The sequence below is a fragment of the uncultured Campylobacter sp. genome (assembly GCF_938041645.1).
Lineage (GTDB): Bacteria > Campylobacterota > Campylobacteria > Campylobacterales > Campylobacteraceae > Campylobacter_B.
Genome location: NZ_CALIST010000073.1, coordinates 1 through 55,171 on the forward strand (window position 1 = coordinate 1; position 55,171 = coordinate 55,171).

Annotated in this window: 64 protein-coding genes and 3 pseudogenes; 15 read left to right on the forward strand and 52 right to left on the reverse strand. The window is 47.9% G+C overall.

Annotated features, from left to right (window positions below; all coding sequences use genetic code 11):
* Positions 1–335: 335 nt before the first annotated feature.
* The 22 genes and pseudogenes from map to rpsJ form a co-directional block, all read right to left on the reverse strand.
* Entirely contained in the window at positions 336–1,094 is a 759-nt protein-coding gene (gene map / locus Q0600_RS10175) for a type I methionyl aminopeptidase (RefSeq protein WP_291938575.1), read from the reverse strand.
* Between the two features lie 2 nt (positions 1,095–1,096).
* Positions 1,097–2,362 (reverse strand): preprotein translocase subunit SecY, encoded by a 1,266-nt coding sequence (gene secY / locus Q0600_RS10180; RefSeq protein ID WP_297883350.1) that lies wholly within the window; start codon positions 2,360–2,362, stop codon positions 1,097–1,099.
* Entirely contained in the window at positions 2,362–2,763 is a 402-nt protein-coding gene (gene rplO, locus Q0600_RS10185) for a 50S ribosomal protein L15 (RefSeq protein WP_005868985.1), read from the reverse strand. Before rplO ends, secY begins: the two co-directional genes overlap by 1 nt.
* Before the next feature lie 12 nt (positions 2,764–2,775).
* Complete coding sequence (gene rpsE, locus Q0600_RS10190) at positions 2,776–3,219, reverse strand: 30S ribosomal protein S5 (protein WP_298759966.1); 444 nt, start codon at positions 3,217–3,219, stop codon at positions 2,776–2,778.
* Positions 3,220–3,234: 15 nt separating this feature from the next.
* Positions 3,235–3,591 carry a 50S ribosomal protein L18 gene (gene rplR / locus Q0600_RS10195; protein ID WP_297990174.1) on the reverse strand — a complete coding sequence of 119 codons (357 nt, stop codon included), beginning with the start codon at positions 3,589–3,591 and terminating at the stop codon, positions 3,235–3,237.
* A 10-nt stretch (positions 3,592–3,601) separates the two neighbouring features.
* Positions 3,602–4,138: a 50S ribosomal protein L6 gene (rplF, locus tag Q0600_RS10200; RefSeq protein WP_177387630.1), complete on the reverse strand. Its 537-nt coding sequence runs from the start codon at positions 4,136–4,138 to the stop codon at positions 3,602–3,604.
* A gap of 77 nt (positions 4,139–4,215) precedes the next feature.
* The gene (rpsH, locus tag Q0600_RS10205; RefSeq protein WP_005868989.1) at positions 4,216–4,611 is read right to left on the reverse strand and encodes a 30S ribosomal protein S8; all 396 of its coding nucleotides are present in this window, start codon (positions 4,609–4,611) and stop codon (positions 4,216–4,218) included.
* 9 nt (positions 4,612–4,620) lie between these two features.
* Positions 4,621–4,806 (reverse strand): type Z 30S ribosomal protein S14, encoded by a 186-nt coding sequence (locus Q0600_RS10210; protein WP_005868990.1) that lies wholly within the window; start codon positions 4,804–4,806, stop codon positions 4,621–4,623.
* A gap of 1 nt (position 4,807) precedes the next feature.
* Positions 4,808–5,353 carry a 50S ribosomal protein L5 gene (gene rplE, locus Q0600_RS10215; RefSeq protein ID WP_291938590.1) on the reverse strand — a complete coding sequence of 182 codons (546 nt, stop codon included), beginning with the start codon at positions 5,351–5,353 and terminating at the stop codon, positions 4,808–4,810.
* Positions 5,354–5,355: 2 nt separating this feature from the next.
* Positions 5,356–5,589 carry a 50S ribosomal protein L24 gene (gene rplX, locus Q0600_RS10220; protein ID WP_298759970.1) on the reverse strand — a complete coding sequence of 78 codons (234 nt, stop codon included), beginning with the start codon at positions 5,587–5,589 and terminating at the stop codon, positions 5,356–5,358.
* A complete protein-coding gene (gene rplN / locus Q0600_RS10225) occupies positions 5,589–5,957 on the reverse strand; it encodes a 50S ribosomal protein L14 (protein WP_005868993.1) in 369 nt (122 codons plus the stop codon). Before rplN ends, rplX begins: the two co-directional genes overlap by 1 nt.
* A complete protein-coding gene (gene rpsQ / locus Q0600_RS10230; protein ID WP_298759974.1) occupies positions 5,957–6,208 on the reverse strand; it encodes a 30S ribosomal protein S17 in 252 nt (83 codons plus the stop codon). Before rpsQ ends, rplN begins: the two co-directional genes overlap by 1 nt.
* Before the next feature lie 9 nt (positions 6,209–6,217).
* On the reverse strand, positions 6,218–6,400 hold the full coding sequence (gene rpmC, locus Q0600_RS10235; RefSeq protein ID WP_005868995.1) for a 50S ribosomal protein L29: 183 nt from the start codon (positions 6,398–6,400) through the stop codon (positions 6,218–6,220).
* Positions 6,387–6,812, reverse strand: coding sequence for a 50S ribosomal protein L16 (gene rplP / locus Q0600_RS10240; protein WP_005868996.1), 426 nt, complete (start codon positions 6,810–6,812; stop codon positions 6,387–6,389). Before rplP ends, rpmC begins: the two co-directional genes overlap by 14 nt.
* 2 nt (positions 6,813–6,814) lie before the next feature.
* Positions 6,815–7,510 carry a 30S ribosomal protein S3 gene (gene rpsC, locus Q0600_RS10245; protein WP_298759977.1) on the reverse strand — a complete coding sequence of 232 codons (696 nt, stop codon included), beginning with the start codon at positions 7,508–7,510 and terminating at the stop codon, positions 6,815–6,817.
* 21 nt (positions 7,511–7,531) lie between these two features.
* Positions 7,532–7,843, reverse strand: a pseudogene (gene rplV, locus Q0600_RS10250) (50S ribosomal protein L22); the annotation flags it as partial.
* A gap of 9 nt (positions 7,844–7,852) precedes the next feature.
* Positions 7,853–8,134, reverse strand: coding sequence for a 30S ribosomal protein S19 (gene rpsS / locus Q0600_RS10255; RefSeq protein WP_298759979.1), 282 nt, complete (start codon positions 8,132–8,134; stop codon positions 7,853–7,855).
* Positions 8,135–8,136: 2 nt separating this feature from the next.
* Positions 8,137–8,967, reverse strand: coding sequence for a 50S ribosomal protein L2 (gene rplB / locus Q0600_RS10260; RefSeq protein WP_297904236.1), 831 nt, complete (start codon positions 8,965–8,967; stop codon positions 8,137–8,139).
* A 1-nt stretch (position 8,968) separates the two neighbouring features.
* Complete coding sequence (locus tag Q0600_RS10265; protein ID WP_298028398.1) at positions 8,969–9,250, reverse strand: 50S ribosomal protein L23; 282 nt, start codon at positions 9,248–9,250, stop codon at positions 8,969–8,971.
* A 1-nt stretch (position 9,251) separates the two neighbouring features.
* On the reverse strand, positions 9,252–9,866 hold the full coding sequence (gene rplD, locus Q0600_RS10270; protein WP_298759981.1) for a 50S ribosomal protein L4: 615 nt from the start codon (positions 9,864–9,866) through the stop codon (positions 9,252–9,254).
* The gene (rplC, locus tag Q0600_RS10275) at positions 9,863–10,441 is read right to left on the reverse strand and encodes a 50S ribosomal protein L3 (RefSeq protein ID WP_298759984.1); all 579 of its coding nucleotides are present in this window, start codon (positions 10,439–10,441) and stop codon (positions 9,863–9,865) included. Before rplC ends, rplD begins: the two co-directional genes overlap by 4 nt.
* Positions 10,442–10,452: 11 nt before the next feature.
* Positions 10,453–10,764, reverse strand: a complete 312-nt coding sequence (gene rpsJ, locus Q0600_RS10280; protein ID WP_005869011.1) for a 30S ribosomal protein S10 — start codon at positions 10,762–10,764, stop codon at positions 10,453–10,455.
* Between the two features lie 145 nt (positions 10,765–10,909).
* Here rpsJ and Q0600_RS10285 point away from each other — a divergent pair, with 145 nt between their 5' ends.
* Entirely contained in the window at positions 10,910–12,250 is a 1,341-nt protein-coding gene (locus Q0600_RS10285; protein WP_298759987.1) for a hypothetical protein, read from the forward strand.
* A gap of 82 nt (positions 12,251–12,332) precedes the next feature.
* Positions 12,333–12,668, forward strand: a complete 336-nt coding sequence (locus tag Q0600_RS10290; protein WP_298759989.1) for a hypothetical protein — start codon at positions 12,333–12,335, stop codon at positions 12,666–12,668.
* Between the two features lie 1,122 nt (positions 12,669–13,790).
* Here Q0600_RS10290 and dapF read toward each other — a convergent pair.
* From dapF to coaE, 3 genes are all read right to left on the reverse strand, one after another.
* On the reverse strand, positions 13,791–14,669 hold the full coding sequence (dapF, locus tag Q0600_RS10295) for a diaminopimelate epimerase (protein WP_297918996.1): 879 nt from the start codon (positions 14,667–14,669) through the stop codon (positions 13,791–13,793).
* 178 nt (positions 14,670–14,847) lie between these two features.
* A complete protein-coding gene (locus Q0600_RS10300) occupies positions 14,848–15,768 on the reverse strand; it encodes a tetratricopeptide repeat protein (RefSeq protein WP_298759992.1) in 921 nt (306 codons plus the stop codon).
* A 68-nt stretch (positions 15,769–15,836) separates the two neighbouring features.
* Positions 15,837–16,511, reverse strand: coding sequence for a dephospho-CoA kinase (gene coaE, locus Q0600_RS10305; protein ID WP_298759995.1), 675 nt, complete (start codon positions 16,509–16,511; stop codon positions 15,837–15,839).
* 73 nt (positions 16,512–16,584) lie between these two features.
* Between coaE and purM the strand changes: the two genes are divergently transcribed.
* Positions 16,585–17,568: a phosphoribosylformylglycinamidine cyclo-ligase gene (purM, locus tag Q0600_RS10310; RefSeq protein WP_298759998.1), complete on the forward strand. Its 984-nt coding sequence runs from the start codon at positions 16,585–16,587 to the stop codon at positions 17,566–17,568.
* A gap of 17 nt (positions 17,569–17,585) precedes the next feature.
* Positions 17,586–17,972 carry an Imm10 family immunity protein gene (locus Q0600_RS10315; RefSeq protein WP_298760000.1) on the forward strand — a complete coding sequence of 129 codons (387 nt, stop codon included), beginning with the start codon at positions 17,586–17,588 and terminating at the stop codon, positions 17,970–17,972.
* Positions 17,973–18,437: 465 nt separating this feature from the next.
* Here Q0600_RS10315 and Q0600_RS10320 read toward each other — a convergent pair whose 3' ends face one another.
* Entirely contained in the window at positions 18,438–19,583 is a 1,146-nt protein-coding gene (locus tag Q0600_RS10320) for an iron-containing alcohol dehydrogenase (protein WP_298760003.1), read from the reverse strand.
* Between the two features lie 128 nt (positions 19,584–19,711).
* Here Q0600_RS10320 and Q0600_RS10325 point away from each other — a divergent pair, with 128 nt between their 5' ends.
* Positions 19,712–19,861, forward strand: coding sequence for a hypothetical protein (locus Q0600_RS10325; RefSeq protein WP_298760006.1), 150 nt, complete (start codon positions 19,712–19,714; stop codon positions 19,859–19,861).
* A 106-nt stretch (positions 19,862–19,967) separates the two neighbouring features.
* On the opposite strand, the gene Q0600_RS10330 is transcribed toward Q0600_RS10325, so the two are convergent.
* Positions 19,968–20,117: a hypothetical protein gene (locus tag Q0600_RS10330; RefSeq protein WP_298760011.1), complete on the reverse strand. Its 150-nt coding sequence runs from the start codon at positions 20,115–20,117 to the stop codon at positions 19,968–19,970.
* A gap of 253 nt (positions 20,118–20,370) precedes the next feature.
* On the opposite strand from Q0600_RS10330, the gene Q0600_RS10335 reads away from it, so the two are divergent.
* From Q0600_RS10335 to Q0600_RS10350, 4 genes are all read left to right on the forward strand, one after another.
* Positions 20,371–20,553, forward strand: a complete 183-nt coding sequence (locus Q0600_RS10335; protein WP_298760014.1) for a hypothetical protein — start codon at positions 20,371–20,373, stop codon at positions 20,551–20,553.
* Positions 20,554–20,727: 174 nt separating this feature from the next.
* Positions 20,728–20,895, forward strand: coding sequence for a hypothetical protein (locus Q0600_RS10340; RefSeq protein ID WP_291938627.1), 168 nt, complete (start codon positions 20,728–20,730; stop codon positions 20,893–20,895).
* Positions 20,896–20,904: 9 nt separating this feature from the next.
* The gene (locus tag Q0600_RS10345) at positions 20,905–21,642 is read left to right on the forward strand and encodes a disulfide bond formation protein B (RefSeq protein ID WP_298760017.1); all 738 of its coding nucleotides are present in this window, start codon (positions 20,905–20,907) and stop codon (positions 21,640–21,642) included.
* 8 nt (positions 21,643–21,650) lie between these two features.
* Positions 21,651–22,538 (forward strand): hypothetical protein, encoded by an 888-nt coding sequence (locus Q0600_RS10350; protein ID WP_298760020.1) that lies wholly within the window; start codon positions 21,651–21,653, stop codon positions 22,536–22,538.
* A 545-nt stretch (positions 22,539–23,083) separates the two neighbouring features.
* Here Q0600_RS10350 and Q0600_RS10355 read toward each other — a convergent pair.
* The 10 genes and pseudogenes from Q0600_RS10355 to Q0600_RS10400 form a co-directional block, all read right to left on the reverse strand.
* On the reverse strand, positions 23,084–23,974 hold the full coding sequence (locus Q0600_RS10355; protein WP_298760025.1) for an NTF2 fold immunity protein: 891 nt from the start codon (positions 23,972–23,974) through the stop codon (positions 23,084–23,086).
* A gap of 231 nt (positions 23,975–24,205) precedes the next feature.
* On the reverse strand, positions 24,206–24,706 hold the full coding sequence (locus tag Q0600_RS10360; protein ID WP_298760073.1) for a phosphoribosyl-ATP diphosphatase: 501 nt from the start codon (positions 24,704–24,706) through the stop codon (positions 24,206–24,208).
* 180 nt (positions 24,707–24,886) lie between these two features.
* A pseudogene (hisI, locus tag Q0600_RS10365) lies at positions 24,887–25,210 on the reverse strand (phosphoribosyl-AMP cyclohydrolase); the annotation flags it as partial.
* Between the two features lie 306 nt (positions 25,211–25,516).
* Positions 25,517–26,596: an SPFH domain-containing protein gene (locus Q0600_RS10370; RefSeq protein WP_298760028.1), complete on the reverse strand. Its 1,080-nt coding sequence runs from the start codon at positions 26,594–26,596 to the stop codon at positions 25,517–25,519.
* Between the two features lie 8 nt (positions 26,597–26,604).
* Positions 26,605–27,531, reverse strand: a complete 927-nt coding sequence (locus tag Q0600_RS10375) for a branched-chain amino acid transaminase (protein WP_298760031.1) — start codon at positions 27,529–27,531, stop codon at positions 26,605–26,607.
* Between the two features lie 245 nt (positions 27,532–27,776).
* Complete coding sequence (locus tag Q0600_RS10380; protein ID WP_298760033.1) at positions 27,777–28,823, reverse strand: phospholipase A; 1,047 nt, start codon at positions 28,821–28,823, stop codon at positions 27,777–27,779.
* The gene (locus tag Q0600_RS10385) at positions 28,813–29,379 is read right to left on the reverse strand and encodes a molybdenum cofactor guanylyltransferase (protein ID WP_298760036.1); all 567 of its coding nucleotides are present in this window, start codon (positions 29,377–29,379) and stop codon (positions 28,813–28,815) included. Before Q0600_RS10385 ends, Q0600_RS10380 begins: the two co-directional genes overlap by 11 nt.
* 61 nt (positions 29,380–29,440) lie before the next feature.
* Positions 29,441–30,217, reverse strand: coding sequence for a hypothetical protein (locus Q0600_RS10390; RefSeq protein WP_297897563.1), 777 nt, complete (start codon positions 30,215–30,217; stop codon positions 29,441–29,443).
* A 252-nt stretch (positions 30,218–30,469) separates the two neighbouring features.
* Positions 30,470–30,829: a nitrous oxide-stimulated promoter family protein gene (locus tag Q0600_RS10395; protein WP_298760039.1), complete on the reverse strand. Its 360-nt coding sequence runs from the start codon at positions 30,827–30,829 to the stop codon at positions 30,470–30,472.
* 102 nt (positions 30,830–30,931) lie between these two features.
* Positions 30,932–31,939: an AI-2E family transporter gene (locus Q0600_RS10400; RefSeq protein ID WP_298760042.1), complete on the reverse strand. Its 1,008-nt coding sequence runs from the start codon at positions 31,937–31,939 to the stop codon at positions 30,932–30,934.
* A gap of 203 nt (positions 31,940–32,142) precedes the next feature.
* Between Q0600_RS10400 and Q0600_RS10405 the strand changes: the two genes are divergently transcribed.
* Positions 32,143–33,231, forward strand: coding sequence for a methyltransferase (locus Q0600_RS10405; RefSeq protein ID WP_298760045.1), 1,089 nt, complete (start codon positions 32,143–32,145; stop codon positions 33,229–33,231).
* Complete coding sequence (locus Q0600_RS10410) at positions 33,231–33,710, forward strand: hypothetical protein (protein ID WP_298760047.1); 480 nt, start codon at positions 33,231–33,233, stop codon at positions 33,708–33,710. Before Q0600_RS10405 ends, Q0600_RS10410 begins: the two co-directional genes overlap by 1 nt.
* A 571-nt stretch (positions 33,711–34,281) precedes the next feature.
* Here Q0600_RS10410 and Q0600_RS10415 read toward each other — a convergent pair.
* From Q0600_RS10415 to Q0600_RS10455, 9 genes and pseudogenes are all read right to left on the reverse strand, one after another.
* On the reverse strand, positions 34,282–34,674 hold the full coding sequence (locus Q0600_RS10415; RefSeq protein ID WP_298760049.1) for a hypothetical protein: 393 nt from the start codon (positions 34,672–34,674) through the stop codon (positions 34,282–34,284).
* A gap of 518 nt (positions 34,675–35,192) precedes the next feature.
* Positions 35,193–35,807, reverse strand: coding sequence for a hypothetical protein (locus tag Q0600_RS10420; protein ID WP_298704460.1), 615 nt, complete (start codon positions 35,805–35,807; stop codon positions 35,193–35,195).
* Between the two features lie 77 nt (positions 35,808–35,884).
* The gene (locus Q0600_RS10425) at positions 35,885–36,487 is read right to left on the reverse strand and encodes a hypothetical protein (RefSeq protein WP_298760051.1); all 603 of its coding nucleotides are present in this window, start codon (positions 36,485–36,487) and stop codon (positions 35,885–35,887) included.
* A 636-nt stretch (positions 36,488–37,123) separates the two neighbouring features.
* Positions 37,124–37,813, reverse strand: coding sequence for a hypothetical protein (locus Q0600_RS10430; RefSeq protein WP_298760052.1), 690 nt, complete (start codon positions 37,811–37,813; stop codon positions 37,124–37,126).
* Positions 37,813–39,081, reverse strand: a complete 1,269-nt coding sequence (locus Q0600_RS10435) for a hypothetical protein (protein WP_298760053.1) — start codon at positions 39,079–39,081, stop codon at positions 37,813–37,815. Before Q0600_RS10435 ends, Q0600_RS10430 begins: the two co-directional genes overlap by 1 nt.
* A gap of 131 nt (positions 39,082–39,212) precedes the next feature.
* Positions 39,213–40,328 carry a chorismate synthase gene (gene aroC / locus Q0600_RS10440; protein WP_298760055.1) on the reverse strand — a complete coding sequence of 372 codons (1,116 nt, stop codon included), beginning with the start codon at positions 40,326–40,328 and terminating at the stop codon, positions 39,213–39,215.
* A gap of 233 nt (positions 40,329–40,561) precedes the next feature.
* Positions 40,562–41,224 (reverse strand): annotated as a pseudogene (rnc, locus tag Q0600_RS10445) (ribonuclease III); the annotation flags it as partial.
* A gap of 452 nt (positions 41,225–41,676) precedes the next feature.
* Positions 41,677–42,099 carry a ribonuclease HI gene (rnhA, locus tag Q0600_RS10450; RefSeq protein WP_297915281.1) on the reverse strand — a complete coding sequence of 141 codons (423 nt, stop codon included), beginning with the start codon at positions 42,097–42,099 and terminating at the stop codon, positions 41,677–41,679.
* Positions 42,077–43,102 carry a tetratricopeptide repeat protein gene (locus Q0600_RS10455; protein ID WP_298760056.1) on the reverse strand — a complete coding sequence of 342 codons (1,026 nt, stop codon included), beginning with the start codon at positions 43,100–43,102 and terminating at the stop codon, positions 42,077–42,079. The genes rnhA and Q0600_RS10455 overlap by 23 nt, the downstream gene beginning before the upstream one ends.
* 60 nt (positions 43,103–43,162) lie before the next feature.
* Between Q0600_RS10455 and dnaG the strand changes: the two genes are divergently transcribed.
* The 3 genes from dnaG to Q0600_RS10470 all read left to right on the forward strand — a co-directional run bounded on the left by dnaG (position 43,163) and on the right by Q0600_RS10470 (position 46,943).
* Positions 43,163–45,226: a DNA primase gene (gene dnaG / locus Q0600_RS10460; RefSeq protein ID WP_298760057.1), complete on the forward strand. Its 2,064-nt coding sequence runs from the start codon at positions 43,163–43,165 to the stop codon at positions 45,224–45,226.
* A 9-nt stretch (positions 45,227–45,235) separates the two neighbouring features.
* Positions 45,236–46,219 (forward strand): argininosuccinate synthase domain-containing protein, encoded by a 984-nt coding sequence (locus tag Q0600_RS10465; protein WP_298760058.1) that lies wholly within the window; start codon positions 45,236–45,238, stop codon positions 46,217–46,219.
* 208 nt (positions 46,220–46,427) lie between these two features.
* Positions 46,428–46,943 carry a hypothetical protein gene (locus Q0600_RS10470; RefSeq protein ID WP_298760059.1) on the forward strand — a complete coding sequence of 172 codons (516 nt, stop codon included), beginning with the start codon at positions 46,428–46,430 and terminating at the stop codon, positions 46,941–46,943.
* Between the two features lie 164 nt (positions 46,944–47,107).
* Here the strand turns inward: Q0600_RS10470 and Q0600_RS10475 are convergent, their stop codons facing one another.
* The 5 genes from Q0600_RS10475 to Q0600_RS10495 form a co-directional block, all read right to left on the reverse strand.
* Positions 47,108–48,460, reverse strand: a complete 1,353-nt coding sequence (locus tag Q0600_RS10475) for a CAP domain-containing protein (RefSeq protein ID WP_298760060.1) — start codon at positions 48,458–48,460, stop codon at positions 47,108–47,110.
* The gene (pckA, locus tag Q0600_RS10480; RefSeq protein WP_298760061.1) at positions 48,435–50,018 is read right to left on the reverse strand and encodes a phosphoenolpyruvate carboxykinase (ATP); all 1,584 of its coding nucleotides are present in this window, start codon (positions 50,016–50,018) and stop codon (positions 48,435–48,437) included. The genes Q0600_RS10475 and pckA overlap by 26 nt, the downstream gene beginning before the upstream one ends.
* A gap of 130 nt (positions 50,019–50,148) precedes the next feature.
* Positions 50,149–51,987, reverse strand: coding sequence for a biotin/lipoyl-containing protein (locus tag Q0600_RS10485; RefSeq protein ID WP_298760062.1), 1,839 nt, complete (start codon positions 51,985–51,987; stop codon positions 50,149–50,151).
* A gap of 41 nt (positions 51,988–52,028) precedes the next feature.
* Positions 52,029–53,390, reverse strand: a complete 1,362-nt coding sequence (locus Q0600_RS10490) for a TRAP transporter large permease subunit (RefSeq protein WP_005871492.1) — start codon at positions 53,388–53,390, stop codon at positions 52,029–52,031.
* A gap of 93 nt (positions 53,391–53,483) precedes the next feature.
* On the reverse strand, positions 53,484–54,053 hold the full coding sequence (locus tag Q0600_RS10495; RefSeq protein WP_298760063.1) for a TRAP transporter small permease subunit: 570 nt from the start codon (positions 54,051–54,053) through the stop codon (positions 53,484–53,486).
* A gap of 96 nt (positions 54,054–54,149) precedes the next feature.
* Here Q0600_RS10495 and Q0600_RS10500 point away from each other — a divergent pair, with 96 nt between their 5' ends.
* Positions 54,150–54,761 (forward strand): disulfide bond formation protein B, encoded by a 612-nt coding sequence (locus tag Q0600_RS10500; RefSeq protein ID WP_298760064.1) that lies wholly within the window; start codon positions 54,150–54,152, stop codon positions 54,759–54,761.
* Positions 54,762–54,778: 17 nt separating this feature from the next.
* Here the strand turns inward: Q0600_RS10500 and Q0600_RS10505 are convergent, their stop codons facing one another.
* Positions 54,779–55,162 (reverse strand): type II secretion system protein, encoded by a 384-nt coding sequence (locus Q0600_RS10505; RefSeq protein WP_298760067.1) that lies wholly within the window; start codon positions 55,160–55,162, stop codon positions 54,779–54,781.
* Between the last annotated feature and the right edge of the window lie 9 nt (positions 55,163–55,171).

Here is a 55,171-nt window from a genome sequence, read left to right on the forward strand (position 1 = left end):
CTTACTTGCGCGCTTTTATGCTTCGAATTTTACAGCCGAATTTTAAAGATACGGGGGAAGTAGAATTGGGTGACGGAATTTTGAGGCTAAATTTTAATTGAAAGCGAATCTAAGAGCGAAGCTACAAAACGAGGCTTTAAAAACAGAAAGCATGAGCTAAAGCACAACCTTTAAAATTTTACGGCTAGGCTACAAACCGTCGCGACAGATTTTAAAATTTCTAGTGCGATAGGTTTCCTTTGGATAAAATTTATACGTGAAGCGGCTGAAGTAAAATTCTAAGACACGAGCAGTGTAAAATTTTAACTAGGCCGCGTTAGTTTTTACGCGAAATTCTATGCGACGCTTAGGACTTCTACCTTACCGTCAAAAACCGCCATGCAGTGCTCATAGTGGCTAGTGCGGAGCCCATCCTTGCTTCTCGTGCTCCATTTATCCTCGGCGATGACCGGCGTGCCGTCCTTTTGGCAGATCATCGGCTCGATGCAAAAAACCATGCCGTTTTTGATTTTGGGGCCCGATTTTGGATTGTTGCCCTCTAGATAGTTTGGGATCTCAGGCTCTTCGTGCGGGTGCTTGCCGATGCCGTGACCGCAGAAGCCGTATAGCGGCACGAAGCCGCGCGCGCGAATAAATTTCTCGATCTCGAAGCTTAGCTCTTTGAAGTGCATTCCTACCCTGATCGTTTTGATGGCAAACTCCAGCGTATCCTTGCTGCATGCGATGAGCTCCTCGTCGGCTTTTGAAATTTTACCGACGGGCAGGGTGCGGGCGCTGTCGCCGAAATATCCGTTTAGCTTCGAGCCCAAATCGACGCCTAAGATATCGCCCTCCTGCAAGATCGTTTCGTCGGGGATGCCGTGGATGATGACTTCATTTAGCGAGAGGCAAGCGGCGTTTGGAAAGCCGTATAGCCCTTTAAAGGCAGGATACGCGCCCTTGGAGGTGATGAAATCGTCAATCTTTTTATCGACTTCGAGCAGGCTAAGACCCGGCTTTATAAATGAAGCCGCGTAATCAAGGGCCTGCGCGACGATCCTATTCGCTGCACGCAGCCCCTCTAAATCTTTTTTTGTTTTAAGCAAAATTGCCATTTTTATAGCCCGACCGCGCTTAGGGTCTGATATTTGTTCATATAGATCTGCGCTTCAATGCGCCTCATCGTATCAAGAGCGACGGAGACGACGATCAGCACGCTGGTACCGCCGAAATAAAACGGCACGCCCATAAATTTAACGAGCAGCCACGGGATGACGGTTACGAGGCCGAGATAGATCGAGCCCCAAAACGTAAGGCGGCTGGCAACTTCGTTTAAAAAGCTCGCCGTTCCCTCGCCCGGACGAATGCCCGGGATAAATCCGCCCTGCTTCTTTAAATTTTCGCTTATATCTTTTGAATTAAACGCGATCGATGCGTAAAAATACGCAAAAAACACAACCAAAACAAAAGTTAGGAAGTTAAAAAAGTAGTTGCTCGGGCTTAAGAAATCGTGGATCTTTTGGATGATCGGATTGGTGCTTGCCTGCAAAATAGTGGTCGGAAACATCAAAATCGCGCTTGCAAAAATAGGCGGAATGACGCCGCTTAAATTTAGCTTGATCGGCACATAGTTCATAATGCGCTTGTTTTGATTCGCCATCAATACCTTGCGCGAAAACGAAACGGGAATTCTGCGCTCGCCCAGCTCTATGTAGATGATCACGCCGATAGTGATCAAAACAATAGCTATGATAAGGGCAAGAATCAAGAAATTCATCTCGCCGGTATTTACTAAATTTACGGTACTTCCGATCGCTCTAGGGATGGCGCTTACGATACCTGCAAAGATAATAAGGCTGGTGCCGTTACCGACGCCGCGTTGCGTAATTTGTTCGCCGATCCACATCAAAAGCATGGTGCCTGCCAGCATCGAAATGCACGAGATGAAAACAAACTCGTTAGTATTCTCCGCCATTATCGCAGGCGCTCCGGTCTGTCCGTGGATGCCCTGTAAACCGATGCTAACGCCGATGGATTGAACCATAGCGATTGCGATGGTGGCGTATCGGATGATCTGCATATATTTCTGCATACCGTCGCGCTCTTTTTTGAGCTTGCCTAAATTTGGGAAGGTCGCGGCGAGCAGTTCCATAATGATCGAAGCGGTAATATAAGGCATAATGCCTAGCGAGATAACGCTGAATCGCTCCGCCGCGTTACCGCTAAACATATTAAACATTCCAAAAGCGTTGTTGCTATTGCTTTGAAAAAATTGCTTTATAACCTCAACGTCCACTCCCGGAACCGGCACGTAAGCTAGCAACCTATAGGCAAAAAGAAAGCCCAAAGTAATGAGAATTTTGTTGCGTAGCGATTTATTCATTATTTTTGTCCGCTAGACTTTACGTTCTCGTCTTTGATCTTGCTAGCAAGCGCTTTTGCGCCTACGCCGATCAGCTTGATCTTTTTAACGGAATTCGAAATTTTATGAACGGATTTGATGCTTTCAATCGTAATCTCGCTAAGATCTTTGATAGCTTCGATTTTATCGACATTAATCACGTAAGGTTTTTCAAATTTAGAAGTAAAACCTACCTTTGGAAGCCTTCGTTGAATCGGCTGCTGACCGCCCTCGAAGCCTCTTTTTTCATGAGAGCCGGTACGTGCGGTCTGACCCTTGCCGCCGCGACCCGCAGTTTTACCCAGACCGCTTCCTTGACCGCGACCCAAGCGCTTAGTAGCGTGAGTCGAGCCTGGGGCTTTTTTAAGATTTTCTAATCCCATCTTTTATCCTTGTTAGTGTTTTAACATACTAAGAGCTTTCATAGTAGCTCTTACGACATTTGAGGAGTTGTTCGAACCTAGCGATTTAGTGAGGATATCTTTAACACCCGCAAGCTCTAAAACTGGGCGGACTGAACCGCCTGCGATAACGCCGGTACCTTCGCTCGCCGGCTTAAGTAAAATTTTGCTCGCATTGTATTTAACTTCGATATCGTGAGTGATAGTAGAGCCGTTTAAATTTACCTTGATGATATTTTTAAACGCATCGTCCACCGCCTTTTTAATCGCGTCAGGAACCTCTTTGGATTTACCGAAGCCAAAGCCTACTAGACCGTTTCTATTGCCTACCACTACAAGCGCGGTAAATCTAAACCTTCTACCGCCCTTAACGACCTTCGTAACCCTACCGATATTGACGATTACCTCTTCGAATTCTTCTCTATTATACTTTTCCACAATCATTCCTTTGGGTTATAGTTTGATGCCGTTTTGGCGTAGCGACTCGGCAAAGCTTGCGATTACGCCATGATACAAATAGCCATTGCGATCGAAAATCGCCTCGGAGATGCCTTTATCCCTTAGCTTGGAAGCCAAATCTTTAGCTAGGCTAGCCGCGCCCTCTTTGTTTGCCTTTAAATTTAAAACCTTACCGCTGCTGGCGCACAAAGTAACGCTCGCCGCGTCGTCGATAGCCTGGGCGTAAACTGTCCTATTAGATTTGAAAATAGAAATTCTAGGGCAAGATGCGACGCCTGAAATTTTAGCGCGAATTCTTCTTTTTCTCTTGATTCGTAAAGAGATCTTTCTTTTTAATACGTTCTGTGTCATTTCTCAACCCTTATTTCTTAGCTGTTTTTCCGGCTTTGCGGATGATATGCTCTTCAAGATACTTGATGCCTTTACCCTTATATGGCTCAGGCGGTCTGAATCCTCTGATCTCGGCTGCTACTTGACCTACTTGCTGCTTGTCGTCGCCTTTGATGGTTACGACGTTTTTATCTACGGAAATTTCAATCCCCTTTGGAGACTCAAAATTTATCGGATGCGAAAAGCCCAAATTTAGCTCAAGCACCTTGCCTTTCATCGCAGCTCTGTAGCCGACGCCGTTGATTTCGAGCTGTTTTGAAAAGCCCTCGGTAAGACCAAGGACGATATTGTTGGCTAAAGCGCGGTATGTTCCCCAATACGCCCTGCTCTGCCTATCTTCACCTTTAGGTGAGAATTCTATCTTTCCGTCTTCGATTTTTACATCGACATGACCTTTTAAATCAAGCTCTTTTTCGTTATTCGATTTTTTAAATTTTAACGACGAGCCGTCAATCTTGACCTCAACTCCGCTCGGGATAGAGATCGGTTTTTTACCAATTCTTGACATAATTTTCCTTTTTATTTGTCTAGGGTATGTCTACTTTTACGAATGGATACCACAATGCCATAAAAAGTAGAAACTTCTTACCAGATCGTGCAAAGCACTTCGCCGCCGACGCCGGCTTTGTGCGCGTCGATACCGCTCATAACGCCTTTGCTTGTGCTAACGACGACGGTTCCGTAGCCGTTTTTGAAGCGCTTGATCTCATCTTTGCCTTGATATACGCGGCGACCCGGAGTCGAAATTCTTTTAACTTCGTTTATCACGCTCCTGCCCTTTTCGTCGTATTTAAGCACTACGTTGATGATCTTTTTATTGTTTTCCTCTACTACGTTGTAGCTCTCGATATAGCCCTTCTCGGCTAAAATTTTAAGCATAGCCTCAACGACGTTTGAGTGAAAAAGCTTAGTCGTATCTAGCCTTCGCATCGCAGCATTTCTGATGCGAGTTAATCCATCTGAAATAAGATCGTTAATCATCTCTTCTCCTTACCAGCTTGCTTTTTTTAGACCCGGGATCAAGCCCTCGTTTGCCATCTTGCGAAGGCAAACGCGACAAATTCCAAAATCCTTATAAACAGAGTGCGGACGACCGCAAATTTGACATCTGGTATATGCGCGAGTGCTAAATTTAGCGGGGCGTTTCGCCTTGGCTACCATTGATTTTTTTGCCATATCATTTTCCTTTTGCAAAAGGCATGCCGAATAGCTCTAGCAATTTAAATGCCTCTTTATCGTTATTTGTAGTCGTTACGACGGTTATATTCATACCGTGAGTTCTTAAAATTTGATCGTATTCGACCTCAGGGAACATTAGCTGCTCTTGCAAGCCGAAGTTGTAATTGCCACGTCCATCAAAGCCCGTTCTAGGTAGTCCTCGGAAATCCTTAACTCTAGGAAGCGCGATAGAGATCAGTTTGTCTAGGAAGGCAAACATCTGCTCCTTTCGTAACGTAACCATTATACCTACCGGGAAACCTTCGCGCACTTTAAAGCCGGCAACCGATTTTTTTGCATTGACGATAAGCGCTTTTTGGCCTGCGATCAGCGAGATAGTATCGGCCATATTTTGAAGCACTTTTTGATCTTTGCTCGATTCGCCCGTTCCTACGCTGATAACGATCTTTTCAAGCGCTGGGATAAGCATAGGATTTTTTATATCAAATTCTTTCTGCAAAGCAGCTCTGATGGAATTAGCGTATTTATCTTTTAGTCTGCTCATAATCAACCCTCTACCAACGCAACGTTTGAAATATCCATAGGCATCTCTTTGCTTGTAAAGCCGCCTTGCGGATTTTGCTCGGTTGGTTTGATAGCCTTTTTAGCTATTTTACAACCCTCGACGATAACTTGAGCTTTTTTAGGAAACACGGCCTTAACGGTGCCTGTTTTGCCCTTATCGTCACCTGCGATGATCTTTACTTGATCGCCCTTTTTAATCTTAAATTTTACTGCCATTATAAAACCTCCGGAGCCAGCGAAACGATCTTCATAAAACCGCCGTATCTGACCTCTCTACCGATAGGACCGAAAATACGAGTGCCGATCGGCTCTTTTTTTGAATCCAAAATAACGGCTGCGTTCTCATCGAATCTAATTAGTGAGCCGTTGCCTCTGTGCAACTCTTTAGTCGTACGAACGACTACGGCTTTTACTACTTGACCGCGCTTAATCTTGCCGTTAGGGAGCGCTTTTTTTACAGAGCAAACGATAATATCGCCGATTGTGGCGTATCTTCTTTTGCTGCCGCCCAAAACTTTAATACACATAAGTTCTTTTGCGCCGCTATTATCAGCTACCGCAAGTCTGGTAAAACTCTGTATCATTATTCAACTCCTGTTTTCAAAACCGCTTTTAAGCGAAACGATTTTCTAGCGCTTAGCGGTCTGCACTCGATCGCAGATATGGTATCGCCGATCTTTACGACGTTGTTCTCATCGTGGATCAGATATTTTTTAAATCTTTTTACGATCTTTCTATATCTAGGGTGTATAACCCTTCGCTCTACCAAAACGGTAGCTGTTTTATCGCCCGCCTTCTTTACGACTACGCCTTGAATTTCTCTTTTAAATGCCATAACCTATCCTTATTTCGCTTTAATAGCGGTGTTGATTCTAGCGATATCTTTTTTGATAGCGCGAATCTCGTTAGGATTGCTTAGCTGCATAGTTTTTAGCTTTTGTCTAGCCGTAAATAAAAGCAACTTACTTTGTTTCAACATAGAATTTAGCTCAGCCAAATCTTTATCTTTCAAATCAGTATATTTCATTTTCGCTTTCCCTACTTACGATTTTCGTTTTAAAAGGTAGTTTATGAATCGAAAGCATAAGCGCCTCTTTAGCAACCTCTTCGCTAACGCCGGTCATCTCAAAAATGATCCTGCCCGGTTTTATATTCATTACCCACTCTTCTACGCCGCTCTTACCTTTACCCATACGAGTTTGTAGAGGCTTTTTGGTAAGCGGTTTGTCTGGGAATACCTTAATCCAAATTTTAGCTTGACGATTCACGAAGCGCGTCATCGCGACACGAGCCGCTTCGATCTGGCGAGAATTTACCCTACCCGCCTCTACCGCTTTGATACCGAAATCACCGAACGTCAAGGAATTTCCTCTCGTTGCGTAGCCGCGATTGCGACCTTTCATCATCTTGCGGTATTTTGTTCTTTTTGGCATCAACATAACTATTTACCTCTTCTTGGTCTGCGTGTTTTTTTAGGCGCATCATCGGTCTTTTCAGCCTGGATGCCTTTTTGTAAAATTTCACCCTTAAAGATCCAAACCTTAATGCCGATATTACCGTAAGTCGTATGCGCTTCGGCAAAGCCGTAATCGATCCTAGCCCTTAGAGTATGAAGCGGAACGCGTCCCTCCAAATACCATTCGGTTCTAGCCATCTCGGCGCCGCCTAAGCGACCTGCGACGCAAATTTTAATTCCCTTTGCACCTGCTTTTTGAGCGCTTTGGATGACCTTTTTCATAGCGCGGCGGAATGCAACGCGGCGCTCTAGCTGCATAGCTACGTTTTCCGCAGCCAAAAGTGCGTTCGAGCCTACTTTGCGCTCCTCTTTGATATTGATGGCTATGTCTTTATTGACTAACTTAACGACTTCGCTTCTTAAATTTTCAACCTCGCCGCCTTTTTTGCCGATGATGATGCCCGGTCTTGCGGCTACGATCGTTACGCGAATTTTCTTAGCCGTTCTTTCGATAAGAATTTGGCTAATTCCCGCATAATAAAGCTTAGCTTTTAAAAATTTGCGGATCTTATAATCCTCGCCGATACTTTCGGAAAGCGTCGCTTTAGAAGGAAACCATCTAGACTCCCAATTTCGATTAATTCCTAATCTTAAACCGATCGGATTTACTTTCTGTCCCATTTACGCTTCCTTCTTACTTGGTTTTGCTACTTCGACGATGATGTGCGAAGTAGGTTTGCGGATACGACTAGCCGTACCTCTGGCGCGCGGACGAAATCTCTTAAGCACAGGACCAGCATCCACTCGGCAGCTTGTAACTACGACCTCTTCAGGCTCAAAGCCGCCGTTTGCGACCGCGCTTGAAATCGCCGTCGCGATATATTTCGCACCGCGATTAGGCGTAAATTCCAAAGTGGCAAGGGCAAATTCCGCATTCATGCCTTGAATTTGTTTTGCGATAAGTCTTGCTTTTGTCGGCGAAAGGCGAACAAATTTAATAGTTGATTTACTCATATTCTATCCTTACTTGCCGATCTTTTTCTGCACGGAGCCTTTGTGGCCCTTGAAAGTGCGCGTAGGAGCAAACTCGCCTAATTTATAACCGATATGATGCTCGGTGACGTAAACCGGGATAAAATTCTTTCCGTTATGAACGTTAAACGTAAGTCCGATCATCTCAGGCACGATCGTGCTTCGTCTCGACCAAGTCTTGATCGGTTTGTTATCGCCGGATTTCTTTGCCGCAACGACTTTTTTCATTACGTGATCATCTACGAAAGGACCTTTTTTTAGCGATCTAGCCATTTTTATTTTCCTTTCCTTCTTGAAATTATAAGCTTATCGCTCGCTTTTTTATGGCGAGTTTTATAGCCCTTCGTCGGTTTACCCCACGGAGTTACCGGATGGCGACCGGAGTTTTTCTTACCCTCGCCACCGCCGTGCGGGTGATCGACCGGGTTCATCGCAGAACCTCTGGTTTGAGGACGGATACCTCTGTGGCGGTTACGTCCGGCTTTACCAATGACGACGTTTGCCCACTCTTCGTTACCCACTACGCCGATACTGGCCATACACTCTGCAAGCACTCTTCTCATCTCGCCGCTAGGCAGACGTAGAATGACATATTTTTCCTCTTTACCCATAAGCTGAGCATAACCTCCTGCGCTACGTGCCATTTGAGCGCCTTTGCCGGGTTTTAACTCGATATTGTGCAGGATAGTTCCCACAGGGATGTTTTTCATCTTCATCGCGTTGCCAGGTTTAATATCTAATCCGCCCTCGGCAGCGGCTACTACGTCGCCCACATTAAGATCGTTAGGCTTGATAATGTAGCGCTTCTCGCCGTCTGCGTATGAGATCAATGCGATACGGCAGTTGCGATTCGGATCGTATTCGATTGCCTCAACCTTGCCAGGAACGCCGAATTTATTTCGCTTAAAATCGATAATTCTATAAAGTTTAGCGGCTCCAGCTTGTTTATGGCGGCTAGTAATGCGACCGTTATTGTTCCTTCCGGCAGCGGCAGGAATTTTAACGAGCAAGCCTCTAACGCTAGCTTTTGCAGTGATATCCTCGCTGCTAAGCCCTGTCATAAATCTTCTACTTGGAGTATACGGTTTATAAGTTTTAATCGCCATTTTACGCCTCCACGCTTTCTAGGCTTACGCCTTCAGGTAGTTTGACGTAGAATTTTTTCACATCGTTTCTAGCGCCAGTTCTGCCTTTAAATCTTTTTACTTTGCCATCCTGTCTTAAAGAATTTATCTTTAGCGGAGTAATCCCGAAATAGTTTTTTAAAACACTCTTTAGTCCGTTTTTCGTAACCGACGGGCTAGTTTGGATAACGACCACGCCGTTTTCTTGAAGACCGAGAGACTTTTCCGTATAAAGGATCGTTTTGATATCTGTTATATCTGCCATTTTAGTCCTCTTTCACTATTGATTCAAATGCCGCTTTTTCGAATACGACCGAGCCGTAAACTGCGATTAGGTAAGCATTAACCTCACTTGTATCGATAACATAGCAATTTTTTAAATTTCTATAGGCCAAAAGGGTTTGTGCGTCCAGCTCGTTTTTAACGATCAGCGCATCTCTAACGCCCAGTTTCTTAATAAAATTTGCCGCATCTTTAGTTTTACCGCTTTTTAGCTCCAAATCGTCGAAGATAAAAATTTTACCCTCGTTTGCTTTCTCATTGATAGCAAATTCTAGTGCAAGACGTTTTTGCTTTTTATTGACCTTCTGCTCGTAATTTCGCTCGTTAGTCGGACCGAATGCAACCGCGCCGCCTACCCAGACATTGGTTCTCGTTGAGCCCGCACGTGCGCCACCGCGACCCTTTTGTCGCCATGGTTTTTTGCCGCCGCCGCTAACCTCGGCGCGAGTTTTAGCGTTAGCGGTATTTGCGCGAAGCGAAGCAAGGTAAGATTTGACGTACAAATATAGATTGTGCGAATTGACTTCCGAAAATTTCGCAGGGATTTCAATTTCGCTTGCTTTTTCTAGTTTTTCGTTAAGCACGCTTACTTTACTCATTTTACTATCCTTATTCTGCCCATTGCACCGTTAAATCCAGGAACCGAGCCCTTAAGCACTAAAATTTTATTCTCGGCATCAAAGCTTACGACTTCGTTTTTAGCAGTGATCGTTTCGTTTCCAGTGTGTCCCGCCATCCTCATACCAGGCTGAACGCGACCGGGCCACTCGCAGTTGCCAATAGAACCAGGCCTTCGGTGGAAGCGGCTACCGTGCGCTGCAGGACCGCCCGCAAAACCATGACGTTTGATAACGCCCTGATAGCCCTTACCCTTGGATCTGAAGCTTACTTTTACGATCCTAGCTCCGCTCAAAACATCTAAATTTTGATCACCAAGCTCGGCATTTTCTAAGCTTAGAGTCGCAAATTTATTAAATTCCTTGCTTAGGCTATATTTCTTTTGAATTCCGGCGATAGCTTTGTTATACGCTTTGCCGTCTGCGTAGGCTACGATAGCTTTTTTCTCATCGCAAACTTCGCAAATTTTGGTATTGATAAGTCGCAAAAGAGTCACGGGCATGCTGCTCGTGTCGATCGTCCTACTCATACCTATTTTTTCTACGATATATTCCATTGTTTTACCCCTTATTTGCCCATCGCGTGAACTTCGACGTTGACTTCCGGAGCCAAATCAAGCTTAGTTAGCGAATCAACCGTATCCGGAGTCGCCGCTACGATATCTAGCATACGAGCGTGAATTTTCATCTCAAACTGCTCTCTGGAGTCTTTATTTACGTGCGGAGATCTTAAAACGGTGTAGCGTTTAATCTTCGTAGGCATCGGCACGGGACCTCTGACGTCCGCACCTGTTCTTTTTACGGCTTCAACGATAGCCGAAACTGTGCGATCTAAAACTCGATGGTCATAAGCCTTGAGTTTTAACCTAATTTTTTGCATCACTTTTCCTTAATAAAGAACTTGTCGCAACGCGCGACCCTTTGTTTCAAACAAAAGACGCACATTATATAAAAGCGCTCCCTTTTTGTCAAGAAAATAGCCAAATTTTATTGAAATATTTCCTTTTAATAAGGAAAATTTTAAAATGCTCGCTATGAATGATCTAAAATTTTTTTACGAAAATCCGCCGGAATTTGCAGGCTTTATCCCGCGCAAAAGAGGTATCAGCTCTGCCAAAACCATAATCTACGGAGTGCTAAATTCCGGCAAAAGCGCCGTGCTGAAAAATGAAATTTCAGAGCTTAAAAAAGATGAAATTTTGTATCTAAATTTAGCTGATCTACGCCTTGAGGGGGCAGTAGCGAGTGATGCAATTTTTGCAGCTAGAAATAGTGCGGACAATATAAAGGCTAGCGAAGCAAATGAATATGAAATAAGTAGAAGAGCTATGCTTGGCGCAGATATTTCGGATATAGAAGAATTTTATCGCGCCGCCGTAAAAAATACAGATACAAAAAACGCAAGCGCAAATGGCTCAAACAATGCAAAAAAAGTGGAATCCTATGGAGCAGAAAACAGGAGTAAGAATTTCTTCCGCAAGATCAAAGAATTTTTAGCCGCCAACGAGCAAATTTCATCGCTTTTTCTGGATAATTTTAGTAGCGCCGATTTTGAAATTTCATCGCTTAAAAGCTTTGCTGGAGGGCTAAATTTAAAGCACTTTATAATTTCTACTCGCGATAAAGAGTTAGTTTTGCCAGGCTTTGAGCGGATTGAGCTTTTGCCGCTTTCATTTGAGGAATTTATCGCCTTCGACAAGCGCCACAATGAGATAAACTCGATGATTTCGGCATTTTTAGCCCAAGGCGGCGGCGCAAAAAACCCCTTCATAGCGCCTGCCGAAATTTTAGAATTTGAGCAGAGGCTGCTTGCGGCAAACTTTAGCCGCACGGAGATTTTAATCCTCAAAGAATGCCTAAGCTTCGTCCACGCCGCATTTAGCGCAAATAAAATTTACACCGCGCTAAAGCCGCGCATCAAGATCTCCAAAGACGCCGTATACGGCACTATTGCCAAACTTGAGCGGGAAAATTTCATCAGATTTTTAAGCAAAGCTGGCGAGCCCGCGCGCGCAAAAAAACTATATTTTTCGCATTTTAATATGCGCGAAATTTTAACGAGCAAAAAGGACTTCTCGAAAAAATTTGCCAACGTCCTTTTTTGCGAGCTTTTGGGGCTAAATACACCAATTTTTTACACAAAAGAGTTGGATTTTTACCTGCCTGCTCTAAAGGTGGGGGTTCTCGTCATCCCATTCAGCGACGCGGACATTATCTTTTTAAAATTTCGTAAAATTTTAAGCGTGCTCAAGAGGCTTGGCATCACGAGCTTAAAAGTCGTTTCTATGGCAAACTCCAGTAGGCTCGAGATTGAGGGTATTCGCTGCGATGTCGTGCCGTTTCATGAGTTCGTGCTTAGCTTCTAATTATTGACATTTCATATCATAAAAATATAAATTTTATGATATACTTTTGGCAAACCCATATCAATTACATAAGGGGAAGCCGATGATCAAATTAAAAGACAAACTCATTTATGAAACGCTAAAACTGGTCGAATCACAAGGTAAAGAGGGACTTTTGTGTCGCAACAAGCAAAGCGATGCGGAGTTTATGAGACCCGTGAACGAATTCGCAGCCGCAAGCGGACGCAACTACACCTCGATCAAATCGACTCTTGACATAATTCATAAAAACTGGGGCTACCTGCAGCGCGAAAGCATTAAGGATACGGGGCTTGATGCGGGCAAGGCGTCGAAGATTTTCATCTACCGTCTATGCGAGTCAGGGCGAAACTTTATCGAAAAATACGAAAAAGCGCTCGTCCAAAACGCCGACAAATAGCCCAAAATTAAAAATTTTAAGCGCTAATTAGATAGAATTCTTTAATTTCACGTGGAGCGACAGAATTTCATTTTTATGCGACTCGCCTTAAAAAAAGGGGATGAAAATGCTGGATTTTATAGTAAAAATGTTCGCCTGGAAAGCTGAATGGGAGGTAAAAAAGGAATATGACAAAGAATTTGGTGATCTATCCTCCATGCGCTCAATCTTGCGCTTTATAATACTTCTTATCATACTTAGCATTTTGATTAAATTTCAATTAAGCGTATGAAAGATACATTTTTAGATATTGCGCTCGTTTTATTTGGCATCGTCATGCTTGTCGCGATACGACAAAAATCTTTATTAAAATTTACAATCTTCGTCGTGATTTTAGCGCTCGCCAGAGAGTTAATCATCAGGCTTTATGCCTAGTTTCGGCGAAACCGACGCGGATGGAATTTAAAATTTAAACGACAAAATGACGGCGCGGCGAAATTCGGCGGGCGCAAATTTTAAATTTCGCCGTAACCACACTATGCTTTTATCGTCGTTAGTAAATTCTACCGCACTTCAAGAATTGCCGCATCGATAAATCCAGCCTTTATCGTCAATGATAGATTTTACCCGCGGCGAGGATTTGCGCTTGATACCGCGCTTTCTACTATCAGTGGCGGATTTCGCTCGTGCAAATGCGACGGAATTTCACTTGTGCGAACACGGCGGATTTTTTGCGGTGGCAGCAAAAATTATAAACCAAATGAGCGGGTTAGAGCGTAAATTTTATAACGCTAAATTCCGCAGAAGCCCAAATTAATGCGATACAAATGTGAAATTCAAGCAAAAATTTTAAATTTAGTAGCAAAATTCCGCACGCTGAAATCTTAAAATTTTATTTCATAAAATTCCGAGATTTAGGAATTAAATTTTGCAGTGAAGCGACAAATTTTACCTCAAAATTAAAATTATCACGCAAACCATCCCCGAAAATTCTAAAATTTCATCATCATAAAATTTTAAAATTCCAATGCTGTATTGCAAATATATTATTTTATCAAACGTAGCGAAAAGCGAAATTTTGTATAAATCGCACTTGAAAATTTGACGGATTCTCGCGCAAACCGGCTCGAAATTCCGCCCTGTTTACTCCACGTATCCGATAAATTCGCCATCGAAAGTATGCCTAACGTCGCCGCGAAAGTAAATTTTGCCTCCATCCCCTAAGCGCAAATTTAGCGTTTCACCGCTTGCGGGTATCACGCGGATGTCGGGAGTTAGCCCCATATTTTCGACGCCTGCGATGAAGCATGCTGCCATCCCCGTACCGCATGCGAGAGTTTCTGCCTCTACGCCACGCTCAAAGGTGCGCACCTTTAAAATTTTGCTTGCGAGGCGGCTTTGAACTAACGCATAATTAACGTTAGCGTTATACTTTTCACGCAGATCGCGGGCTAGCGCGGCGTCGAACTCATTTAAATCGCTAACAAAAGTTACTAAGTGCGGCACTCCTGTGTTATAAAAATACCACGTTAGCCCTGCCTCCTCAAAGCTTTCGCCCAGGCGCTTAGGACGAGTTAACATTACCTCGACATTAGCTACTAACGCGTGAGCATTAGGACGCAGATTGAAAATCTCGCCAAAGCTTACATTGCGTAGCTCGCCTCGCATGCTCTCGCTCAAATTTCCGCCGAAAATACCGAAAATTTCACCGCTAATTACGCCTGCGCCGCTTAGGAATTTCATGCTCTGCCCGGCCAAAAAATTCTCATACGCATACATGCATACCGCGCGCGAGCCATTGCCGCACATATCGGCGCTGCTGCCGTCGCTATTGTAAAATTCCCACTCGAAATTTATCCCCTCGATACCGTTAAATTTCGGTAGTACGACGATGAGCCCGTCGGCGCCCACCCCATCACGCCTATCGCATAGCTCGCGCGCTAGCTTGGATCTATCCGCCTTAACAGAATCCGTAAAAATCACGAAATCATTTCCGCTCGCATTATATTTTGAAATTTTCATTATCTACCTCGCAAATTTTAAAATTACTAACGCTGCTCACTAACGCTTTATTAAAATTTTACTTCTATCTAAATTTAAGCGCATCGCTTATTTATAGGCTTTACTAAGACTAAAGTTACTAACTATCTTCTTTCGTAAGCCCATTTTGTTATGCGTTTTTCGCGCTTGATGTTAGAGCCTACCTCATAGTCTTTAAATGCTCGCAAGCATCAAATCTTCCGAGCTTGCAAGCCTTTTCATAAAGCTCGCGCGCCCTCTTTTTATCTTTCGCTACGCCCCAGCCTTTTTCGTATTGATACGCTAAATTTGAGCAGGCTAGCGGCTCGTCGCTTTTTTCGCACGCTTCGCTAAAATACTTCGCAGCAAGCGCATGATCCTTTTGCCCGCCGTCGCCCTTGAAATACGTAACGCCCAAATTTACGCATGAATCCGCGTGTCCTTGCTCGCAAGCCCTCGTAAAAAATGTCCTAGCCCTGTCCGCGTCCTTTTTCACGCCTTCGCCGAGAACATAGCTAAGCCCTAGGTTATGGCACGCCTCTACCTGTCCCATCTTGCAAGCCTTGATCAAAAGTTCGATCGCCTTTTTCGTGTCTGGATAGACGCCGAGCCCCTTTTTATAGTTGTATGCAAGGCTCGCGCACCCCTCGCTGCTGTTTTTCTTGCAAGCATCGCTAAAAAGCTCATTCGCCCTCTTACGATCTTGCGTGACTCCCTGCCCGTCGTTGTAGAGCAGCCCCAAATAGACGCAGCCCTTCTGCTCGCCGAGCTTGCACGCCCTGTCGTAATAGCGCGCGGCCTGCTTGAAGCTTCTATTTGAGTCGTATGCGTAGCCTAAATTTGCACAATCCAGCGCGTTTTCCTCGCCGCCGGCGTCGCAATTGCGCTGCAGCTCGTTTATCACGCGGCTTAGTTTTTTACAATCCATCTCGCTTCCCGCGGCGCAGCCCTTCCTTAGATCGTCGATCTCCGCCGCAGCGCCCGTCGCAAACAGCGCGGAGAGCAAAACCGCTCGCGCCGTAAATTTCAACCGCTCTTTAAACGGCGTGCTTTTAAAATTTTGAAATTTAGCGCCCTTTTGGACGCGGCTACCGATCCTCATCGCCTTCTCCTTTATTTTTAGTCTCATCTTAATTCGCGTAGAAATTTTACGAGCTCTCGCGCAAAGGGCTAAATTTTATCTTTTAACTCTTTTAAAAATCTCTCCATCGCGGCCTTAAGCGCGGCAAGATCGCCGCTATTATCTATCACAAAATCCGCCATAGCGCGCTTTTGCTCGATATCCGTTTGCAGTTCCACGCGGTGCTTTGCAGCGGCATGATCCAGTCCGTTTCGCTTCATCACGCGCGCGATTAGCGTATCTTTAGGCGCATAAACGACCGCTACTTTATCAAAAAACTCATACCTCTTGCCCTCGAAAAACAGCGGAATATCGACGAAAAAAAGCTTTTCTTTCGCCTCCAAAGCCTGCGCCTGCGATAAAATTTCAGCCGTTATCTTTGGATGCAGCAGTGCTTCAAGCTTTGCAAGCTCCGCAGGGTTTTTAAACACCAGCTCGCCTAGCTTTTTTCGATCTACCGAAGCACGGTGCGCGGCCGAAATTTCCTCATCGCCGCTAGCGTCAAATTCCGCGTGCGAACTCAAATTTCTAGCCTGCGCGTCCTTTTGCACGACATATTGCGCGCCGAAAATTTCAGCCACCTGCGCGGCGCAGCGATCAAGAACGCAGTGCGAAATCTTATCGGCATCGATGATCTCAAATCCGCGATCAGCAAGCAGCTCGCAAACCGCGCTCTTACCACTTCCGATGCTGCCCGTAATGACGACGGCGTGTTTAAATTTCAAGGTGGGCCTTTATAGCGTTTTTATTCGATTTTAGCTAAAATCTGCGAAATTATACCATCTTGGAGGATAAAATTTGATAAGCTACAAAGACGCTGGTGTCGATATAGACGCGGGAAATGATTTCGTAAACGCGATAAAACCGTTCGTTAAAGCCACGCAAACTCCGCACGTTTTGGGCGGTATCGGCTCATTTTCGGGTGCGGTAAGGTTGCCTACTGGCTACAAAAAGCCCGCGATCCTAGGCGCCACCGACGGCGTGGGCACAAAACTGCGACTTGCGATCGACGCGCACAAATTTGACGGCATCGGCCAGGACCTCGTCGCGATGTGCGTGAACGACCTCATCTGCAACTTCGCCGAGCCGCTGTTTTTCCTCGACTACTACGCGACGGCGAAACTCGAGATCGCGGATGCCAAAGAGGTCGTAAAAAGCATCGCCGAGGGCTGCAAGCTCGCCCGCTGTGCACTGATCGGCGGCGAAACGGCAGAGATGCCCTCGATGTATGAGAAAGGCGACTTCGACCTTGCAGGCTTTGCCGTGGGCATCGCCGAGGAGGACGAGATCGACCGTAGCAAGTTCGTCCGCGAGGGCGACGTGCTCATCGCGCTTCCTAGCAGCGGCTTGCACTCAAACGGCTTCTCGCTCGCGCGCAAAGTGATCGCCGAGCTAGGGCTGAAATTTGACGAGAAAATCGGCGGTCGCGCGCTCATCGACGTGCTTTTGGAGCCGACCAGGATTTACGTCGGAGACTTTTTAAATTTAAAAAACAAGATCCACGCGCTCGCGCACATCACGGGCGGCGGCATCGTGGAAAATCTACCGCGCGTATTTCCAGAGGGGCTGGGCGCAAAGATCGAGCATACCGCGATCCGCACGCCTGAAATCTTTAAAATCATCGCGCAAAAGGTCGAGCCGGCCGAAATGATGAGGACATTTAACATGGGCGTAGGCATGATCGTCGTAGCGCCGAAGCAAAACGCTGACTTCGTACTAGCAAATACCGACGGCTACGTCATCGGCGAGGTCGTAAAAGGCAGAGGCGTGCAGCTCGCGTAAATTTGAAGCGGTAAAATTTGCCGCTTTTTGCCAAGGCAGAGTTTATATTTAGACTAAATTTTAAAGCAGGTATTGCAACCGCTTCCAAAAACAGCGCCGAGAATTATTATATGATAGGCCTAGCGGACGATAAGTATGACTATAAAAACTATCTGCCTTTCCAAAGACCGATCAAGCTCGGACGGTACGAGGACGCAGACGCACCGCATAACGGCTTATACGCCGAGTGCAACGGCGACGTATGTTATAACGGCTGCAAAGCATTGAAAATCACTAGCGAGCTTATTGTTTTTGAAGTCCAAGGCAGCGTCATCGCCGTAGATGTTCGCGGCGTTAAAATTCCCAAACGCTTCGTTCAGTATTGTAAAGAAATTTTCGGCGATCTACTTAGCATCGAGGGGTAAATTTAAATACGCAGCGGCACGTAAAAGCAAATTTCGCAATCACAAATATAAAGCCGAGATTCAAATTTAACGAGCGAATTTTTAGATAGCGCGAGATAAGAGCGTTTAAGCAAAGCCATTAAACGCGATAAAACTTCGCGCCGGAGTAAAATTTATTGCAAGATTTGCGTATCAAATTCGGTACAAGTATTATGTGGCAAAATTTACTCTTCCAAACATAGCTAAATTTCACGCTCGATCCGCAGTCGTCTGAGCTTTAAATTTAGGCGCACCGCTTGTCGCCGCCGCCCTCTCACAGCGAGCCTCGCGGACTTTTAAGGGATACAAGACGATCATCTCGCTATCTGCGCTGCCGCTTGTTTTTTAGAAATATCAATCTCTAGCGCACCCACACTGCCGCCTGCCTTTTCGGAAAAGGGCGATCGCTCACCCCTTCGGTTTAAATTTTATCTATGGACTCGCGGCTTATTTTGCAAAATCTAAAATTTTAGCGATATTTTCGCGGCTGTAAAGCTTCGCCATATTCCACGCTTTGGCGTTTGTCGCGGCTACGTCTATGACCTCGTCTAGCACCTTGCCTTCGATGCCAAGCTGTGCCAGGCTAGTCGGCGTGCCGATCTTATCAAACCACGCCTTAAGCGCCAGGGTGCCTTCATCCGCGCTTTTAAGGCCGAAAATTTCACGCGCGAAACGCTCAAACGCGCTTAAATTCCTATCCTTATACCACCTCATCCACGCAGGCATTACCACGCTAAGACCGGCTCCGTGCGCGCAGTCCACGACCGCGCTCATCGCATGCTCAATCATATGATTCGGATAGCCGAAGCCACCCACGCCCACGTAGGTTAGTCCGTTTAGCGCCATCGTTGCGGCCCACGCAAACTCGGCGCGCGCATCGTAATCGCTCGGATCTGCGAGCAGGATTTCAGTCGTGCGGATGACGGTTTTGATGTTGGCTTCGATATAGGCTCGTACGATGCCCGGGTGGACGCTAGCGGTAAAATACCCCTCGATGCTGTGCGCGATGATGTCACTCGCGCTATATACGAGATACTCGCGGCTGACGGTTGCTTGCAGCTGCGGGTTTATGACCGAGACCTTCGGGTATAGACAAGGTGCGTCGATCGCGTATTTTTGCTTGGTCTGCTCCTTGGTCACCACGCCGCCGCAGTTCATCTCCGAGCCCGTCGCGGCAAGGGTGATGATGTCAAAAATTTTAAGCGCGGCGCTTGGGCTTTTGCCGATAAAAAAATCCCACACGTTGCCATCGTAGCAGGCGCCCGCGGCTACGGTTTTTGCGGAGTCCAGTACGCTTCCGCCGCCTACAGCAAGCACGCTATCTGCGCCAAATTCTTTGGCGAGCTTGATTGCTTCGTTTACCTTGCTTAGCACGGGATTTGATTTTATGCCGCCAAGCTGCGTAAATTCTATACCGCTTGCCTTTAAGCTGCTCTCCACGACGCCCATCAGACCGCTCTTTCGCACGCGCTCGCTGCCGTATAGTACGAGAGCTTTTTTCGCGCCCGCTTCCTTCATATACTGCCCGATATGCTCCTCTTTACCCTTGCCAAATTCTATCCTCACGGGGTTGCAAAAACTAAAATCTCTCATCTTTTCTCCTTTAAATAAAGTTGCTAAATTATAGCCTTTTTTAAAATTTTGCGGTAGCACGATACTCCAAATTCCTTGCCCAATCGTGCAAATTTAAGTATAGGTCGCGTAAATTTAAAGGAGCTTAGATGAACAAAGCAGATAAAATTTTAAAAGACGCCGTAAAGATCACCGGCGAGCTGTATCTCGCCCATAGATATGTTCAGACGCCCATGCAAGCGCTTAGCTTCTACTGCCAAAGCGCGCCCTCGGACTTTCGTGAATATCTACGAACCTAGCGCGTGCTTGTGTCTACGCGACGGCAAAATGATGGAATTTAGCGGTAAGCAGTATCGCTACGACATGTAAAAATTCCTGCAATACTGCGCCAAGCCCGCTTGATTTTCAAAAGCACATTAGGTTGTAGGAAACTAGATATATCTTACAAAACGGCGGCACGAAAGCGTCGTAGGCGGCTTTTGACGTCGGATACGAAAGCTCGTCATAGTTCAGCAGGGAGTACGCGAGGATGTCTGCATGCCGCCTAAAGCCCACGCGCAAACATTTCGCGACTAAGAACGAGCAAAAATTTAAAGTGATCGGCTTGGGCAAGCTTTGTAAAATTTCAAAATTTCATTGCGCAATGCAAGCCGAAATAACTGCACAATAAAACAGCATCCGCAACCGACATAAACCGATCGCAAGGTATTGCTTGCTATCAACGAGGCGGCGTCCGCTACCGAAACGAGGACTCAGTAGGGGAAAACGCGGTGCAAGAATACAGCCTAAACGTAAGAAGATAGACATAATGCAAGAGATCGCTCCGCCGCAAGAAAAATGGATGCGCCCCAGCGATGATTGCCCCCCCCACTCGCTTGCCGCTGCGCTAAAAGTCATTGTTCATCTTCTTGCTAAATTTTATAATTTCAATCGCGTGGCGTTTTATCACGCAACCCGCATAGGCAAAATCAAGTCAACCGAAATGTTTTAAATAAATTTAAATCAAGCTGGAATAGAAAAAATTTTCTTAAAAATAGCTATTTTAGTATCATGAAATTTCATAAAAATTTATTTATACTGATAAAAACATAATTTTTAATATACGTCTAATAAGCAAAATAGTAATATTTTTACGATATTAAATTTCAGTAAGAAAGGAGAAAATATGGAATTTTTAATGGTTCTGATGTTTTTCGTCGCGGGCCTTTTGTTGTGGTTTAGACCTGAGAAAAAGCGCGCGGTTATGGGCTTTGGTATCGCAGGCATCGCGATACTCGTCATCATGATGGCATGGGTGAATAAATTTGCCGTCGTGCCTATGGGAAATTTTTAGGAGCGAGTAATGGAAAATCAAAATTTCGCGAACGGCTCCGAAAATTTGCCGAGCTGGGGCGAAGATGAAAAGCGATTTTTCAATCTTTTCGCCCTCGCGGCACTCGCTCTCATCGCTTTGCCCGTAGGTATCGCATGCCTTGTTTTGGGCTTTGGTATGGGCGATAGTCCCTGCATCATGTGCTGGCACGAGAGATTTTGCATGGTAGCGATCTCATTCGTGGCTTTGCTGATCGTTAGATACGGATTTGCTGTCAAATACCTAGCCGTAATCCTCTTTTTAGCATGCCTTGGGCTATACGACGGCTTTTTGCATTACAGCCTAGACGGCACGGGCGGAGGATACCTCGACATAAAGCAGGGCTTCGGGCTTGAAATTTTAGGCGCGCACACGCAGTTTTGGGTCGTAGTGGTGCATTTTTGCGTCATTATATTTTTGGGCGTGATTTTGCTGCTAGGCAAAAACGTAGGTAAAATAATGCAAAAAAGCGAAGAGGGCGCATACGGTGCGGTTTTGCCGAGCTTCGCGCTAGGCAAGATAGCCGTGGCAGCCTTTGCGATCATCATGGCTTTTAACTGCGTGCAGGCCTTTATCACCGCAGGCCCGCCGCCCTATCTAGCCTCTGCGACGCCTTCGCGCATGAGCGTCGATCCGTCAAAGTGGTTTTGGGAGCTTGATCACTGGGAGGAGACCGAAATTGACTTCCGCGAAAGCTGGAATCCAAAACTACCGAATTTACCGAAGTGAGGCTGAAGATGAAAAGATTTCTAAATTTAACCCTATTGTGCGCCACACTGGCGTTTGGCGGCGAGTTTAATCTAAATCCTGCGGATGGCGCAGTGACAAATTTAACGCCTCTACGCAAAAGCGGCGAGATAACGCTAAATTTAAACAACAATAATCCCGTCACGGGGCTTGACTACGACGCGGCGAGCGGAAGCTTCTTGCTCGGTACGCTAAAATTCGAGCTCTACGAAATGGACGGCGAGCTAAAAACCGTAAAAAGCTATCTACGAAGCACACCCGATTGGATAATGCAGATGGAAGAAACCGTCGCAGCGAGCTTTTTTAAAGGCTCGGTAGGGCTCATGAGCTATAATAAAACCTATGAGTTTTTCAAGCCCGCACCGAACCAAAGCAAAGAGGAAGCAAACAAAGCGTGGCGCTATCTGCACGACGGATATGAAAATTTCACGCTCGATTTCAAGGACCGCTACTCCACCGTGCGTGCCAAACAGCAGTATATCCTAAGCTGGGATCACTCGGATTTCTACGGCGAGTTTTTCGTCGCTAGCGTGCCGGATAATATAAAGCAAAGCTGGAGTATAGCGAGCTTTAGCGATACCGACAATCTGCTCTCGAGCGAGTTTGTACCGAGCTTCGACGAGACTCTCGGCGTAAAGGACGGCAGGGATATAAACGACTACTACGTCACGGGTATGGATGCGCAAGGCGAGTTTGTTTATCTGCTCTCGAAGCAATACTCAAGCATCCTAAAGCTCGATCCGCGCAGCAGAAAGATCGTGGAGGTTTATAGCTTTGAAGGCGCAAACGACGCGCATGCGCTAGCTATCAAGGATGGAAAATTTTACGTCGCGACGAGAGAAAACGGAACGAATAAAATTTTCGTTTTTGAGAGGTGAAATTTAAGCCGTCTTTTGGCGGCTTAAATTTAATTGACTTAAACGCAAATTCCACATCTAAAATTATAAAATTTTGATTAAACATTGACTTCTAAAAAAATACATTAGTGCCGCTAAATTCCAGCGTCATTATATATGGATTATAAGTGCTGTGAAATTTTAAAGCTGCGAACGCCCAATATCGGCACGGCGATGCCCTCTCTTGTGACCGCATCGCCGTGCTCGGTCTGCGTAAAATAAGCAAGAACGTCCCCGTTCGCAAGCCCGTGCTCATCCAGATAGCGCGCGAGCAGCGCGAGGACCCTTTATCGCGAAGCCGCCCAGCTCGGAGAAAATTTGCCTCTTCATTCGCGCCTTTCTTTAATCGCCGTGCGCAGAATTTTACCGCTCATTTGCCCTCTCTTTGTTTTTGTTTCACAGCGCCGATGAAATTTTATCGCCGTACTCTCGGCAGGCTAAATTTATCACAGTGCCCGCGGCAGGCTAAAATTTATCTCTGCAGTCGCGCCGAGAATGAAATTTAAACCCCCATTTCACGCTCAAATTTACAGCCCGCGGTTTTTGCCGTCCATGCCTTGGCACTTATCTACGAGCCAGCGCCCGTCCTTGCGCACTAGCAGGAAGCGGCGCGCAAAGCCGTGTTCGTCCTTGGCGTAGATGTAAATTTTATTTTTGCTCTCGCATTCGGCGTCCGTTAGCTCGTACCCGCCGTAGGTGCCGCCCTCCATCATTGAAAATGAGATGCCCTCGGGGCGGAAGCCGCTGCGCCTAACGGGCGTGCAGTAGCGTGCAAAGAGCTCGTCGCATCTGCGCTGCACCTCGCCGTCATTCGCGTCATCAATTCGCGATGTGGCGAATTTCTCCCACTCGCTCATCGCCGCGAAAAATTCTAAAAGCGCACTCCGCGCCGCCGCCAGGTCATCTGGATCAAGCTTCTTTTTACTCTTTGCGGCGTCTCTTTGCGCCTGCTCAAACTCCGCAATCTGCTCCTTGCTAAACTGCCCGCCGCCAAGATAAAACTGGATTTTCGTATCCGCCGCGGCTAGCAGCCCCGCAAAGCTCACGCGTGAATTGACCAGGCGCAGCGATTTTAGCTTTGGGATTTGCACGATCGCTTTTAGCCCCTCGTCCATGATGCTGACGTTTTCGATACCGATGTGCTCAAGCTTGGCGTGCCTCGCAAAATATCTAAAGCCCTCGCCGCTTATCTTATCGCTATCTTGTAAAAACAGATACGCAAGCTTCGGCAGCGTGGCTAGATGCTGCAGCGCCGCGTCCGTGATAGCCGTGGCTATAAAGCCCATATTTACGAGGCTTTTTACCTCACAGATGCGGCGCACCATCTCATCGGTGAGTGCTACGTTTTCGTAGTGATGGCCTTTGCAGTAGCGCTCGCTAACGGCATCCAGGGCCTCCTGCATCGTGATCTGCTTCATCACCTATCCTTTAAATTTGATTTTAAAATTTTAGTGAAATTTTACGATTTGCGCAAGCGCTTAAATTTACGCGCGGATTTGCACGCGCAGCAAAATTAAATTTTGCGATAATAGCGCGGTTGAAATATACTTTCATCGTTGAAATTCGGCACAGAATTTCGGCAACACTTTTTAAATTTAGCTCGCCGCGTAAGGTGGGCGAGCGGCGCCTTTGCGATTAAATTTTACGCGTCATTTTTCGCGGCGACGCTTTTCTTCGATGCCGCTTTGCCCTTGCCTGCGCACTAGCTCGTCAAGCAGGGCGTCCGGGTGGATATTGTGCGCCGCAAGCGCGAGCAGAAGGTGAAATAAAAGATCCGCTCCCTCGTAAATCACGTCGTATCGCGGCTCGCCCGCTCTGTGTTCGCCGAAGCCCTCGCGCGCGACGTCTGCGTAAAGCCCGCTGCGCGAGAGGTCCTTGCACGCTAGCGCGAACTCGCACGCCTCCTCGGCGATCTTTTTGAGATAGGCGTTTTCGCCCTTCGCGTAGAGCGAGGCGACGTAAGAGAGCGCGGACTCGCCGTTTAGCTTGCGATCCAAGCAAACGTGATAAATTTCGTCCAAAATGCCGTACGGGCTTTTTTCTGCGGAGTTTTTGGGTGTAAAATTTTGCGAGACGGCGTCTAAATTTTGAGTGCTGCGCTCCGCGGAGGAATTTGTTAGAGTGGAATTTGCCGCAGCGGGGCTTTGCATTGCGGAGTTTTGATTACCATCGGTAGAATTTTTGGGCGTTAAATTCTGCAAGCTGTCGCAGGCTGTAGAATTTTGCCCTGCGCGGGAATTCGCGGAATTTTTCTGCGCGAGAGAGGTTGCAGGGCTGTGTTCCGCGAAATTTATCGCGCCGCAAGCGCTCGGGCCCCCCACATTTTCGCCACATTTTTGCAGCGAAATCTCTTTGAAAAAACAGCTTCGCGCGCCCGTGTGGCAGGCGGATCCGCCGCATTGCTCGACTCTAAGCAGCAGCGTATCGTTGTCGCAGTCCAAAAACGCGGATTTTACGAGCTGAACGTGACCACTCTCCTCCCCCTTTTTCCAGATGCGCCTCTTGCTGCGCGAGAAGTAGTGCGCATAGCCGGTGCGCAGCGTTAAATTTAACGCCTCTTCGTTCATATACGCGAGCATTAAAACCGCGCCGTCACCCGCGTCCTGCACGATCGCGGGGAGCAGCCCGCCAAGTTTTTGCCAATCTACCTTCATCTTTGATCCTTAGCTTGCGAAGTCGCGCACGCCTTAAATTTAGCCGCCGCATACGGAATTTAGTTATAAAATTTACGAAGCGGCGCGCCTCGTAAATTTAAAGAGTAAACCTGGCGGCTAAATTTTAAGCGACCGCTAGGCTTAAGCTGCGACGAGTGTGAGTTTTGCTAATCGCGAGCAATCGCGCTCGTCGCTAATATTAACTTGCGAAATCGCGAGTTAAGTTTATGCGCCCGGAGCGGGCTTGCTTTAAATCTCGCTATTAAATTTAGTTCGCGAAATCGGAGCGCACAGCCTCCTGAAATTTTAATTTTCCCGCTCGATGGCGCTTTGCTTCGCCTTATCTTTCGTATCGACCCAGATATTAGGCACCGCGCCGCCCGGCGTTAGGAAAATTTTTGCGTCGCCGTTTTCGCGCAACGCCTCGTTAAATTTAGCCTGCGTCTCGATCTGCTTGAGGCTTAAAAGATTTGCGTCCAAGCTCTTTGCGATCTCTTTGTTAGCGTAGGCTTGCGCGTCGGCTTCGATCTTGGCGGCATCGGCGCGACCTTGAGCCTCAATTTTGACGGCGTCTGCGTTACCTTTGGCAAGAGCAGCCTTTTTAAGCGCCTCTTGGTTTGCGCGCTCGACTTCGTATTTGGTGCGCTCAGCCTCCTGTTTGGCGATCTGTACGCTCTCGATCTGCTCCTTTACCTTCGCCGGCAGGATGATCTCGCGAAGCTGCACGGCTAGCAGATCTACGGGCGAATTCGGCAGTGCTTCGATATTCTTGCGGATGCCGTCGTCGATCGATTTGGCGATCTCGTCGCGTTTGGTAGGCAGCTCCTCGGCGGCATAGTTGCCGATGACGCTACGCACGACGTCCTTTACGCGAGGATCGATGATCTTATCCTCCCATAAAAAGCCCCACTCGGCGATCGTGTTGGGCGCCGTGGCTTCATTGAGCCTGTATTGCACGGTGATGTCGATGCTGACGGGTAAATTTCGCGAGTCTAGCACCGAAAGCGAGTTTTTACTAATGATACCGCCCGCGGTGCCGCTTTTAGTAGCGATACCCGCGCTCATATCTTCGCTGCTGGTGTAGTTTATGATACGCGTGCGAGTATCTACGACGAATACGTCCTGTATGAACGGCACGAAAAAGTGAAGTCCCGCGCCAAGAGGCGTCGGATCGTATTTGCCTAAATTTGACTTGATCCCCACCTCGCCCGATTGGATCGTGACGAAGGGCTTGGCGATCACGAGTAGCGCGATTAGCGCGATTATCACGTAAAGCACGCCGCTAAACTTGCCCATCCCCCCTAAATTAGGAATTTTAAAATTTAAATTCCCGCCTTTTTTGTCGCTGTTTTTCTTATTAAAATAATCATTCAAATCCGCTGGCATGCGCGTCCTTATTTAACGTAGGTGAGCCAGTGCTCAAATTTCGGGTCTTTGCCCGTGACTACCGCGAAATACGCTTTTTGCAAGCGGCTCGTGATCTCGCCCATTTCGCCCTTGCCGATGATCCTGCCGTCGATGTTGCTAATCGGTGTGACCTCCGCGGCGGTGCCGGTAAAAAACGCCTCGTCTGCGGCATAGAGCTGATCGCGAGCGATGCGCTCTCTGCGGACTTCGTAGCCCAGGCTGCGCGCGATTTCTATGACTGAATTTTGAGTAATGCTCTCTAGGCTGGTGTCGTTCGGCGGAGTGATGATGAGCCCATCTTTTACGATGAATAGGCACTCGCCCGGCCCCTCTGCGACGAAGCCCTGCGGATCGAGCAGTATCGCCTCATCGTATCCCGCATCGACCGCCTCAAAATTTGCCATCTGCGAGTTGAAATAATTCGCGCTTGCTTTGGCTTTTGCCATCATCGAAAATTGCGCCGGCTTCATCCACGATGAAATTTTGGCTTTGATGCCCTTGCGTAGCGCCTCTTCGCCCATATACGCGCCCCATTGCCACGCTGCGACGATGACGTTTACCGGGCAGTTCGTAGACGAAACGCCCATCGAGCCGTAGCCGAAGTACGCTAGCGGGCGGATATAAACGGTTTGATCGAAGCGGTTTTTAGCGACGACGTCGATCTGTGCCTGACGGAGCTGCTCGAAGCTAAACGGAAGCTTGATTAGGCAGAGTTTTGCCGAAATTTCAAGACGGGCAGTGTGCTCGTCCAAGCGGAAAATCGCGTAGCCTTTGTCGGTTTTATAGGCTCGTACGCCCTCAAATACGGCGTTTCCGTAGTGCAAAGAGTGCGTCAAAACGTGGGTAGTAGCCTCTGCCCAAGGGATTAGCTTGCCGTCTTTCCAGATGAGCTCGGCCTCTTGAATTTGTGCCATTTCTTGATCCTTTGATGAAATTTAATCCATAATTTTAGCTAAAAGAATATTAATTTCTAAGAAATTCTACCTGCGGAGATTCGGTACGGTAGGCAAAATTCCGCCCGCAAAATTTAAGGCGATTTGCATCGCTAAATTTTGCTTTTTAAAATTTAGCGGAGCAGAGTAAAGAGCTGCGAATTTTATATTTTGTGCGGATAAAATTTTGCCGCAGAATTTCAGGCTTTTTGATCTAAGCTCGCCTTTTAAAATTCTACGAAAGAAAGCCCGATGCCGATCTTATTGACGCTACGTTTGTAGTCCGCTAGGCTTTCACCGTAGCCGTTAAAGTAGCGCAGATAGCCGTAAAATCCGCTGTTAAAGATCGGGAAGCTGTAGTTTAACTCGATTGCGCCGCGGTTACTGCCGTCAAAATGCAGATTATTTCGCCACAGAGCGCTAAGTCGCTGCTTGCCGAAGGTGTATGACGCGCGCAGATCGCCGTAACCCAGATAATCCGCGATGTCCTCGTTCGTGCGGTCCAGCCAAAACGCATACCATGCTTTGGGGGTGATCGAAAATCCGCCCGCGCTCCAGGTACTTTGCGCGTAGAGCCTATTCCACGAGCGCGATTCCTCGCCGCCCTTGCCGTTTGACTCATGCATGGCACCGATCTTTATCTCGTCCGCAAACGGCACCGGCGCACTAACGTAAAGCTCTGGGCGATAATTGCTTTCGCGAAAAGGCGCGCTATCTTGCGTGATCTGCCACCAGGAATTTTGCGCGTAAGCGAATGAAATTTTCTCTCCAAACCCCAGCACGTCGTAGGCAATCGGGCGCTCGAAGCTAAACTCAAAATGCAGCTCATCCGCCTTACGATCGGGCTTTTTACTGAAATCGTGGGTGAAAAGCATATAGATCGGCTCGTAGTATTTAAGCCCCAAAAATCCAAAATTTCGACCATTTTGCTCACCTTGCGGCGCGGAATTTAGTGCAGCGGAATTTGGCCCGCTGGATCTTGCCATGGCGGAATTTTGTACTAAAGAATTTTGCGGCACCGCAGAGCTTAAAACGGCGGTATCATCGTGCAAAGCGCGGTTTTCTGCGGACGAGGTAGAATTTTCTGCGACTTTTCGGCGCGACTTTTCGCCCCTTTCTGTTAAACTTGCCGCGGCGATCTTTTTGTAATAGATCATCGCGTTTTTGTAATCGCCTTTGGCCTCGTATTCGCCGGCCTTTGCGTATAGTTCGGAGAGGTCTTGCGCGGCTAGGCTTAGGGCGCAAAGCGCGAGCGCTAAAGCTTTAAATTTCATCTACGCCCTTTAAATCGTTTTGATAATTTATATTTAAAAACTGCTCTTTGTTTTTGAAATTTAGCACTTTGGAATTTGCAGATCCGATGAGCGCGCCGATCTTATGCTCTTTCGCGCGGTAGAGCTCAAGCGCGCGCGGAGCGAGATCCGCGTCAAAAAATCCGCACAGGCTGTGTCTGTGCAGGTCATCGCCCGCTACGCAAATTTGCCCCTCCTGCTCGCTAAGCGCGCGAATGGTAGAAATTTCTATAAAAGGCATATCGGCGGGGATGATAAAAATGCGCTCTCTGCTAAATGGCTTCAGCGCCGAATACAGCGCGCCCATCGGCGAAAAATCCTCAAATTCGTCGTAGATCATAGGAAGCGGCGGGTTAAATTTAGAGCTTTTGGCGCAGGCGAAAACCCGCTCAAACTCGCGGCTTAAGCGTGAGAAAAGAAAGTGCGTCATGCTGGGATGCCCGCGGAATGGAAACAGTGTTTTGTCGCTGCCGAAACGCGAGCTTTTGCCACCGCAGAGAATGACGCAGGTTTTCATCGAAATTTCACCGGCTTCCATCGATCTTTATCGCGGCGAAATTTTAAATTTGAAAGTAAAATTTGAAAGAAGCGCGGGCATATCAGTCTTTTTGCATATATTTAGCTTTGCCAAGGGCGTTGTTTGCGATGAACTGATAAAGGCTCGGCGCTTGAAGCTTGGCTAGCTCGGGGTATTTGGCTTTAAGCGTCTTCCAGATGTCATAGACGCGCATACCGCTTGCGTAAAGCTTCATAATCTCGCTAAAATGCGGATCATAAAGGCTCGGCTTTTTATATAGCGAGAGTTTGCGGTCGGTATCAAGTACGGCGTTTGCCTCGATAAAAGCGGCAAGATCGCGCTCGCTTACTTTTGCGAAATCTTTTTCGTAATGAGCTTTCATATATTTTAAAATTTCTTTATTGCTAACGCCTTGGAAGTGCATTTTCTTGATTTCGAAGCGATATGCGTATAAGAAGTCCTCGCTTTTTTTGGCAGTTGCGCGAAGTCTTGTTTTTTCATCTTTGAACGTCACGGAGATGAAGTGCGTAAGCCCGGGCGCAGTAACGGCGTTTTTGAACGCTTCATCCTCCTCGCCGATCTTTTTTAGGATCGCCTTGACGGTGTAGCCCTCGGCGATAAGGTTTGAAATTTTATCTTTATAAGGTTTGTAGTCGAATCGCACGCGCCTAAAGCCCGTCTCGACACTGATTTTTTTATAGATTCTCGCATGCTCTCTAGATGTAAAATATCTCGATTTCAGCCCTTTGCGGAGTTGTTCGGCAACCGCGGTAAAATCGTCATAATCGGCGATAGACGCGATTAATTCCTTTTCGTTTACGACCCTGCCGTTAACGACCGCGATGGTAATGACCTTCATATTTTCTCCTTTGATTGGACACAATTCTAACTTAAAACTATAAACTCAAATTTAATTATTTATTATCAAGGATTGCGGAGGATTTGCGTTTGCAAGGTAGAATTTTACGCGCTAAGATTTAGCATTTTGATTTATTTTATATCTTTTTTGCGCTTGTTCTCACGCTACTTTTTTATACTTTTTGCATAAAGATGAAGCGAGCTTGCAAAGATAAATTTTACCCGCAAACTCTAGCTAAATTGCCCGCACAAATTAGCTTTTTCTAAACGAAAAAAGCTTTTTGATCTTCGTAAGTCCTAACTTCATACCACTATATTTCATCATCTTAGCCATATTTACCCACATTTCACGCTCGTAGCACGGATGCGGGCAGTGGTGACAGCGTGGCTTTTCGGTATGCGGGCAGGCACCAAGGCGCGCGTAGGCGTAACGCAACATCCGCTCGCAGTCGCTACAGAGATGAAAGTGCGTCTGCACTAGCCCCTTATCGTCTTTGTAGTCATGAAGCACGGCACCATCTTTTTTAAGCGCGTCCGTATGCTTGCCATCGCAGTAAATTTGGATAAATTTCGTTACCGTGTTTATTTCGTAAATAAATTTTTCGCTCGTCATATTTGATCCTTTTGGGCGGATTTTATCTAAAAGAGACAAAAATACTCTTGAGCGCGCTCAAGCTAAAATTTATAGAATTTTAAAATTCCGCGGAATTTCGCTTTATCTTTCGACCTTGTTGCTTAATAGAGTCGCAATGAAGCGTGTTTTGTCATTTGAGGCAAGCGCGATTTGCAAGCTCATCGTAAGCGGCACAGCCAAAAATAGCCCGCCGATACCAAGCACGAAGCCCCACAACAGTAGCCCTGCAAGCACGCTGATCGTTGAAAGCCCGAGCCCTTGCCCTAAAAATCGTGGCTCGATGATATTTCCGATCGCTACGTTTACAACCAAATAGATTGCAATAGTCCAGATGCTAGAGCCTATATCCATCGTAGCTAATGTCACGAAAAGCGTCGGAAAGACCGCTACGATCGAGCCTATCGTAGGAATGAAATTTAGCACGAAAGCTAAAATCCCCCACAGCGCGGCATACGGTACGCCAAGCGCCCACAGCCCGAGCCCGATGAGCGCGCCGGTACAAGCTGAAGCGATAGTTTTGATTAGCAGATATTTTTTGAGGCTGGAGGCAAATTTCTTCACGAAAGTGTGTGTCGCGCGGCTACTTTGCGAAAAATAGCGGATTTTTTCGTCGATTACGGAGCTTTCAAAGACCATAAATGAAACCATTATAAAAATGAAAAATCCCGTCGAGACTATCGAGCCTGTTTTGCGCAGTAGTGCAGATAGCTGCGCGGCGGCTTCGCCCGGATCGATGCCTAGGTTTGCGGCGTTAAGCTCTATGCCGAATCGAGAGAGCTTCGCACTCACGCCTCCTAGCACCTCTTCAAATTTTGCTTGAAGCTCGGGCAGGCGCGCTGAAAATTCCTTGATCGCATCGAAGATGACTGCGCCGAAAAACACTATAATTGTCACAAAAGAAAAAGTGATGATGAGGAAGCTAAAAACGCGCCCGACGCGGATCTTTTGGACATAAAGCACCAGCGGCGAGACGAGCACCGTAATGAAAATAGCTAGCAAAAATGGCACGACGATAGCCTGCGCGGCTTTAAGACCAGCCAGGATGATTACGACGCAAGCAACCGACATCAAGGACATTTGAAGCTTCAAGGATTCTCCTAAATTTGACATTTTCGCAGAGCTTTTACGCGAAATTTTGATAGAAGGATTTTAACTAAAATTCCATAAATTTTAAGACGGAATTTTAAAATTTCATCGCAAAATTCTAAGATACGCGTAAATTCTTAGTGGGCGCAAGAAAAGTTAGAATTTTTTGCTAAAATTTTGCGAAATTTACACGAGCAGGATCGAAAATGAAACTTCCCAAACAGCTTTTAGACCGTTACGCCGCGGAGCGCCAAAGCGCGGGCGAGGCGCAGCGGACGGCGAATGAGATCGCCTTTGCACCTGTAGTTTTTCAGGTAAGTAGGCTGATGAAAAAATTTGGAATTTTAAACGCGCTTAATGAGGCACATGACGGGCTAAGCATAAGTGAGATCGCGAAGAAACTCTCGCTTAGCGAATACGCCGTAAAGCTGCTTTTGGAAAGTTCGCTTAGCATCGGCACGGTGCTGCTGTGCGGCGAGAAATTTCGTCTCAGTAAGGCGGGGTATTTTCTACTCACCGACGAGATGGTGGACGTGGATATGGACTTCATCCACGACGTGTGCTACGAGGGGCTATTTAGACTCGAAGAGACGCTAAAATCGGGCAAACCAGAGGGGCTAAAGGTTTTTGGACATTGGGCTACGATCTACGAGGCGCTTGCGCGTCTGCCGCCGCACGTGCGCAAGAGCTGGCTCGCGTTTGATCATTTTTATTCAGATTTGGCGTTTGAGCCTGCGCTAAAGATCATTTTCTCGCGCAAGACGGATAAAATTTTAGACGTAGGCGGCAACACGGGGCGCTTTGCTAAGCGGTGCGTGGGCTACGACGAAAATGTGCGCATCACGATAATGGATCTTGCGGGGCAGATCGCGCTGATGAAAGACGCCGTCGCAGGCGCGCAGGGCGCTGAGCGCATAGAGGGGCTTGCGGCCGATCTGCTAGATGCTGCTACGCGCTTTCCGCGCGGCTTTGACGCGATCTGGCTTAGTCAGTTTTTAGACTGCTTTGCAGAGGAGCAGATCGTAAGCATCCTCTCGCGCGCGGCGGAGTCGATGAGCGAGCAGGCGCGGCTTTATATTTTGGAGCCGTTTTGGGACAGGCAGCGCTACGAAACCGCCGCGTATAGCATGACGCAGATCAGCGTGTATTTCGCCGCGATGGCAAACGGCAATAGCAAAATTTATCACTCGGACGATATGGTTAAATTTGCGCAGAGCGCCGGGCTTAAAATTTCGCAAATTCACGACGGACTGGGCGTCGGACACACGCTGCTGTGTTGCGAAAGGGCGCGATGATGGACGCGCGAAGCTTAAGCGCGCGGCTAAATAAGCCGATTAAAATTTTACTTGTGCTACTTGGAATCGGAATTTTGGCAAATGTGGCGATGGAATTTTATGCGGAGAAAAAACGCGGCGAGCTAGAGCGAAATTTCTGCGAAAGCAAACAGGTGCGAGATGCGCTAGCGCGGATAAACGAGGGCGCACCGCGCAGGATCGACGATGCTACGATTTTAAAAGGCGCCGCATGCGAAGAAGGTAGCTTCATATACGATTACGCGTTAAATAGCTCGCCGAATTTAGACCTTAGCGCGCTGGATGCAGGCGATGCGGAAATTTTAAAAGAGATGCTGTTTGCTAAGGCGAAGGCTGGCTTTTGCAGCACGGAATTCTCGCAGCGTCTGCGGGAGCTCGGCAAAACGATGGTGTTAAATTACGAAATAGAGGGCTTGCCGCCGATACGGCTAAAGCTTGATAAAAATAGCTGCGAACGGTGAATTTTAAAACCCAAGCGAGGTATTTGATTAGCCGCGTTTTGTGTGGCGGCGCGTTGGCAGCTGGTGCCTCTGTAAGCTCGAAAGCGAGCGTATGCTTTACGCAGAATTTTATGTGAGCAGGTCGCAGATAAAATTTAGCAAGATTTCATCGCAGCAGGTGTAGCATAATAAATCATAAAATTCTGACTCAAAATCTACGATGCTATTTCAAATAAGATTCCGTAACTTATAGAATTTCGCGCGAAAGCTTTACGCGGTGTTTGCGCTGCCGCATAGATATAATTCCACGTGAAATAGTAAAATTTTAATGAAAAACGCCACTGGCAGAACCTGGCGCATTAGATCGCGGCTTAAAAAGGACTCGGCGCGTTTTAGCACTTTGTGGCGACGAAATACACGCTGATATGCGTCATGCTATACGCGGCGGCGCGGTAAAAGTCAAGCAGAGGTTTTAACATGTTACTTTTGCGCAGGCAAAATCAAAAGCGAAGCGGATAAATTTTAAGCGAATTCGGCGCGGGCGAGCAGGCAAAGGCTCACGCCGCGCTAAATTTTAAATCTCGCGCAAGCGCTACTTGCAGTCGCTAGGCTTAAATTCTACCCTTATAAATTCTTCGCCACTTTTTATCTTATAGCTCCATATCGCGCTGTTTATTAGCGGATGCATTACCTTCATCTGATTGCAAAAAATTTGCTTATTTTGGCTATCTATGACATTTTGTATCACGGTTTTTTGATCATTTCCAACACTGTCAAATTTCATCCCCATGCCGTCATTTAGCTCGTAGTTGTAGATAAAAGTGCCGTCTTTGCACTCGGCGCCCGTTAACGTTGTAATCTCGTCGACTCGCATCGGCGCACTCTTATTGATACCTTCCACGGCGGCTTTGAGCTGGACATTATCACAGCTTGGTGCCGCAAAAAGCGCCGCGAAAGCAAACGGAAGCAATAAAAACTTTTTCATAATTCTCTCCTTAAAAAATTTAGTAATGATATAAAAATTAATATTAATCGGTGCTTTAAATTTAGGGCGAATTTTTTGGTGCCACGAGCATATAATTTGATCCAAGCGTAGCAGCGAACGCGAAAAGTTTATTTGCGGAGCTTAGCCCTAAAAAATGGAATTAGGCAGTATGCCAAGGTGCGGAATTTATCGGCTCGCCGCACTTAAATATGGGCTGCCAAGTTAATTTCATAACGCGATTTTTGCGGAATTTACGCAACTTGCGGGATTAAATTTGATGCCTAGAGCGCTGGCAAACTTGGTATCAAAAGGATTTAATGCCGCAGGCGAGATAAATCTTACAAGTAAGCGCGCATTTGAGTATTTTAAAGCCATGCTAATTATATCAATAAATAAAATTTAGGCGCGACGATCCGCAAGCGCGTGCCGTAAGATCGCCGCGACAAATTTTACCACAAGACGGCGAGCAAAAATAAGCAACCAGATGCCGCTTACCACGCACAAAGGCGCAAGCGCGATTAGTTATCGTTGATTACGTCCAAAATTTCTCTAGCGTGCACGGCGTAATCATTCGCCATCGATTTTTGAAAGATCCCGCCGATCTGTGCGTATGAGCCCTGACCGCCGCCGAAAAACTCCTCCTCGCCGAAGTTGCGCTCGTTTACGGCGATATTTTGGTTGTAGATCGGCTTTCCATTTTTAAACATTTTTAAACGTAGATTGTAGCGCACGTAGGGCTTTGCCGAAACGTCGATGCCGTCGGAGCTGTAAAAACCAAAGCCGAATGAGCTAAGCTCAGGCGCGATGACGAGCCCTTTGCCTTGCAGCGCTTTTTCGTCGTCGGTGACGCTCACGCGCCTTAGGTAGGTGCCGAAGAAGCGCTTTGCCTCGCCTGCGACAAACTCGCCGACGTCAATTTTAAGCTCATCGTCTCTGCCTAGCTTCGAGCTTGCGGCGTAGCTTTTCGTCCCCATTAGCTCGCCAGGGATATAAATGAGCGCGCTTTGCATGGCGTTAGTCGCGCTTATAGTGTCGTCAAACGGCGCTACATCGGCGTTTTGATTAAACTGCGCTTCATATGCGCAACCGCTAAATAGCGCGCAAACTATTGCGGCTAGAAAGAAATTTTTCATTGTTTGCTCCATGTAAAAATTTTTGTAATTCTACCCCGCGGGTCTAAATTTTACGCTGAAACGGGCGGAATCGCTCTTTAATCCAAGCTAAAAAACCGCCTAAGCTTTCGCTTAAACATGTCTTTTGGAATTTTCGTATCGTCGAAATCATCGCTCCAAATTTCATTTTTATCGGTAAACAGGCCTTTATTTTGCGCCTGCGGCATAAAGACCACTTTATCTGTAATTTGGACGCCTTTTTGCTTAAAATACTCTAGTATCTCATCCAGATCTCGCCTAGAATATATATTTATAAGGAAGTAATTCCTATTTTTGAACCTTAACACGATATTTTTGCGGATTAAACCCAAAGGCTCGCCCGCTCTTATCAGCATATAAATTTTAAACGGCAAGATGAATAATATGAAATTTATCGTATGATATAAAAACAATACAGCCTTTCCTATGTGTACCCCTATGGACGACTTTTTATACAGCTCGTATGGCGAAAAATAGTGAAATCTTCCGTAGCTATTGTATAACTCAGATATAATGCAAAAGCTTATTTTATCGATATCGCAGGCATTGCAAATTTTTATTATTTCCTCTTTCTTGACAAAATAAAAATCATTCAACGCCTGATTTAGCGATCCAGGCTTATCGTCGAAAGCGTTTATATAGCTGATTTTATTATTTTCCAATAAAAAATACGCGGGACTGCCCTTTCTTTTAATAGGCCAAAGTAATGTAGCCGGCAACAATAAAAAGACCACTACGATAAACATAACTAAATCGGCACTAAAATGCGTGTAAAATTTCAAGTTTAACGGAGCAACTTCTAGATTGAATATTTTATATAGGCAACCGAGTGAAAGAAAAAGAACGATATTATTTTGAAAGTAAACCGCTCTGTCTATAATTTTGATCGGCCCTTTGTCATGGTCTCGCATAAAATTCCTTTTCGGTATGGTTTTTGTATTTTATCACCGCCTCGCTTTCGGCGCGTTTAAGAGCGCAGGATATTTGCAGAGGCGCTTGCGGCGAGGCGAGTTGCTACGAGCGGCGATCATCCTCGTTAAGCGGACGTACAATGTGGATCTTTGCGACTAATTATGGGGCTTTTCAGACACAGAGCGAGCTTGTCTGCGACTACTTAGAGGGCTACTGCGAGTACTGAGCGATCTCATCTGCGACTGCCGTGAGTGGAATTTGCTCGAAACCCAACCCCAATCTCGCCGCGAAATACTCGCGCAGCATCCGCCTTTGCGCTTCGTTTACGTTTAGCCTTATCCAGGCTACCCCACGGGTCTAAATTTCACGCTGAAAACCAAAAAATTTCACGCTTTAATGTCGTAGCTGAAATTTTTCAAAAAATATATACGTAAAGCTTCGCGCTCGGCGCAGCTAGGACGGATGCAAAAAAATACCGCCGCGCCCGTATCGTCCCTCCCGCGCAGTAGCAGGCAGTCGCGCAGTCGTAGCCCTGCTCGTCCGTCTAGCCTTCGCGCGACGACGAGTTTTGAGGCGATCAAAATCGCAAAAATGCCCGCCGCTGCATAGATCGCAGCTTCGGCAAAGCCGAATTTGATCGTCAAAAACACGCCCGCGATGTATGCGAAAAGAAGCAAGAATTTTAAAATTTCTTGCAGTTTCAAAAACCGCTCGTAGCTTATAAACGGCACGCGAAACGTCCGCACGAAGCCAAACGACGGCTCTATCAGATCAACGCATCCAAGCATAAGATCGTATTTGTCTAGCCCTCTGCGAAAGGATATTTTAAGCTCGTCAAATTCCACGCGCGCCGCCTCTTTGCTACCGCTTCGCAGATAAAGTAGCGCTAAAAACATAAAAACAATCGTCAGGCTGGGCTTGGCTCGCTGCGAGCGTAGCGGGCTGTCCGTGTAAAACAGCTCCCCCGATCCGCCGATGTCTAAAGAGATTAAAATGCAAAAAAACGCAAGGATAGAGGCGGAGAAAATTCTATAAAATGTATCATCGCAGATGAGGCTAAATTCGGGCTTTTGCATTAGTTTTTGTATAGCGGCGCGTCGGTGATTTTAAATCTAAATTTATTGCCCGCGCCGATAAATCTCACGAAGCTCGCTACGTCAAATCCCTGCTGCGGCGCGCTTAGCGGCGGTTTAGCAAGGATCTCGAAGCTTAGCCCCGCGTAGTTGAAAAACTTGCCGCAGCGCCGAAAACCGTGCCTGCCGTAGAATTCTATGCGGCGTAGGCGCTGCGCGAGGTTGGGCGCGTCCTCGTGCGGTGGCTCGACATCAAGGACGATTTGCGCGCGCGGATTTTGCGTGACGATGAGAGCGAGCAGCCTTGAGCCGATCCCTAGCCCGCGAAATTTCGCATCGATACCGAGGTAGGCCACGTAAAAAATCTCGCTCTCTCCGCCGCTTGAAATTTCGTCCTCATCGTAGCGCGAAATTTCGCTTTCTGCGGTACCTGACGAAATTTTTCCCTCTGCGGCGCTTGATAAAATTTCATCCCTTCTGGCGCTTGATAAAATTTTGCCGCCCGCACCGCAAATCAAACGGTCCGCGTCGATCGGAATTTTGCTATCTGCGCTCGCGTTTAAAATTTCATCGCCGCTAAAAGGCTGCGTTTTTTGGTCCGCGATTTTACCGCTTGCAACGCCAAAAAATTTTGCCTCTGAAAATTCCGCTTCGTCGCTTGAGATTTCATCCTCTGCACCTTCAAATTCCGCGCCGCCGTGAGCTTTGGATCTTAAAATTTTATCCGCATTTAGGCGAAGCGGCGGCTGTTTGTGGTGCGAAACCGCGCGCTTGTAGGTTTGCTCGGTCCTATAGACGCAAAACCCAACGAGCTCCTCGCCGCTTAAATTTTGCAGCGCCGCCGAATTGGAATTTTCGCTTGCCTCCGCGCTGGGATTTTTACTTTCCAAGCTGGATTTTTCACACGTCGCACTGGATTTTTTACCTATCACGCTGCGATTTTTGGAATTCAAAGAGGCGAATTCTGCCGCGCCGCAGTTATCCGCATTGGAATTTTTACCCGCAGCGTCACGATTTTGGCTAGCTTCGCCGCGATCTTGCGATCCCACGCATAAATTTTCGCTCGCCGCCGCGTAATGCTTATCAGCCGCGCCGCCAGCGACCAGGGCAGTAAAATCTTCGAAAATCGCCGCGATTTCAAGCTGTCCTTTGCGCGACATTTTTAAGAAATTTTTTATGCTGATACGCTCGATTTCGGGGAACGCTGCGACGTTGATCGCCTCTATGCGTGCGATCAGCGCCGAGTCCTCGCCGATACGCTCAAGTCTCATTTGCCCTCCTTGTCGCGATAGACCTACCGCGTAAATTTAAAATTTGCCCGCCTCGCTCGCGGGAATTTCATCGCTCGGCCCTTGAAATTTCATTAAATTTCGCAAAATTTCGCTGCACCGCTCGTCTAAATTTAATCCTCGCCATAAATTCGCTTTAAATTCCCCAGCGTCGCGCTTGCGTTTAGCAGTAGCGCATCGGCGATCGCCAGCCGCGCCATTGCGGTAGCTACGACGCTGCCGCGCACGGCGATACACGGATCGTGCCGCCCGCGCAGCTCGCAGACCGCGTCTGCGCCGCGCACGTCCACGCTGTGCTGCGCCATGAAAATGCTCGGAGTAGGCTTAAAATGGGTCGTGATCTCGATAGGCGCGCCGCTACTTATGCCGCCCAAGATCCCGCCTGCGTTGTTGTTTGCGAAATTTGCGCCGATCTTGCCGCCATTGGTGCGGATCGCATCATTGCTAGCGCGCATAAAATCGTTGTTCTCGCTGCCTTTTAGCGTGCTTGCCTTCACTCCCGCGCCGATCTGCACGGCCTTTACGCCGTTTATGCCCATCAGCGCGCCCGCAAGCACCGCATCGAGCTTACCATACAGCGGTTCGCCGAGCCCTGCAGGCATGCCCGTGACGCGAGTTAGCACGCAGCCGCCGATACTATCGCCCGCATTTTTGACGCTTAGAATTAACTCCTTCTGCGCGCTCTCCACAGCGGGATCGAGCGCGAAAATTTCGCTGTTTTGCGCAAAGTCGAAGTCTAAATTTCCCGCGTAAATTTCGCCCACGCCACAAATTCCGCTTTTTACGGAAATTTTAAAGTGATCCAGCAAGATTTGCGCAAACGCTCCCGCAGCCACGCGCACGGCGGTTTCGCGTGCGCTTGCTCGCCCGCCGCCTCGGTAATCGCGCAGTCCGTATTTGGCAAAATATGTAAAATCGGCGTGTGCGGGGCGGAAAATATCTTTGAGATCTTCGTAGTCCTTTGAGTGCTGATTTGCGTTGCGGATGATAAATCCGATCGGCGCGCCGGTGCTGCGACCGTCAAAAATTCCGCTTAAAATTTCGATCTCATCGACTTCTTTGCGCGGCGTAGCGTATCTGCCGCCCGGCTTGCGGTGGTCAAGCTCGCTTTGGATATTTGAAATCTCGATCGCCACGCCTGCCGGAAAGCCGTCCAAAACGCCGCCGATCGCCGCGCCGTGGCTCTCGCCGAAGGTGCTAAGGCGCAATCTCTCGCCGAAGGTGTTCATAGCGCGTCTCCTTGATCGCCGCTGCTTTGTTTATCCGTATCACGCCCGCTTCGCTCATTGCTTTTTTTAGCGCTCGGCGTGCCGCCCGATGTGCCGGCGCGATCGCTCTTTGCGCTGCCCCGCGCTCGTCCGTCGCCGCCTCGTGAGCCTTTTTTGCCGCCCTGTGCGCAGTTCGCGCCGCTTTGTGCGTCGCCGCATGCCGTTTGCTCGCCATTGCCGTGCGAGGCGCCGTTTTGTAAAAGCTCGAGCGCGATTTGCGCGCATTTTTGCTCGGCCTCCTTTTTGCTCGCTCCCACGGCGGATGAGAGCCGCCTGCCGCCTACGAGTGCCGCCATTTCGAAGCTTTTTTTGTGATCGGGGCCGCTCGAGCCTAAAAGGACGTATTCGGGCGTGACGCCGAATTTTGCCTGCGTGAGCTCTTGCAGCGCGGTTTTGTAGTCTCGCACGAGCTCGTTAAAGCTTATGCGCGGATAGAGGATTTCTAAGATTACAGTCGCGATGCGGGCGGTATTTTGCAGCCCGCTCTCAAGATAGACGGCGCCCATTATCGCCTCAAACGCGTCCGAAAGCAGCGATGGTTTCTCGCGTCCGCCGTTGCGCTCCTCGGACAGCGACATATTCAGGTTCTCGCCGATGCCTAAAAATTTTGCAAATTTAGAAAAGCTGCTTTCGTTCACGAGCGCGGCGCGCAGCTTGCTCAGATCGCCCTCGTCGCTGCTAAATTTTTTGAAAAGATACTCGCCCACGATCAGATCCATCACCGCATCGCCTAAAAATTCCAGCCTCTCGTTGTTGTGTCCGTTTTTGGCGCTTTTGTGCGTAAGAGCGATCTTAAGGTGGGTTAAATTTTTAAATTTATAGCCCAGTTTTTCTTGTAATTTTTCTAAATTTTGCATCTTTGCCCTTTTTATAAAATTTTACGAAATCAGCGACGGTCCGCACGCAAACGGCATCAGGTGCGAAGGAAACCCGTGCAAGCGGAACGAACGAGTGCAAGCATAACCCGCGCTAAATTTGCACTAACGTGGCGAATGAAACGCGCTAGCACCAATCTGCGGCGAATAAAATTTAAACGTAGCCCGCCAATTCTAACGCAAACCGCGCTAAGGCTCACTTATCGCAAACGAAATTTACACTAAAACAAACTTGTCGCAAATGCAGCCGCATCAAAGCCCGCTTGCTGCGAATGCAATCCGCGCACAAAATATGGTGCAAACTAGCGCGAACGACGCAAACGAATAGAGTGCACCGAAGCCCGATTGCGTGAACAAATGCGCTAAAACAAGCTTCGGGCGATAAAATTTACGCCGAAGCTAGGACGTGCTAGAGCCCTGTTGCGCGTAAAATTTTAAGATTTTATCGCTTCCGCCGCCGCGCGAGCCATAGCGTCGCACTCCTCGTTTTGCGGATGACCCGCATGCCCTTTGACCCACGAGGCCTTGATCTCGTGAGGCGCCGCCGCCGCAAGGTATCTGCGCCACAGATCCGCGTTTTTCTTGCCCTTAAAATCGGTAACGACCCACTTTGCGAGCCAGGAATTTATCGCCTTAACGACGTATTCGCTATCTGTAAAAAGCTCGACGCGGCAGGGCTGCTTAAGCGCGCTAAGCCCCATTATGGCGGCTGTTAGCTCCATTTGATTATTAGTCGTCATCGCTTCTGCGCCGCTTGCCTTTTTTATCGCGTCGCCGTATTGCAAGATATAAGCCCAGCCGCCCGCTCCAGGGTTGCCGAGGCAGCTGCCGTCGCTAAAAAGTTTGACCGATTTCACCGGTTTTCTCCGAAATTTGCGCTCTAATCTCCATGCTGCCTAGCTCGTAGCAGACCGGGCAGCGGTGCGAAAAAAGCCCCACCGAGCTTTTGCACTTCGCGCAGGTGTAGCTAAAGCTAAGCCCCGCGTCCTCAAAACCCGCGTCTTTCATAGCCATAAGCGCGTTAATCTCAAAAATTTTACTCGCGCTCTGCGGCTTTTGATCGCTTTTTCCGAGCGCATAAAAAAGCGCGTTGTACTCCGCATCCTGCGTATTTATAGCCGCAGGGAAATCATAGATCAGATCGATAGCCTGCTCGATCGGCGGGAAGCGGTCAAAGCCCTCCATAGGCTCTTTGTTTTTGATAAAAAGCTCCATGCAGAACCGCCCCGCGCCTTTGAAGTTTAACTTTGAAATTTTAGCGATCTTCTTGTTAAACGGCGTATTGGCGTCGTTTGCGATGATCTGGGCGCGCTCGAACTGGCTTTGAGCATATACTTCGGCGTCCTGCTCGCGCAACGCGTCAAGCACCTCAAGCGCCTCATTAAAGCGCTTCAGCCGCTCGTAAATCACCGTAAGATGCGTAAGGGCCTCTTTGTTTCTCGGGCGCAGCTTCAGCGCCTGCAAAAACACCTCTTCGGCGCGCCCTAAAAAGCCCGCTTTGAAATATACGATACCGAGATTTGTAAGGATAAACTCCCTCTGTACGCCGCCGCTAGCCTTACTTAGCGCGATTAGATAAATTTCTATCGCGCGCTCGAAGTCGCCGCTTTTTACGAAAGAGCTAGCTAAAATTCCAAGCGTCGGGATGTCTATCTGCGGGCTTGCTAAAAGCGCTCTGTGCTCGGTACTAAGCGCGTCTAGGGTGTCAAATTTTTTGATGAAATTCTCTAAACTCTGCCTCTCGTTTTTTTTAGAAAAAACTCCCCAAATGTAGCTTAGAATCGACACCAGTAAGATTATGCTTATCAGCATGATAAGCCCGAAAATCGGGTCGCGATCGTCTAAGAAAAAATTATCCAAATCAAACCTCGTCGCAAAAATAAAGGGCAATTATAGCAAAGTGCGGGTATAATTTCGCTTATGATTAAAAACGAAAGCATAGAAAATCTGCTGGCCACCGTAGATATCGTAGACGTCGTAGAAAAATATGTCCCACTTAAGCGCAGCGGCGCAAATTTCGTGGGCGTCTGCCCCTTCCACGACGATTCGCACCCGAGTATGAGCGTGAGCTCCAAGCTTGGAATTTTTCACTGCTTTTCGTGCAAGGCGGGCGGCAATGCGATTAAATTTATCCAAGAGTACGAAAAGATAAGCTTCCCTGAAGCGGTCGAAAAGCTTGCGGGGATGTATAATTTCGCGCTGCAATACACCGGCGCTAAAGTTCAGGAGCGCAGCGAAGAGAAGAAGGTGCTTGAGATTTTAAACGCCTATTACCAAAGCTGCCTTTATCAAAATCCCGCCGCCGTAAAATACCTGCACGATCGCAGCCTAAGCGATCAAAGCATCCGCAAATTCGGCCTTGGCTACGCAGGAGCTAGCGCGCAGACGATCAGGGTTTTACAAAACGAAGAAATTCCGCCGCAAGACGCGTTAAATGCGGGCGCGGTGAAGCAAAACGAGCGCGGGCTCTACGCAAGCTTCATCGAGCGCATTACCTTTCCGATCTACAACCACGCGAGCAAGCTCGTGGGCTTCGGCGGCCGCACGATAAGCGATAACCCGGCTAAATACGTCAATTCGCCGCAGTGCGCGCTGTTTGATAAATCTAAAATTTTCTACGCATTCGACCTTGCGAAAAAAAGCGCGATCGCCAAAAAAACCCTTATCATCACCGAGGGCTACATGGACGTTATCATGCTGCATCAAGCGGGCATCGATAACGCCGTAGCGGTGCTCGGCACGGCGCTGACGCCCGCTCATCTGCCGCTTATAAAGCGCGCGGAGCTTAACGTCGTGCTTAGCTTCGACGGCGACGCTGCGGGCATCAATGCGGCGATAAAATCGGCGCGGCTTTTGTGTCTGAATAAGATCGACTCAAGCGTCGCTATAATCGGCGGCGGCGCAGATCCTGCGGATATGATAGTCGCGGGCAAGGTGCGCGAGCTAGAGCAAATTTATGCTAGCGGTATGGAGAGCGGGGAGTTTCTGATCCGAAGAATCGCTAAAAAATACGACCTCGCCCGCCCCGTGCAAAAAGAAGCGGCGCTAAATGAGATCAAAGAATTTACCGCAGCGCTCGGCCCCGTGCTAGCCGAGTCCTATCAGAGTTTAGTGGCGCAAATTTTAAACGTCTCGCCGGGCTCGTTCAATCTCGCTGACGGCGGTAAAAATTTCGGCGTGGGCTTTGAGGGGCGAAATTTTAACGAGAGCGGGAGCTTCAGCGGCGGAAATTTTGATCGCGCGCAAAACACGGCGCGCTATGAAAGCTCTGCGCCGCCTGCGGCTTCGGCGAGGCTCGGGCGGACGCTACTGCGCCGCAAGGAGATCGCGGAGCTTCAGATCATAAAATCGATGCTGCTTGATGGCGAGATGGCACAGCTCGGGCTCGGCTGCTTGGAGCGGCGCGATTTTCGCATGCACGGCGATATTTTCGAGGCGTTTTTGGCTTTCGCTCGCAGCGGCGGAAATTTTAAAAATTTCATCGCGGGCGAGGACGGCAATGTAGACAGCGCCTCCGAAAATTTTATCGCGGGCGGCGCGGGAGAAAATTTTATCCGTAGAGAGAGCGCAAATTTAAAAAGCGGCGAGAATTCTAGCGAGCAAAATTTTGACGGGCAAGCTTCCGCAGGCGCCGTAAATTTAAAAGGCTCCTCCGCGCAGCAGGGCGCAAACGGCGGCGAGAAGCAAGAAGTAAACAACGTCGCGAAGCAGGGCGAGAGGGAGGCCGCAGCTCAAAATATTCAAAGCGCTCAAAGCTTCCAAAATGCTCAAAACGCCGAAACTGAAGCCCGCGAAAATCTGCGCGCGCTTGCGCTGGACGATGAAATTTTGCCGATCGGCGGCGCAGCGCTTTTTAACGACGCGTGCAAAATTTTACGCCGCAACGCCCTGCAAGATCTGATGCAAAAGCTCAAAAACTCCGACGCGCCCGACAAGATCGAGCGGATCTTAGAGTATCAAAAAAAGATCAATCAACTCAAGTAAAGGAACGAAATGAAGGCATTGGCGCTCTTTAGCGGCGGGCTTGACTCCATGCTCGCGGTCAAACTCATCGTCTCGCAAGGCATCGAGGTGCTCGCGCTGAATATGGATATCGGATTTGGCGGCAAGGACGATAAGAGCGAGATCATGCGCCGCAGAGCCGCAGCCGCGGGGGCGGATTTTAAAAGCGTCGATATCAGAAGCGAGTATCTGCGGCAGGTGCTTTTCGAGCCCAAATACGGCTACGGCAAGCACTTCAACCCCTGCATCGACTGCCACGGATATATGTTTAAGACCGCGCTTGCGATGCTGCAAAGCGAAGAGGCGAGCTTCATCATCACTGGCGAGGTGCTCGGACAGCGCCCGATGAGCCAGCGCGCGCAGGCTCTAGCTCAGGTCGGCGGGCTTAGCGGCGATGAGGAGGGGCTGATCCTGCGTCCGCTGTGCGCGATGCTGCTGCCGCCCACGACGCCCGAGATCAAGGGCTGGGTCGATAGGGGCGCGCTGCTTGACATCAGCGGGCGCGGGCGGGCTAGACAGATGCAGCTCGCGGCGGAGTTTGGCTTTGAGGACTATGAAACGCCGGCGGGAGGCTGTTTGCTAACCGTGCAGAGCTTCAGCGAGCGGATCAAGGATGCGGTAAAATTTGAAAAGATCGAAACGCCCGCGGATGCTGAAATTTTAAAATTCGGACGCCATCTGCGCTTGCCTGAGGGCGCCAAGCTCATAATCGGGCGGGATGAGAGCGACAACAAAAAGCTTGCCGCCGTGCAAAATCCGAAATTTAGCGAGATAAAATTTAAAGATGACGTCGTGGGCGCGCTAAGCCTGCTAAGTAGGGGCGCGAGCGAGGCGGATAGAGAGCTTGCGGCAAGGCTGGCGCTAACATACGCCAAAACGGACGCCGCGCGCAGCTACGCCCTGCTCTTAGAGGGCAGCGAGCTGAGCGCAAGCCCCTTTGAGAGCAAGGATGCCGCCCGCGAGTATTTTGTGTAAAATCCAAACCGCCATCCAGGTTGTATTTGATAGGCGTAAAAACGATACATAAGCGCAAGAAGCTGCGATAGCAGATACAAGAGTAAAATTTAAATGATAACGCCCGAAATATACCGAAAATGCGTCAGGCTCAGAGTTAAATTTAACCGCCGCGAGCGCTAAATTTAAAAGCAAAAACGAGTAAATTTTATAAGCTCAAGGAGCGTTTATGGAGTATTTCAAACCGTTTTTCGTAAAGATCCCAGGCTGCGCTAGAGAGGGCGACCATACGAGCGCGCATGATGAGATCATCGCGCCGCTACTACAAAACGCGCTCGCCGCCTATGTCTATAACGGGCGCAAAGATAGCATCGCGGGAGCCTTCGGTAGCATAGAGCACCCGCTAAACTTGAGCGAGTTTAGTTTTCTCGTGCGCGAGCGGGGCAAATTTCGCCTCGATCTGGCGCGCGAATGCGTAAACGGCGCCGAGATTTTTTGGAACGCTTGTAGTTTTAGGCGCGGCTCGGTCGTTGTTTTGTTGGACGAAGATTTCGATATGGCGCCTATTTTGCGCCGCTGCGCCGAGATAAGCATAGACGAAACGCCAAATATAGGCAACAGCCCAGCGGCGACCAAGCTTGCTAAGCGTGCGATGAGCGAGGGGCGGATCGCCGTGCTTTTTAGTGCTAGGGGCGGGATAGAGCGGATATCTATGCGCCAGGTGTGGGGCAGGATAAAATTTTAAAACTTGCGGATGAAATAAATCCAAATTTAGATTAAAATTTGGCGCCAACCTCGACTTGCGACGAGAAATTTAAAAGCCGAGCTCTGCATTAAATTTCACGCTGGATGGCATTATGCGCCCCTGTGTGCGCAGGCAAAAGCAGAGGTCGCAAAAATAGGTCTCGCCTATCGCCTTCTGCGCCTTGTCAAAAGATAAAACAAAATGATCGCTGCCAAAACCGCCGCGATTGCGGCGTAAATTTTACCCATGCCGCCGTAGCTCTTGGAGTCGTCGCTTAAATATAAATTTATTATCGCGCCGTTGTCCGTTGAAATTTCAAGCTTCGCGCCCTTTGCGCCGTTTAGCTTTACGCGCAGCATATTTGCCGCGGGGCTTGAAATTTCGGGCTTATCCATAAAGGAGTAGCTCGTTTTGTAGCTTTTCATCAAATCGTTGCAGTCTTTCGGGGTTACGAATATGTCGTAAAACGCGCCATTTTTCACGCTCAAATTTTCTCCGCCTTGCACAACGAAGTATCTAAATTTAGGCGCCTGCGTAATAAACTCCCACCGCAGCGTTTTTTGCTTCCCGCCCTGCTCGTAATTAAACTCCGCGCCGTATTTGGTGTCGAATTTAAAAACGTCTCTGCTGAAAAGCACGAACTGCCTATCGCTTAAAATGGCGTTAGGATCGGAGTTTTTATCTAAAATTTTAACGTTTTGAAGCTCCCTGCCGCCTTCGTAAATTTTAAAACTTTTCATCGCTACGGGCGGTCCCTCGGCATTAAACTCCACGCTTACAGGATTTGCGGTGATTTTGCACTCTGGCATGGGATCTGGAATTTCGTTGCTGAAAAATGCAAGCGCGGGCTCGTCGTTCGGGTAGTAAACGTAAGGGCGCGAGTTTAGCGCAGTGGCGCTTTTGAACTTATCCTCCCTCATCCGTAGTGTTTCATTTTTACACATCCCCAGTAGAAATTTGCCGCTTCCTTCATCGTTTAAATTCCGCGAGCAAAAGGCGTTAAGGCGCGAATTTCCCATCTCAAAAACGTAGCTGCTTTTTTTGCCGTGCTCAAAATAGCCGATGCCGATCTCATCCGAAGCAAAATCCAAAAATGCAAATCTATGATAAATCGCGCTGAGTAACCCGTCAATCGCGCTTTTTAGATCGCTCGAATTATAAGATAAATTTTCCCTCACGACGGCATTATAGCCTGCGTAAAAAGCGCGCTTTGACGGATTCTCGCCCGTAAAATTCGGCTTGCCCGGGGTCTCGTCGTGCGACATCGCCTCGTTTGCGACGACATATTTTGCGTGATTAAGCGCAGAGGTGTTTAAAATTTCATTCTGCGAAAGCTGATTTAGCCCCGATTTTGCGCGCACATTGTTGATGTAGCTTAGCGGATCGTCGTAAAAGGAAAAGCCGCTCATCGCAACGAGCGGCTGTTTTAAATTTGAGGGGGTGTTTTCGCATGCGGCAAAAAGCGCGCAGATCGCCCCAAGACCCAGGAGCCTAAGCCGTAGGGCCCGCTTTGGCAAACTCGACCCCCTCTTTTACGTCCTCGTAGCGTTTGAAATTCTCTTCAAACATCTTTGCAAGCTTATCGCGCGTGATCTTATATTCCGTCGGGTGCGTCCATGTATTGATCGGATTTAGCAGCTTCGTCTCGACGCCTGCGAGTTCTTTTGGGATCGCTAAGTTAAATTTCTCGAAATTTTCAAATTCGCACTTTTTGATGCTACCGTCAAGGATCGCGTTTATGCATGCGCGCGTGGCTTTGATGCTCATTCGCTTGCCCACGCCGTACGCGCCGCCGCTCCAGCCTGTGTTTACGAGATAGACGCTGACACCATGCTTGTCGATCTTTTCGCCCAGAAGCTTAGCGTAAACGGTCGGGTGCAGCGGCATAAACGGCTCGCCAAAGCACGCGCTAAAGGTCGCCACGGGCTCGGTAATGCCGCGCTCGGTGCCCGCGACTTTTGCCGTATAGCCGCTTAGGAAATAATACATCGCCTGCTCTTTAGTTAGCTTTGCGACCGGCGGCAAAACGCCGAATGCGTCGGCGGTCAGGAAGATTATGTTTTTCGGATGGCCGCCCGCAGAGCTTGGCTCGTAGTTATCAATGTGATAGATCGGATAGCTGACGCGGGTGTTTTCGGTCTTGCTGCCGTCTTTGTAGTCTACTACGCCCGCTTCGTTGGCGACCACGTTTTCAAGCAGCGCGTCGCGTTTGATCGCGGCGTAAATTTCAGGCTCGCTGCTCGGGTCTAAATTTATGCACTTCGCGTAGCAGCCGCCCTCGAAGTTAAATATCCCCTCGTCGTCCCAGCCGTGCTCATCATCGCCGATCAGCTTGCGGTTTGGATCGGTCGAGAGCGTCGTTTTACCCGTGCCGCTTAGGCCGAAAAATAGTGCCGTGTCGCCCTCTTTGCCCACGTTTGCCGAGCAGTGCATGCTTAGCTTGCCCTCAAGCGGTAGCCAGTAGTTCATCATCGAGAAAATTCCCTTTTTCATCTCGCCGCCGTACCACGTACCGCCGATAACCGCGACGTTTTCCTCGACGTTAAAGATAACGAAAACGTCGGAGTGCAGCCCGTCGCTCGCGTAATCTTCGTTTTTGCATTTGCACGCGTTGTAAACGACGAAATCGGGATGAAATTCCGCTAGCTCGCTCTCGCTTGGGCGGATGAACATATTTTTTACAAAATGCGCCTGCCACGCGACTTCGGTTACGAAACGCACGTTTTTGCGGCTGGATTTGCTAGCGCCGCAAAATGCGTCTTGGATAAAAATTTCCTTGCCGCTTAGCTGGGCTTTGGCTTTGGCTAAAAGCTTATCGAAAAGCTCTTTTGAGATGGGCTGATTTATCTTGCCCCAGGCGATGTATTTTTGGCTCGGATCTTGTTTTACGAAGTACTTATCCTTGGGGCTGCGACCCGTAAAGATGCCGGTATCCACCATAAAAGTGCCGTTGCTTGACACCCGTCCTTCATTCATTGCCTTTTCGAGTTCAAAAAGCTCGTCGTAGCTTAGATTGTGGTTGATTTTTTTGATATTTTTAAGACCTAGTTTATCCAGATCGTTCGGAGTTGTCATTTTGCATCCTTTTTAAATTAAATTTTGATAAAAGATTGCGCTATTATAGCTTAAAATTTAGGTGAGCTCGCTTAAGCGCCGAGGATGACCCTCATGAAATTTAGGCGGAAGCGCCGCCTAAATTTAGAGCTTATCTTAAAATCGCAAGCACTTGATCGGCATCGACCGTATCGCCTTGGGCGACTAAAATTTTATCGATTATACCTTTGCGCGGGCTTTCGATATTTATCTCCATCTTCATCGCTTCAAGTACGATTATCGTCTGCCCCGCCTTAACAGCGTCGCCTTCCTTTATTAAAATTTTAAATACGTTACTAGGAAGCGTCGCTTTTATATCGTTATCGTCCGTACCACCTCGCGCGTTAGCAGTGGGCTGCTCGCCGGCGGAGCGTTGCGACTGCGGCTTTGCAGGCGCTGAGGTATCGAAGCTGATGTCGTATCGATCGCCGTTTACAAGCACGTTTTGTCCGGCAAATTCTACGTTGTAAATTTTGCCGTTAATTTTAACGTCAAATTTGCCGTTTTTAGAAATACCGCTTTGATGACTTGCGGCAGGTGCTACGTCCTCTTTTTTGCGGATCATCACCTTGCCCTCGCCTTTTAAAAACGCGATACCCTTTTCTTTGCACGCAAGCGCGATAAATACGTTCTCCTCGCTAGGCTCGATGCCCTGCTCGCGTAGAATCTTCTGCGCATACGCGACGCTCTTGCTCTCGTCGGCATCAGCGATATCTACGGCGTGTTTGGTCGTAGGCTGTAGTCCCAGCTGCTCCGCCGCCATCTTAATCACGCCTTCATCCGGCTTAACGGGCGTTTTGCCGAAATAGCCTAACACCATCTTGCCGTAGCCTTCGGCGATCTTTTTCCACGGGCCGAACATTACATTGTTAAACGCCTGCTGGAAATAAAACTGGCTAACCGGCGTTACGCTCGTGCCGAAACCGCCCTTTTCGACGACCTCGCGCATGGCCTTGATGACGGCCGGGAATTTGTCTAAAATTTTATTATCGCGCATCATCTGAGTGTTTGCAGTAAGCGCGCCTCCCGGCATAGGCGAAAACGGAATGAGCGGGCTTACCTGCGTAGCCTCTGGCGGCATGAAGTAATCCTTCAAGCACTCGCCCAAAATCTCTTCGTATTTTAAAATTTTCTCTGCATCTAGCCCCAGGTCAAAATTTTGCCCCTTCGTCGCGTGCAGCAGCGTGAGGATGTCCGGCTGGCTGGTGCCGCCGCTTACGGGATGCGCGGCAAGATCGATGCCGTCTACGCCCGCAACGAGCGCAGCCTGATAGCATGCAACGCTAACTCCCGCCGTCTCGTGTGTGTGCAGGCGGATATGCACGCCGTCGCCTAAAATTTTACGCGCGCGCTTGATCGTCTCATAGACCTTCTGCGGGCTGCTGGTACCGCTTGCGTCTTTGAAGCAGACGCTGTCGAACGGAATCTGCGCGTCTAAAATTTGACGCAGAATTCTCTCATAAAACGCTGCGTCGTGCGCGCCGCTGCATCCCGGCGGCAGATCCATCATCGTAACCACAACTTCGTGTTTAAGGCCATGGCGATGTATGCACTCGCCGCTAAATTTTAAATTTTCCACATCGTTTAACGCGTCGAAATTTCTAATCGTCGTCGTGCCGTGCTTGGCAAAAAGCTTGGCGTGCAGATCGATGATCTCGCGGCTGCCTGTATCGAGCGTGACGGTATTTACGCCGCGGCTAAGGGTCTGCAGATTCGCCCCCTCGCCCACGATGCTTCTAAATTTATCCATCATCTCAAAGGCGTCTTCGTTTAGGTAAAAATACAGGCTCTGAAACCGCGCGCCGCCGCCGAACTCAAAGTGCGTGATGCCCGCGTCTTTTGCCACGCTAACGGCAGGCAGGAAATCCTCCATCGCCACGCGCGCGCCGAAAACTGACTGAAATCCGTCGCGAAAGGTCGTATCCATAACGTCGATAAGCTTTTTAGCCATTTTTAGCTCCTAGGTTAAATTTAGCGTGAATTTTAATATTTCTAGCCTAAAAAAGCTTTTAAACCAAAAACCCCCGGAAAGATTGCGAGCGTTAATAGCACTAGAATTTGCAGCAAAATAAAGGGCAGTACACCTTTGTAAATGTCCGTGGTGTGGATTTGCGGCGGAGTCACGCCCTTTAAGAAAAATATCGAAAATCCAAATGGCGGCGTCATAAACGATGTTTGTAAATTTACAGCGATTAAGATCGCAAACCACACGGGATTGATATGCAAAGACTCTACTATCGGCAAAAGTATCGGTAAAATGATATATGAAATTTCGACATAATCTAGAAAAAATCCAAGCACTATGATAACTACCATCGTAAGCGCGATAAATCCCCATGCTTGACCAGGCAGATTTTCCATAAAATTTTTTACGACCTCATCTCCGCCCGTGTAAGAAAAAATCATCGAAAATGCCGTGGCACCCATCAAAATCATAAAAACCATGCCCGAAATTTTAGCGGTATTTTTTAGCGCGTCATAGATCAGCCTAAACGAAAACGTGCGATATAAAACAGCTAGCGCTATCGCACCCAAGCAGCCTACCGACGAGCTCTCCGTAGGCGTAGCGATGCCCGCAAAAATAGATCCTAAGACGAGCAAAATCAGCACGAGCACCGGCACGACGTTTTTAAGCGCGATAAAAATTTGCTTTGATTTGCTAAGTCCCTCTAGCGGCGGAACAGGCGGCGCATAATCTTTGCAAATATATGAAATAATCGCAATATAAATCACGTAAAAACCCACTAGCACGAGCCCAGGAATAACTGCTGCAGAGAAAAGATCGCCCACCGAAACAGAAAGTATATCGCCTAAAATAATTAGCACGATTGAAGGCGGAATAATCTGCCCAAGCGTGCCCGCAGCAGCGATAGTGCCGGTAGCTAGGGGCTTATCGTAGCCGTATTTCATCATCACGGGCAGACTGATGACGCCCATAGCGATGACAGTCGCGCCCACGATGCCCGTCGTAGCCGCAAGTAACGCGCCCACCAAAACAGTGCTGATCGCCACGCCGCCTCGTACGCCGCCGAATAAAAATGCCATCGACTCTAATAAGCGCTCCGCAAGGCGAGTCTTTTGCAAAATCATACCCATCAAAATAAAAAGCGGCACCGAAATTAGCAGCTGATTTTCCATAATCGAGTAAATTCTATTAGGCATCAGTGAAAAAAACTGCCTGCTCATATCCTCGAAAGCTTCGGTTAAAATTTCAAAGCCCTGCGCGTAATCCCACGCCTCACTAAGTCCGTAGATAAAGCCAAAAATCACAGCCACGGCGCCGAACGTAAACGCAACGGGAAAACCGAGTAACAGCATAAAAAGCGCTGCCGCAAACATCACTATGCCTATCATAGCTCGCCACCTTTTATCTTGCCATGGCAAAATTCCGCCCAAGAGCGAAAAGCGTAAAATTTATAGAATTTTAAATTTAAGCTCATTTTGCCTTCACACACTCTGCGCGCCCGAAGAATTCCCACTAAGAAATTCCGAGCCTTTGTTTTCCCTAACATCAAGCAGGGCGTTAATATTTTTAATCAAAAATCCAAATGCGTAGATAAATAAAAACGCGTAGCTAAGTGTGATCGCGGACTTGATGATCCAAAGATGCTGCATGCCGCCGGGATTGGCGCTGGCCTCATGGCTCGTATAAGCCTCGCTCACGTAATCGATCGAAAAAAACGCCACGAGCGCCACGAAAGGCAAAATGAAAAATATCGTGCCTAAGATATTTATGAGCGCTTTTGCAGTGGGGCTAAATTTTTCGTAAAAAATATCCACGCGAACGTGGGCATTTTCTTTGAGCGCGTAGGTCACACCGAATAAAAACATCGCCGAATATAGCCACCACGTAAGTTCTTGCATAGCGACGGAATTTGCGGCGGGAAAAAGATAGCGCGCCACAACATTGTAAAAAACGACTATAACTAAAAGCGCCAAAAATACGATACTTAATACGCCTAAGATATTTGCGAACGCATCAAAAGCTCTTTCTAATCTGCGTAAAAAACTCTTCAAAATTTTACCCTTTGCTTGAAATTTTTGCTATAAAAGCTGGGATTTTAGCAAAAATATCTGCAATTTATTATAAAATTATGCGCGGAAAGGATTTTTATGATTTTAAAATTTCAAAACAAATACTCTAAAAGATTTCTCGCCTTTTGCGCTATCTGGGCGATTTTTTGGCTAGCATTTTCATATTTTTTCTTGCAAAAATTCCTTTTTATCTATCCGGAAAGCTTTAGTATTCACGTGAGATTCGCACTTTGCGCCATAGCGCTAGGAACGGTGATTTTAGCGGTTTGCGGCAAGGACGTTTACGGCGCAATCTGTGGATATGCGGTGTGGTTCTACGGTGCGGTGCTAGGATTTGCCTCGTCGTTGAATTTAGCCAAAATCCGCGTCGTACTGCGCGAAGACGGCGAAATGGGAGGGATAAGCGGCTGTGGCGGGGCGGTTAAATTTTTAAATTTCGACTTAAGCGTGGTGCCGATTTTTAAGCCGTTTAACAGCTGTGCATTCGACGTTCCGGCAGTGCCGGCTGATGCGACGCTAGAGGGGCTGCAAGCCAAGCTAACGGCGCTTTATAGCGGAGGCTGGTATCTGTTCCCGGCAAGCAAAAGCGTGGATCTGGCGCAATTTTGGAGTTTTATCTTTATATTTTTCGCAATTATTTGGATGATTGGAATTTTTCTTGGATTTTTAAATAAAAAGGCGCAGAGATAGTCCCTGCGCCAAAGAAGCTACTGAACAATTACTAATGCATCTGAACTATAAAGGTTGCTTATAGTTTTTAGATTTGCCGAATCCCAAACTGTAGCGCACAAACCATTGTATTCTTTTTTTAAGGTAATTTGCGATGCATTGTTATATTTATAAGTAGCACAAACGGAGCCTTTGGCTTTAATAGGAATTGCTACATTTGTCATGCTAGGAATATCTGAACTATACTGACCTTGTGAAGTATAGTAGCCTATTATATCGCTTAAAGATGTAACGATGTTTTGAGATGCTCTAACGACCTCTGCATCATCGCGCGTAGCTGCTAGTTTTGGAATGGCAACTGCCGCCAAAACACCTAAAATCACGATCACGAAAATTAATTCGATCATAGTAAAGCCCTTCATGTTTTTATC

Bases quoted from the DNA above. Each gene is read 5' to 3' on its own strand.
- map (WP_291938575.1), bottom strand. From the start codon at position 1,094: ATGGCAATTTTGCTTAAAACAAAAAAAGATTTAGAGGGGCTGCGTGCA.
- Q0600_RS10420 (WP_298704460.1), bottom strand. From the start codon at position 35,807: ATGAAAAATTTCTTTCTAGCCGCAATAGTTTGCGCGCTATTTAGCGGT.
- Q0600_RS10470 (WP_298760059.1), top strand. From the start codon at position 46,428: ATGGAGTATTTCAAACCGTTTTTCGTAAAGATCCCAGGCTGCGCTAGA.
- Q0600_RS10290 (WP_298759989.1), top strand. From the start codon at position 12,333: ATGATCAAATTAAAAGACAAACTCATTTATGAAACGCTAAAACTGGTC.
- Q0600_RS10320 (WP_298760003.1), bottom strand. From the start codon at position 19,583: ATGAGAGATTTTAGTTTTTGCAACCCCGTGAGGATAGAATTTGGCAAG.
- Q0600_RS10380 (WP_298760033.1), bottom strand. From the start codon at position 28,823: ATGAAATTTAAAGCTTTAGCGCTCGCGCTTTGCGCCCTAAGCCTAGCC.
- Q0600_RS10370 (WP_298760028.1), bottom strand. From the start codon at position 26,596: ATGCCAGCGGATTTGAATGATTATTTTAATAAGAAAAACAGCGACAAA.
- Q0600_RS10265 (WP_298028398.1), bottom strand. From the start codon at position 9,250: ATGGCAGATATAACAGATATCAAAACGATCCTTTATACGGAAAAGTCT.
- Q0600_RS10325 (WP_298760006.1), top strand. From the start codon at position 19,712: ATGAACAAAGCAGATAAAATTTTAAAAGACGCCGTAAAGATCACCGGC.
- Q0600_RS10285 (WP_298759987.1), top strand. From the start codon at position 10,910: ATGCTCGCTATGAATGATCTAAAATTTTTTTACGAAAATCCGCCGGAA.
- pckA (WP_298760061.1), bottom strand. From the start codon at position 50,018: ATGACAACTCCGAACGATCTGGATAAACTAGGTCTTAAAAATATCAAA.
- rplR (WP_297990174.1), bottom strand. From the start codon at position 3,591: ATGACACAGAACGTATTAAAAAGAAAGATCTCTTTACGAATCAAGAGA.
- Q0600_RS10405 (WP_298760045.1), top strand. From the start codon at position 32,143: ATGAAACTTCCCAAACAGCTTTTAGACCGTTACGCCGCGGAGCGCCAA.
- rpmC (WP_005868995.1), bottom strand. From the start codon at position 6,400: ATGAAATATACTGATTTGAAAGATAAAGATTTGGCTGAGCTAAATTCT.
- Q0600_RS10210 (WP_005868990.1), bottom strand. From the start codon at position 4,806: ATGGCAAAAAAATCAATGGTAGCCAAGGCGAAACGCCCCGCTAAATTT.
- Q0600_RS10490 (WP_005871492.1), bottom strand. From the start codon at position 53,390: ATGATAGGCATAGTGATGTTTGCGGCAGCGCTTTTTATGCTGTTACTC.
- Q0600_RS10390 (WP_297897563.1), bottom strand. From the start codon at position 30,217: ATGAAGGTCATTACCATCGCGGTCGTTAACGGCAGGGTCGTAAACGAA.
- Q0600_RS10375 (WP_298760031.1), bottom strand. From the start codon at position 27,531: ATGGCACAAATTCAAGAGGCCGAGCTCATCTGGAAAGACGGCAAGCTA.
- Q0600_RS10350 (WP_298760020.1), top strand. From the start codon at position 21,651: ATGAAAAGATTTCTAAATTTAACCCTATTGTGCGCCACACTGGCGTTT.
- Q0600_RS10415 (WP_298760049.1), bottom strand. From the start codon at position 34,674: ATGAAAAAGTTTTTATTGCTTCCGTTTGCTTTCGCGGCGCTTTTTGCG.
- Q0600_RS10360 (WP_298760073.1), bottom strand. From the start codon at position 24,706: ATGCAAAGCCCCGCTGCGGCAAATTCCACTCTAACAAATTCCTCCGCG.
- rpsC (WP_298759977.1), bottom strand. From the start codon at position 7,510: ATGGGACAGAAAGTAAATCCGATCGGTTTAAGATTAGGAATTAATCGA.
- Q0600_RS10500 (WP_298760064.1), top strand. From the start codon at position 54,150: ATGATTTTAAAATTTCAAAACAAATACTCTAAAAGATTTCTCGCCTTT.
- secY (WP_297883350.1), bottom strand. From the start codon at position 2,362: ATGAATAAATCGCTACGCAACAAAATTCTCATTACTTTGGGCTTTCTT.
- aroC (WP_298760055.1), bottom strand. From the start codon at position 40,328: ATGAACACCTTCGGCGAGAGATTGCGCCTTAGCACCTTCGGCGAGAGC.
- Q0600_RS10410 (WP_298760047.1), top strand. From the start codon at position 33,231: ATGGACGCGCGAAGCTTAAGCGCGCGGCTAAATAAGCCGATTAAAATT.
- Q0600_RS10355 (WP_298760025.1), bottom strand. From the start codon at position 23,974: ATGAAGCAGATCACGATGCAGGAGGCCCTGGATGCCGTTAGCGAGCGC.
- dapF (WP_297918996.1), bottom strand. From the start codon at position 14,669: ATGAAAATTTCAAAATATAATGCGAGCGGAAATGATTTCGTGATTTTT.
- Q0600_RS10300 (WP_298759992.1), bottom strand. From the start codon at position 15,768: ATGAGGATCGGTAGCCGCGTCCAAAAGGGCGCTAAATTTCAAAATTTT.
- rplN (WP_005868993.1), bottom strand. From the start codon at position 5,957: ATGATACAGAGTTTTACCAGACTTGCGGTAGCTGATAATAGCGGCGCA.
- Q0600_RS10335 (WP_298760014.1), top strand. From the start codon at position 20,371: ATGCAAGAGATCGCTCCGCCGCAAGAAAAATGGATGCGCCCCAGCGAT.
- Q0600_RS10430 (WP_298760052.1), bottom strand. From the start codon at position 37,813: ATGCAAAAGCCCGAATTTAGCCTCATCTGCGATGATACATTTTATAGA.
- rplC (WP_298759984.1), bottom strand. From the start codon at position 10,441: ATGGAATATATCGTAGAAAAAATAGGTATGAGTAGGACGATCGACACG.
- rpsH (WP_005868989.1), bottom strand. From the start codon at position 4,611: ATGATTAACGATCTTATTTCAGATGGATTAACTCGCATCAGAAATGCT.
- rplD (WP_298759981.1), bottom strand. From the start codon at position 9,866: ATGAGTAAAGTAAGCGTGCTTAACGAAAAACTAGAAAAAGCAAGCGAA.
- Q0600_RS10465 (WP_298760058.1), top strand. From the start codon at position 45,236: ATGAAGGCATTGGCGCTCTTTAGCGGCGGGCTTGACTCCATGCTCGCG.
- Q0600_RS10385 (WP_298760036.1), bottom strand. From the start codon at position 29,379: ATGGAAGCCGGTGAAATTTCGATGAAAACCTGCGTCATTCTCTGCGGT.
- Q0600_RS10505 (WP_298760067.1), bottom strand. From the start codon at position 55,162: ATGAAGGGCTTTACTATGATCGAATTAATTTTCGTGATCGTGATTTTA.
- Q0600_RS10395 (WP_298760039.1), bottom strand. From the start codon at position 30,829: ATGACGAGCGAAAAATTTATTTACGAAATAAACACGGTAACGAAATTT.
- rplB (WP_297904236.1), bottom strand. From the start codon at position 8,967: ATGGCGATTAAAACTTATAAACCGTATACTCCAAGTAGAAGATTTATG.
- Q0600_RS10485 (WP_298760062.1), bottom strand. From the start codon at position 51,987: ATGGCTAAAAAGCTTATCGACGTTATGGATACGACCTTTCGCGACGGA.
- Q0600_RS10345 (WP_298760017.1), top strand. From the start codon at position 20,905: ATGGAAAATCAAAATTTCGCGAACGGCTCCGAAAATTTGCCGAGCTGG.
- rplF (WP_177387630.1), bottom strand. From the start codon at position 4,138: ATGTCAAGAATTGGTAAAAAACCGATCTCTATCCCGAGCGGAGTTGAG.
- rpsQ (WP_298759974.1), bottom strand. From the start codon at position 6,208: ATGGCATTTAAAAGAGAAATTCAAGGCGTAGTCGTAAAGAAGGCGGGC.
- dnaG (WP_298760057.1), top strand. From the start codon at position 43,163: ATGATTAAAAACGAAAGCATAGAAAATCTGCTGGCCACCGTAGATATC.
- rplP (WP_005868996.1), bottom strand. From the start codon at position 6,812: ATGTTGATGCCAAAAAGAACAAAATACCGCAAGATGATGAAAGGTCGC.
- rplO (WP_005868985.1), bottom strand. From the start codon at position 2,763: ATGGGATTAGAAAATCTTAAAAAAGCCCCAGGCTCGACTCACGCTACT.
- rplE (WP_291938590.1), bottom strand. From the start codon at position 5,353: ATGAGCAGACTAAAAGATAAATACGCTAATTCCATCAGAGCTGCTTTG.
- Q0600_RS10435 (WP_298760053.1), bottom strand. From the start codon at position 39,081: ATGAGACTTGAGCGTATCGGCGAGGACTCGGCGCTGATCGCACGCATA.
- rplX (WP_298759970.1), bottom strand. From the start codon at position 5,589: ATGGCAGTAAAATTTAAGATTAAAAAGGGCGATCAAGTAAAGATCATC.
- rpsJ (WP_005869011.1), bottom strand. From the start codon at position 10,764: ATGCAAAAAATTAGGTTAAAACTCAAGGCTTATGACCATCGAGTTTTA.
- Q0600_RS10340 (WP_291938627.1), top strand. From the start codon at position 20,728: ATGGAATTTTTAATGGTTCTGATGTTTTTCGTCGCGGGCCTTTTGTTG.
- rpsS (WP_298759979.1), bottom strand. From the start codon at position 8,134: ATGGCTAGATCGCTAAAAAAAGGTCCTTTCGTAGATGATCACGTAATG.